This window comes from Faecalicatena sp. Marseille-Q4148 (assembly GCA_018228665.1).
Lineage (GTDB): Bacteria > Bacillota > Clostridia > Lachnospirales > Lachnospiraceae > UBA9414.
In genome coordinates this window covers 115,344-173,014 of the sequence record CP073692.1, presented here as the reverse complement: position 1 = coordinate 173,014, position 57,671 = coordinate 115,344, and the positions used below count along the sequence as shown (strand labels likewise).

The 57,671-nt window shown below is 43.1% G+C and carries 53 protein-coding genes, 1 riboswitch and 1 other annotated feature (2 of these 55 cut by a window edge); of the genes, 15 read left to right on the top strand and 38 right to left on the bottom strand.

Translation table 11 applies throughout. From position 1 onward, the window contains the following. From KFE17_00865 to KFE17_00840, 6 genes are all read right to left on the bottom strand, one after another. A protein-coding gene (locus KFE17_00865; protein QUO32349.1) for an AI-2E family transporter crosses the window boundary here: on the bottom strand, window positions 1-949 show its 5' portion. Its footprint begins 455 nt before the window's first position; 949 of the gene's 1,404 nt are visible here — the first part of the coding sequence; its start codon is at window positions 947-949; its stop codon lies off the left edge, out of view. Window positions 950-1,106: 157 nt separating this feature from the next. Beyond that, the gene (locus KFE17_00860; GenBank protein QUO32348.1) at window positions 1,107-1,421 is read right to left on the bottom strand and encodes a DUF1540 domain-containing protein; all 315 of its coding nucleotides are present in this window, start codon (window positions 1,419-1,421) and stop codon (window positions 1,107-1,109) included. A gap of 117 nt (window positions 1,422-1,538) precedes the next feature. Beyond that, window positions 1,539-3,461, bottom strand: a complete 1,923-nt coding sequence (gene thrS / locus KFE17_00855) for a threonine--tRNA ligase (GenBank protein QUO32347.1) — start codon at window positions 3,459-3,461, stop codon at window positions 1,539-1,541. Between the two features lie 3 nt (window positions 3,462-3,464). After that, window positions 3,465-3,971 (bottom strand): acyl-CoA thioesterase, encoded by a 507-nt coding sequence (locus KFE17_00850; GenBank protein ID QUO32346.1) that lies wholly within the window; start codon window positions 3,969-3,971, stop codon window positions 3,465-3,467. Between the two features lie 56 nt (window positions 3,972-4,027). After that, window positions 4,028-4,240, bottom strand: a binding site (T-box leader). 35 nt (window positions 4,241-4,275) lie between these two features. Then, the gene (locus KFE17_00845) at window positions 4,276-5,043 is read right to left on the bottom strand and encodes a YdcF family protein (protein ID QUO32345.1); all 768 of its coding nucleotides are present in this window, start codon (window positions 5,041-5,043) and stop codon (window positions 4,276-4,278) included. A 17-nt stretch (window positions 5,044-5,060) separates the two neighbouring features. Continuing rightward, on the bottom strand, window positions 5,061-5,561 hold the full coding sequence (locus KFE17_00840) for an SEC-C domain-containing protein (protein QUO32344.1): 501 nt from the start codon (window positions 5,559-5,561) through the stop codon (window positions 5,061-5,063). A 119-nt stretch (window positions 5,562-5,680) separates the two neighbouring features. Here KFE17_00840 and KFE17_00835 point away from each other — a divergent pair, with 119 nt between their 5' ends. Then, the gene (locus KFE17_00835) at window positions 5,681-5,902 is read left to right on the top strand and encodes a hypothetical protein (protein ID QUO32343.1); all 222 of its coding nucleotides are present in this window, start codon (window positions 5,681-5,683) and stop codon (window positions 5,900-5,902) included. 22 nt (window positions 5,903-5,924) lie between these two features. On the opposite strand, the gene KFE17_00830 is transcribed toward KFE17_00835, so the two are convergent. Further along, window positions 5,925-6,071 carry a hypothetical protein gene (locus KFE17_00830; GenBank protein ID QUO32342.1) on the bottom strand — a complete coding sequence of 49 codons (147 nt, stop codon included), beginning with the start codon at window positions 6,069-6,071 and terminating at the stop codon, window positions 5,925-5,927. 271 nt (window positions 6,072-6,342) lie between these two features. Here KFE17_00830 and KFE17_00825 point away from each other — a divergent pair, with 271 nt between their 5' ends. After that, entirely contained in the window at window positions 6,343-7,353 is a 1,011-nt protein-coding gene (locus KFE17_00825) for an aspartate--ammonia ligase (GenBank protein ID QUO32341.1), read from the top strand. A 93-nt stretch (window positions 7,354-7,446) separates the two neighbouring features. Here the strand turns inward: KFE17_00825 and KFE17_00820 are convergent, their stop codons facing one another. The 12 genes from KFE17_00820 to KFE17_00765 form a co-directional block, all read right to left on the bottom strand. Next, a complete protein-coding gene (locus tag KFE17_00820; protein QUO32340.1) occupies window positions 7,447-7,767 on the bottom strand; it encodes a putative heavy metal-binding protein in 321 nt (106 codons plus the stop codon). A 17-nt stretch (window positions 7,768-7,784) separates the two neighbouring features. Further along, window positions 7,785-8,921, bottom strand: a complete 1,137-nt coding sequence (locus KFE17_00815) for a toxic anion resistance protein (GenBank protein QUO32339.1) — start codon at window positions 8,919-8,921, stop codon at window positions 7,785-7,787. 3 nt (window positions 8,922-8,924) lie between these two features. Next, the gene (locus KFE17_00810; GenBank protein ID QUO32338.1) at window positions 8,925-10,109 is read right to left on the bottom strand and encodes a 5-bromo-4-chloroindolyl phosphate hydrolysis family protein; all 1,185 of its coding nucleotides are present in this window, start codon (window positions 10,107-10,109) and stop codon (window positions 8,925-8,927) included. 149 nt (window positions 10,110-10,258) lie between these two features. Beyond that, complete coding sequence (locus KFE17_00805; protein QUO32337.1) at window positions 10,259-11,647, bottom strand: hypothetical protein; 1,389 nt, start codon at window positions 11,645-11,647, stop codon at window positions 10,259-10,261. Window positions 11,648-11,891: 244 nt separating this feature from the next. Beyond that, window positions 11,892-13,172, bottom strand: coding sequence for an adenylosuccinate synthase (locus KFE17_00800; GenBank protein ID QUO32336.1), 1,281 nt, complete (start codon window positions 13,170-13,172; stop codon window positions 11,892-11,894). A 205-nt stretch (window positions 13,173-13,377) separates the two neighbouring features. Further along, window positions 13,378-14,964: a cardiolipin synthase gene (gene cls, locus KFE17_00795; GenBank protein QUO32335.1), complete on the bottom strand. Its 1,587-nt coding sequence runs from the start codon at window positions 14,962-14,964 to the stop codon at window positions 13,378-13,380. A gap of 4 nt (window positions 14,965-14,968) precedes the next feature. Then, the gene (locus KFE17_00790; protein QUO32334.1) at window positions 14,969-16,378 is read right to left on the bottom strand and encodes a PLP-dependent aminotransferase family protein; all 1,410 of its coding nucleotides are present in this window, start codon (window positions 16,376-16,378) and stop codon (window positions 14,969-14,971) included. A 102-nt stretch (window positions 16,379-16,480) separates the two neighbouring features. After that, window positions 16,481-18,160 (bottom strand): glutamine--tRNA ligase/YqeY domain fusion protein, encoded by a 1,680-nt coding sequence (locus tag KFE17_00785; protein ID QUO32333.1) that lies wholly within the window; start codon window positions 18,158-18,160, stop codon window positions 16,481-16,483. A gap of 133 nt (window positions 18,161-18,293) precedes the next feature. Further along, window positions 18,294-19,337 (bottom strand): ribonucleotide-diphosphate reductase subunit beta, encoded by a 1,044-nt coding sequence (locus tag KFE17_00780; protein QUO32332.1) that lies wholly within the window; start codon window positions 19,335-19,337, stop codon window positions 18,294-18,296. Between the two features lie 12 nt (window positions 19,338-19,349). Beyond that, the gene (locus tag KFE17_00775; GenBank protein ID QUO33573.1) at window positions 19,350-21,452 is read right to left on the bottom strand and encodes a ribonucleoside-diphosphate reductase subunit alpha; all 2,103 of its coding nucleotides are present in this window, start codon (window positions 21,450-21,452) and stop codon (window positions 19,350-19,352) included. Window positions 21,453-21,727: 275 nt separating this feature from the next. Next, window positions 21,728-22,438 (bottom strand): NUDIX hydrolase, encoded by a 711-nt coding sequence (locus KFE17_00770; GenBank protein ID QUO32331.1) that lies wholly within the window; start codon window positions 22,436-22,438, stop codon window positions 21,728-21,730. Then, window positions 22,438-24,513, bottom strand: coding sequence for an elongation factor G (locus KFE17_00765; GenBank protein QUO32330.1), 2,076 nt, complete (start codon window positions 24,511-24,513; stop codon window positions 22,438-22,440). Before KFE17_00765 ends, KFE17_00770 begins: the two co-directional genes overlap by 1 nt. A 258-nt stretch (window positions 24,514-24,771) precedes the next feature. On the opposite strand from KFE17_00765, the gene KFE17_00760 reads away from it, so the two are divergent. From KFE17_00760 to KFE17_00750, 3 genes are read left to right on the top strand one after another with little or no spacing between them, the layout of a single operon-like run. Beyond that, window positions 24,772-25,869 (top strand): prephenate dehydrogenase, encoded by a 1,098-nt coding sequence (locus tag KFE17_00760; protein QUO32329.1) that lies wholly within the window; start codon window positions 24,772-24,774, stop codon window positions 25,867-25,869. A 14-nt stretch (window positions 25,870-25,883) separates the two neighbouring features. Next, window positions 25,884-27,173 (top strand): 3-phosphoshikimate 1-carboxyvinyltransferase, encoded by a 1,290-nt coding sequence (gene aroA / locus KFE17_00755; protein ID QUO32328.1) that lies wholly within the window; start codon window positions 25,884-25,886, stop codon window positions 27,171-27,173. 16 nt (window positions 27,174-27,189) lie between these two features. After that, window positions 27,190-28,080, top strand: coding sequence for a radical SAM protein (locus KFE17_00750; protein ID QUO32327.1), 891 nt, complete (start codon window positions 27,190-27,192; stop codon window positions 28,078-28,080). A 100-nt stretch (window positions 28,081-28,180) separates the two neighbouring features. Here the strand turns inward: KFE17_00750 and KFE17_00745 are convergent, their stop codons facing one another. Then, entirely contained in the window at window positions 28,181-29,065 is an 885-nt protein-coding gene (locus KFE17_00745; protein QUO32326.1) for a LysR family transcriptional regulator, read from the bottom strand. 156 nt (window positions 29,066-29,221) lie between these two features. Here KFE17_00745 and KFE17_00740 point away from each other — a divergent pair, with 156 nt between their 5' ends. The 3 genes from KFE17_00740 to KFE17_00730 are packed head-to-tail and all read left to right on the top strand — an operon-like array spanning window position 29,222 to window position 31,954. Continuing rightward, window positions 29,222-30,733, top strand: a complete 1,512-nt coding sequence (locus KFE17_00740; protein QUO32325.1) for a sulfatase-like hydrolase/transferase — start codon at window positions 29,222-29,224, stop codon at window positions 30,731-30,733. Window positions 30,734-30,746: 13 nt separating this feature from the next. After that, window positions 30,747-31,382: a chromate transporter gene (locus tag KFE17_00735; protein ID QUO32324.1), complete on the top strand. Its 636-nt coding sequence runs from the start codon at window positions 30,747-30,749 to the stop codon at window positions 31,380-31,382. After that, entirely contained in the window at window positions 31,379-31,954 is a 576-nt protein-coding gene (locus KFE17_00730) for a chromate transporter (protein ID QUO32323.1), read from the top strand. The genes KFE17_00735 and KFE17_00730 overlap by 4 nt, the downstream gene beginning before the upstream one ends. A gap of 95 nt (window positions 31,955-32,049) precedes the next feature. On the opposite strand, the gene KFE17_00725 is transcribed toward KFE17_00730, so the two are convergent. Both KFE17_00725 and tdh read right to left on the bottom strand, forming a co-directional pair. Next, window positions 32,050-33,252, bottom strand: a complete 1,203-nt coding sequence (locus KFE17_00725; protein QUO32322.1) for a glycine C-acetyltransferase — start codon at window positions 33,250-33,252, stop codon at window positions 32,050-32,052. A 45-nt stretch (window positions 33,253-33,297) separates the two neighbouring features. Next, window positions 33,298-34,377, bottom strand: coding sequence for an L-threonine 3-dehydrogenase (gene tdh, locus KFE17_00720; protein QUO32321.1), 1,080 nt, complete (start codon window positions 34,375-34,377; stop codon window positions 33,298-33,300). Between the two features lie 200 nt (window positions 34,378-34,577). Then, window positions 34,578-34,832, top strand: a riboswitch (cobalamin riboswitch). A gap of 174 nt (window positions 34,833-35,006) precedes the next feature. Here tdh and KFE17_00715 point away from each other — a divergent pair. The 5 genes from KFE17_00715 to KFE17_00695 are packed head-to-tail and all read left to right on the top strand — an operon-like array spanning window position 35,007 to window position 38,535. Beyond that, complete coding sequence (locus KFE17_00715; protein ID QUO32320.1) at window positions 35,007-35,774, top strand: energy-coupling factor ABC transporter permease; 768 nt, start codon at window positions 35,007-35,009, stop codon at window positions 35,772-35,774. Beyond that, window positions 35,758-36,072 (top strand): energy-coupling factor ABC transporter substrate-binding protein, encoded by a 315-nt coding sequence (locus KFE17_00710; protein QUO32319.1) that lies wholly within the window; start codon window positions 35,758-35,760, stop codon window positions 36,070-36,072. Before KFE17_00715 ends, KFE17_00710 begins: the two co-directional genes overlap by 17 nt. Next, entirely contained in the window at window positions 36,062-36,838 is a 777-nt protein-coding gene (gene cbiQ, locus KFE17_00705) for a cobalt ECF transporter T component CbiQ (protein ID QUO32318.1), read from the top strand. The genes KFE17_00710 and cbiQ overlap by 11 nt, the downstream gene beginning before the upstream one ends. Window positions 36,839-36,844: 6 nt before the next feature. Further along, window positions 36,845-37,750, top strand: coding sequence for an ABC transporter ATP-binding protein (locus KFE17_00700; GenBank protein ID QUO32317.1), 906 nt, complete (start codon window positions 36,845-36,847; stop codon window positions 37,748-37,750). Beyond that, a complete protein-coding gene (locus tag KFE17_00695) occupies window positions 37,747-38,535 on the top strand; it encodes a sirohydrochlorin cobaltochelatase (GenBank protein ID QUO32316.1) in 789 nt (262 codons plus the stop codon). Before KFE17_00700 ends, KFE17_00695 begins: the two co-directional genes overlap by 4 nt. Here KFE17_00695 and KFE17_00690 read toward each other — a convergent pair. From KFE17_00690 to cbiD, 16 genes are all read right to left on the bottom strand, one after another. After that, window positions 38,532-39,185 (bottom strand): precorrin-8X methylmutase, encoded by a 654-nt coding sequence (locus tag KFE17_00690; GenBank protein ID QUO32315.1) that lies wholly within the window; start codon window positions 39,183-39,185, stop codon window positions 38,532-38,534. The two genes, KFE17_00695 and KFE17_00690, sit on opposite strands and share 4 nt — an antisense overlap. Beyond that, window positions 39,145-40,725, bottom strand: a complete 1,581-nt coding sequence (locus KFE17_00685) for a cobyric acid synthase (GenBank protein ID QUO32314.1) — start codon at window positions 40,723-40,725, stop codon at window positions 39,145-39,147. The genes KFE17_00690 and KFE17_00685 overlap by 41 nt, the downstream gene beginning before the upstream one ends. Continuing rightward, window positions 40,713-41,780, bottom strand: coding sequence for an aminotransferase class I/II-fold pyridoxal phosphate-dependent enzyme (locus tag KFE17_00680; GenBank protein QUO32313.1), 1,068 nt, complete (start codon window positions 41,778-41,780; stop codon window positions 40,713-40,715). Before KFE17_00680 ends, KFE17_00685 begins: the two co-directional genes overlap by 13 nt. A 45-nt stretch (window positions 41,781-41,825) precedes the next feature. Beyond that, window positions 41,826-42,794: a cobalamin biosynthesis protein CobD gene (gene cobD / locus KFE17_00675; protein ID QUO32312.1), complete on the bottom strand. Its 969-nt coding sequence runs from the start codon at window positions 42,792-42,794 to the stop codon at window positions 41,826-41,828. Then, entirely contained in the window at window positions 42,748-43,359 is a 612-nt protein-coding gene (locus tag KFE17_00670) for a histidine phosphatase family protein (GenBank protein QUO32311.1), read from the bottom strand. Before KFE17_00670 ends, cobD begins: the two co-directional genes overlap by 47 nt. Before the next feature lie 14 nt (window positions 43,360-43,373). Further along, window positions 43,374-44,171, bottom strand: coding sequence for an adenosylcobinamide-GDP ribazoletransferase (locus KFE17_00665; protein ID QUO32310.1), 798 nt, complete (start codon window positions 44,169-44,171; stop codon window positions 43,374-43,376). Between the two features lie 92 nt (window positions 44,172-44,263). Next, window positions 44,264-45,760, bottom strand: coding sequence for a glycerol kinase GlpK (gene glpK / locus KFE17_00660; GenBank protein QUO32309.1), 1,497 nt, complete (start codon window positions 45,758-45,760; stop codon window positions 44,264-44,266). A 57-nt stretch (window positions 45,761-45,817) separates the two neighbouring features. Next, window positions 45,818-46,354: a bifunctional adenosylcobinamide kinase/adenosylcobinamide-phosphate guanylyltransferase gene (locus tag KFE17_00655; GenBank protein ID QUO32308.1), complete on the bottom strand. Its 537-nt coding sequence runs from the start codon at window positions 46,352-46,354 to the stop codon at window positions 45,818-45,820. Further along, the gene (cobT, locus tag KFE17_00650; GenBank protein QUO32307.1) at window positions 46,342-47,412 is read right to left on the bottom strand and encodes a nicotinate-nucleotide--dimethylbenzimidazole phosphoribosyltransferase; all 1,071 of its coding nucleotides are present in this window, start codon (window positions 47,410-47,412) and stop codon (window positions 46,342-46,344) included. Before cobT ends, KFE17_00655 begins: the two co-directional genes overlap by 13 nt. Next, complete coding sequence (locus KFE17_00645) at window positions 47,413-48,795, bottom strand: cobyrinate a,c-diamide synthase (GenBank protein ID QUO32306.1); 1,383 nt, start codon at window positions 48,793-48,795, stop codon at window positions 47,413-47,415. It lies immediately after the preceding gene. Between the two features lie 20 nt (window positions 48,796-48,815). After that, window positions 48,816-50,927 carry a precorrin-6A reductase gene (gene cobK / locus KFE17_00640; GenBank protein ID QUO32305.1) on the bottom strand — a complete coding sequence of 704 codons (2,112 nt, stop codon included), beginning with the start codon at window positions 50,925-50,927 and terminating at the stop codon, window positions 48,816-48,818. Next, entirely contained in the window at window positions 50,920-51,651 is a 732-nt protein-coding gene (gene cobJ / locus KFE17_00635) for a precorrin-3B C(17)-methyltransferase (GenBank protein ID QUO32304.1), read from the bottom strand. The genes cobK and cobJ overlap by 8 nt, the downstream gene beginning before the upstream one ends. Then, complete coding sequence (locus KFE17_00630) at window positions 51,644-52,780, bottom strand: cobalamin biosynthesis protein (protein QUO32303.1); 1,137 nt, start codon at window positions 52,778-52,780, stop codon at window positions 51,644-51,646. Before KFE17_00630 ends, cobJ begins: the two co-directional genes overlap by 8 nt. After that, complete coding sequence (cobM, locus tag KFE17_00625) at window positions 52,777-53,535, bottom strand: precorrin-4 C(11)-methyltransferase (GenBank protein ID QUO32302.1); 759 nt, start codon at window positions 53,533-53,535, stop codon at window positions 52,777-52,779. The genes KFE17_00630 and cobM overlap by 4 nt, the downstream gene beginning before the upstream one ends. Beyond that, window positions 53,536-54,234, bottom strand: a complete 699-nt coding sequence (gene cobI, locus KFE17_00620; GenBank protein QUO32301.1) for a precorrin-2 C(20)-methyltransferase — start codon at window positions 54,232-54,234, stop codon at window positions 53,536-53,538. 27 nt (window positions 54,235-54,261) lie between these two features. Then, the gene (cbiD, locus tag KFE17_00615) at window positions 54,262-55,383 is read right to left on the bottom strand and encodes a cobalamin biosynthesis protein CbiD (protein QUO32300.1); all 1,122 of its coding nucleotides are present in this window, start codon (window positions 55,381-55,383) and stop codon (window positions 54,262-54,264) included. Between the two features lie 280 nt (window positions 55,384-55,663). Here cbiD and KFE17_00610 point away from each other — a divergent pair, with 280 nt between their 5' ends. Continuing rightward, window positions 55,664-56,980 carry a sugar ABC transporter substrate-binding protein gene (locus KFE17_00610; GenBank protein QUO32299.1) on the top strand — a complete coding sequence of 439 codons (1,317 nt, stop codon included), beginning with the start codon at window positions 55,664-55,666 and terminating at the stop codon, window positions 56,978-56,980. A gap of 13 nt (window positions 56,981-56,993) precedes the next feature. Beyond that, window positions 56,994-57,671, top strand: the 5' portion of a protein-coding gene (locus KFE17_00605) for a sugar ABC transporter permease (GenBank protein ID QUO32298.1). 213 nt of this gene lie beyond the right edge of the window; 678 of the gene's 891 nt are visible here — the first part of the coding sequence; it begins with the start codon at window positions 56,994-56,996; the stop codon falls past the right edge of the window.

Below are 57,671 nucleotides of genomic sequence, written 5' to 3'. Positions count from 1 at the left end.
ACGGCATCTGCAGAATCGCTGTTCCTATGTAACAAAGTACCCCTATGATCATAGAATCAATTACCTTTCCGATCATGAAGCCGCCGAAAATCTGATTACTTTTTGTAACAATATGGAGTGTCAGATTGGCATGCGGAGGTGTCATTAATGCGTAAACCGCCTTTTTTGCCTGCGCGCTGAATTTTTCTTTGCTAAACAATACATACACAGAAACAATAATTCCAATCAAAACATTCATCACTTCATTCACAATGTTAATGACTCCCGATGTCAGATTGCTCATAAGGATATTTGTCTGACTCAGAAGATCTGTCCGCAGCCAGTTCTGCAGCGCTTCTGTTCCCTCCCGCAAAGCCTGATTAAAAATTTTTCCTGTGGTAGAATCATCAATCTGAATTTCATTCAGCCATGCAAGTCCTTCATTCAACTGATCCGGAAGTGTATAAACCATATCGCGGATACTCGTATAAAGCTCCGGAATTACCATATTGCAAAGGGTTGCCACTATCGTAAGACCGATGCAGATAGAAGCAATAATTCCTGTTGTTCTGCTAATCTTCTCAATTGCTGTTTGCTTCTTTGTATAAATCTTTAAAAGGGGCTGCAGTAATTTTTCGATTTGCTTACACAATGGATTCAATAAATAGGCAATAACCAATCCGTAAATGATCGGTTTCGATACTTCCACAATCTTACCAATTACGCTGGACAGATTGCTTACTCTCAACAATGCAAAATAGAACAAAATTGCAGCTGCAATTACGAGAAAACTCGTCATACCTCTGCTAAACTGTTCCCGTATTTTGGACGGACCTTTCCCTTTCAGATTCGGGCGCTTCTCATAGTATGCTTTTTCGCGCTCGTCTTCTCCGTCATTTATTTTTCTCTCTGCAGCAACAGACTGCTGCTCTTTTTCCAATTCTTCTTGATTTTTGCTTGATTTTTCCATATATTTTACTAATGTCCCCTAAAGGTGCCTCCTTCCAACTGTCTCCGCTTATTATAACGCGCTGCTTCTAACCGAGTCAACCAGATAATGAAAGAGCATCCCTTCATTTTCATGAAGAGATGCCCATCCGCTCACAGCCGTCCGGCAGTTTTCATATTTACTTGTATTCGAAACTTGCACACTGTGTCTGACCGCATTCACAGGCGCTGCTTCCTTCCACGCTGATTTTTCCTGCTTCGCATTTACAATCATGATTATAACAACATTCTTTTGCTTTGCAGTCAATCATTGCTGTCGGTGTTGCTTCTCCTGTTACATCGCTGTAAGTGTTGCCTTTTCGTTCTTCAAAGCTTTTACAACAAGTATCTGCCGCATTTTTTGCAGTATCACCGCCAACTTTAATCGTATCTAATGCACAATAGTTCTGTTTATTGTGCAGACAAGTCTGTACTGTACATCTTAATTCTGGCATAATCCTATCTCCTTTTTTCATTATTTTCTCTGATAGTATTTGCCCGATCTCTTAAAATTATTCCATTTCAAAAAAATTAATGATATGCCCTGAAATAGATGATATAACTAACTTGATTTATTTTTCTTCTACGTTTCTGATTGCTCTTTTGGCAATCTCTTCTTTCACTGCATCCACAAACTCACTGAGTGTTTTCTGACCTTCATCCCCGGCAAATCTGCTTCTGACTGCAACTACTCCTTCTTCCTCTTCTTTTGCACCGACAACAAGCATATACGGAATCTTATTCATCTGTGCCTCGCGGATTTTGTATCCGATTTTTTCTGCTCTTGTATCAATCTCTGCACGGATTCCGGCTTCTTTTAATTCTGCCAGAACTTTTTCGCCGTATTCCAGATATTTGTCAGAAATCGGAAGTACTTTTACCTGTACCGGAGATAACCATGTTGGGAATGCTCCTGCAAAATGCTCGATCAGAATACCGATGAAACGTTCGATAGAGCCAAATGCAACACGATGGATCATAATCGGTCTGTGTTTTTCTCCGTCTGCTCCAATATATTCCAGTTCAAATCGAAGCGGAAGCTGGAAGTCAAGCTGAATTGTTCCGCACTGCCATGTTCTTCCAAGACAATCCTCCAAATGGAAATCAATCTTAGGACCGTAGAATGCGCCGTCGCCTTCATTTACCACATAATCAAGTCCAAGTTCGTCCAGCGCATTACGAAGTGCCTCTGTTGCTACTTCCCAGTCTTCATCGCTTCCCATGCTGTCTTCCGGACGTGTAGATAGCTCCACATGATACTTAAATCCAAACAATGTATAAACTTCATTAATCAGTTTTGCTACACCCTTGATCTCATCTTTAATCTGCTCCGGTGTCATGAAAATATGTGCATCATCCTGTGTAAAGCAGCGCACACGCATCAGTCCGTGAAGCTGTCCTGATTTCTCATGACGGTGAACCAGTCCAAGTTCTCCCAGGCGCAGCGGAAGATCTTTGTAGGAGCGCGGCTCAGATTTGTATACAAGCACTCCACCAGGACAGTTCATTGGTTTGATCGCAAAATCTATTTCATCAATCTCTGTTGTATACATATTATCTTTGTAGTGATCCCAGTGACCGGATGTCTCCCACAGATGACGGCTCAGCATAATCGGTGTAGAAATCTCTACATAGCCTGCTTTATTATGAATCTCTCTCCAATAATCCAGCAGTGTATTCTTCAACACCATTCCCTTTGGCAGGAAGAATGGGAATCCAGGTCCTTCTTCTGTCATCATAAACAGACCAAGTTCTTTTCCGATCTTTCTGTGATCGCGTTTCTTCGCTTCCTCGATCATTGTCAGATATGCTTCCAGGTCAGCTTTCTTTGGATATGCTGTTCCGTAAATACGTGTCAGCATTTTATTCTTCTCACTTCCACGCCAGTACGCACCTGCGAGGCTTGTCAGTTTCAGAGCCTTTACTGCTTTTGTATTCATTAGATGCGGTCCTGCACACAGATCCACAAATTCACCCTGCTGATAGAAACTGATGACCGCATCTTCCGGAAGATCCTGGATCAATTCTACTTTATATGGTTCATTTTTTTCTTCAAAATAAGCAATTGCTTCTTCTCTTGGTTTTGTAAAGCTTGTAATCGGAAGTGCTTCTTTTACAATCTTCTTCATCTCTGCTTCAATCTTCTCAAGATCCTCTGCTGTAAACGGTGTCTCTCTATCCAGATCATAGTAGAAACCATCTGCAACAGACGGTCCGATTGCAAGTTTTGTCTCCGGATAGAGACGTTTTACTGCCTGCGCAAGAATATGGGAAGCAGTATGTCTGAACGCCCCCTGTCCCGCTTCATTCTGGAATGTAAGAATACTGAGCTCACAATCTTCTGAAACAATCGTTCTCAGGTCAACTACCTCCCCGTTCACTTCTCCTGCTGTTGCATTTCTCGCAAGTCCTTCACTAATATCCTCTGCAATCTCAAGGACTGATCTTGGTTCTGCATATTCTCTGACAGATCCATCTTTTAACGTAATCTTCATAACTTATTCCTCCACTTTTTCTTTCTCATTATCTTTTTCATCTATCTGAGGTTCTGCTGCTGTCTCCAACTTATCCGGTTCCTCAGTTTCTTCCGGTTCCATGCATGAAATAAACTTCTCATGGTATACCGGATAATTCTTCTTCAGAGAGATCGGTTTCCCAAGTTCTGTCAGGAAACAGTGCGAAGTCTCTCCTTTACAGTGAATCATATTTGTTTTCTTGTTCACAACCTGATAGCTGATCACAAGCTTGATTCCATTATATTCTTTGATCGTCAGGTCAATTCTGGCTGTATCGCCAAATTTCAACATCCGAAGATATTTTGCACTGGCTTCCAGCACCGGACAAAGAATTCCTTTCTTTTCCAGTTCTTCGTAAGGAAGACCAATCTGTCTCATAAAATCTGTTCTCGCCTCTTCAAACCAGCGAATATAATTTGAATGATGCACCACCTTCATCTGATCTGTCTCGTAATACTGTATCTGATGTTCATACGGACGAAGCTGCATGTCATTTCACTCCTTCATTTCCAAATAAAAAATCCCCTGCAATGAATCACTTCACTGCAAGGGACGAGTTGATATGGTAACTCGCGGTTCCACCCCGCTTGTACCAGTCTTCTGACTGGAACCACTTATTCTGATGATAACGGAATCACCGTGCAGTTTTGCTGCCGCTCAGAGGTAGTCTTCAGATGCTTCTGTGATAAAGAACTTCCAGCCAATGGTTCTTCTCTCTGGATCTTTTCACATCTTACTCGTCTCGTCATCGCTTTTCATATATGTTCCTATTATAACACGGCGACTTGATTTGTCAACGAACAAATTTGAATAATACTCGTTTCCCCTCTGCAAAAAACTCTCTCATCATATAGTTTGGCAATACAATTGGTTTTGTACTGGCTGCCAGTCCATATACCTTTCCATATCCGACATTTTCTGCCAGTTTCATGGCACGGTAAATATGAAAGTTATTCGTCACAATTCCTATTTTCTGCCCTCGCAGCTCTCCAATGATCTTCTTACTGTTCACCAAATTCTCATAGGTAGATACTGATGCGTCTTCAAGAAAAATATCTCTTTCCGGTACCCCTCTCTTCTTCAGATATTCTGCCATAGCTTCTGCTTCACTGACTTCTTCGCCAATTCCCTGCCCTCCCGACACAATAATCCTATTTGTCGGATGTGTTCTATAATAGTCCAAAGCCCGATCAAGTCGTCTGCGAAGAGCATCTGTCACTTTTTTTCCACGCACCTGAGCTCCCAGCACAATCATGCAGTCAAGACTGTCCGGTTCCTGCTGTACCATAGCTTTTATAATTTTTCCTTCTACAATCGCAATAGCCACCGCTGTCAAAATTCCAATACATCCAATAACCGCCCGAATGTATTCCGGCAAATATGCCCACCCTCTTCCAAGCACCAAAAACATAATACCAAGAAAAATCCAAAAACCTGAGAACGTCGTATTCCATCGTCTGGAAGAAAATACCATTACAAAATAATATATAAAACAAATACACCCAAGTAAAATCACACCTTTTCCTCCTGAAATAAAAGAGAAGCCAGATACGATCTGCATCTGACTTCCTCATCTAACTATCTGCCGCAGCAGTGTTTATATTTCTTTCCGCTTCCACACGGACACGGATCATTTCTTCCGATCTTTTTCGGCTTTCTGATTGTTCCTGAGTTCTTCTGGATTTTATAGAGTTCTCTTTTTTTCTCCGGTGTGAAGATCTCATCCCACTGTGGAAGTTCATAGAGCCATTCTGCCTTTGCATCTACCATGTTCATGTATAACTTTTCTTTATCGAATGCAAGGCTGACAACTGTTTCTTCATCCATAGTCTCAATCGGATTCTCTGTCTTCAGACTCTCGTTGATACCATCAAGGAATCCAACCATTGTCAGAACTTCTACACCATATTTTGCAGCCAGTTCCTTCACAGTTCCTTTCACTTCTTCATCCGGATTGGAAAGAAGCTGCTCATAAATTCCTTTTTCTGTTAAAAAATATGCATTCCAGAACTTCTGTAATGCTGCTCTGTCCATTTCTTTTGAATATGCTATTTCATGCCATTGCTCTAATAAACTCATTTCAAAATACTCCTTTGTATATTTTCATTCTTTACTCGCATATTATATACTATTTCTTGCAGTTTTCCAAGATTCTTTATATAATATCCTTAAAAATTCTCATAAAAAGGATGATAATTATGAAAAAATTTAAAAGAATCGCAGCAGGCGCCGGTGTTCTTCTGCTCGTTGGAATGTATCTCTGCACTTTCATCTTTGCACTTCTGGATAATCCAAAGACAATGCTTATGTTCAAATTCTCGATCGCACTATCGCTCATTGTCCCGGTTCTCTGCTATGGTATCGTACTTTTTACCCGGCTTTCTAACCAAAATAAAACAGATTCTTCTGATGACAATTAGACAACTTCCATTACTCCATTGCTCAAATATAAAGTTCTGCCAGCATCAGCGCAGAACTTTTTCTGTTTTCTTCCCCTGTCTGACGTTTCGTTAAATTCTCTTTTCTCTTTTTCAGGTATTCTTCAATTGATATAACACCTTTTACTGTCTGTTTCTCATTTTGCTTCATATGCTGTACCTCCTTATTCTCGAATACCGACATTATCATCTATATGACACAAAGATAAAAAATATGCTTTTTATTTTCACTTCCCTCACTCTATTCTGATTCTAACAATCAATTGTGACACCCTTATGACTGAACTCTAAAGTCTTTCTAATTTGTTTCTTAAAAATAATTTATAATTTATTGTCAAAACTACAAAAATCACTTGACATCCAAACAGAGCGAATTCTATATTATTAGGTATATAAAAATGACAGAAAGGAAGTATGCTGTTATGGAACATTTATACATTCCGGATAACTACATTTCTCCACTGAATATTAGAGAAACCGAAGTTGCCATCAAAGAAGTAAAAGACCATTTTGAGCGTGCCCTTGCAAAGGCACTGCACCTGACTCGTGTATCCGCTCCGCTTTTTGTAAATCCGAGTACCGGTCTGAACGATAATCTCAACGGCGTTGAACGCCCTGTCTCCTTTGGTGTGCGCGAACAAAACGATGCTGAATTTGAGATTGTTCACTCTCTTGCCAAATGGAAACGTCTGGCGCTAAAGCGCTATGATTTCCATTCCGGTGAAGGTCTTTACACGGATATGAATGCGATACGCCGTGACGAAGATACCGATAATATTCATTCCATTTTTGTAGATCAATGGGATTGGGAGAAAATTATTTCCCGTGAGGAGCGCAATACCGAAACACTGGAATACACTGTTCGGAAAGTTTATTCTGCTCTGAAAGATACAGAACAGTATATTTCCAGACGTTACAATTATATTGAACCGCTTCTTCCGGATGAGATTACATTTATCACATCACAGGAACTGGAGAATCTATACCCGGACTGCACACCAAAAGAAAGAGAATACAAAATTGCCAGACAGAAGAAAGCTGTATTTATTTCCCAGATTGGCAAAGTGCTTGCTTCCGGAGAAAAACATGACGGACGTGCACCGGACTATGATGACTGGGACTTAAACGGCGATATCATCGTTTACTACCCTGTACTGGATATTGCTTTAGAACTTTCTTCTATGGGCATCCGCGTGGATGAACGTTCACTTGCCCGTCAGCTAAAGCTTTCCGGCTGTGAAGCCAGAGCAGAGCTGGACTTCCAGAAAGCTCTCCTAAACGGTGAACTTCCTTACACTGTCGGCGGCGGAATCGGACAGTCGCGCATCTGTATGTTCTATCTGCGCAAAGCACATATCGGAGAAGTACAGTCCTCTGTATGGCCGGACGAAATTGCCCGCGAGGCACTGGCACATGGCATTCAACTTCTTTAAGCGAATCAGAAACCGACAATGATACATTGATACAAAAAAATCCCCTGAACATTTTGGCAAATCCTTTTACCTCAACGTTCAGGGAATTTCTCTCTACTCCACTACAACAGCCGTTCCGCTTGCTGTAACCATCAACATTCCATTGTCCGTACCAAGTACCTCGTAGTCAATATCAACGCCTACTACTGCATTTGCTCCCCGGTCTATTGCGCGTTGCTCCAGTTCGATCAGTGCATTCTGCCTTGCCTGAACAAGTTCTTCTTCGTAACTTCCGGATCTTCCCCCAAAGAAATTGCTGAAAGACGCTGCAATATCTCTCACAAAATTCACACCGGAAATCACTTCTCCAAATACAATTCCACGATACTCAACAATTCTTCTTCCTTCTACCGATGGTGTTGTTGTAATAATCATAATTCTGTACTCCTTTCTTAACGATGGATCTGAAGTAATTTCTGCTTCAGATCTTGCTCAAGCTGATACATTTCCTGTTCTGCTTCCTTGCGCTTCTGCCTTCCTTCCTCCTGTATCTTCATCACTTCATCAAATGTCTCGATCAAGGACGCATTCGTTTGTTTCAATGTCTCCATATCTACAATTCCCCGCTCAGACTCTCTCGCCGTTTCTACAGATGCCATTTTTAATGCCTGTGCGTTCTTCTTCAGCAGCTCATTCGTCATATCTGTCACTGCGCGCTGAGCCTGAGAAGCTTTCAGCGAATCTTCCACTCCGAGGGCAATTACCATCTGGCTCTTCCATAACGGAATCGTATTGACAATCGTAGACTGAATCTTTTCTACCATCATCGTGTCATTCCCCTGCACAAGACGAATCTGCGGCGCTGTCTGCATCGCGATCATCTTCGTTAATTCAAGGTCGTGGATTTTCTTTTCAAATCGGTTGCAAAATGCCTCTAAATCTCTTGCTGCCTGCGCATCTTCCGGTAAATTCGTTCTTGTCGCTTTATCCAACAGCTGTTTCAGATCATTTTCACGAATCTGCACCAGCTTTTTCTTTCCAGCCACTACATACATTGTCAGCTCTTTAAAATAAGTCAAGTTTGTTTCATACATTTTATCAAGAATTGCAATGTCTTTCATCAATTTTACTTGATGTTCTTCCAAAGCAGACGTAATCTTCTCAATGTTTACTTCCGCTTTATCATATCTGGCTTTCATAACCTCCATTTTGTTAGAAGCTTTTTTAAAGAGTCCAAAGAAACCTTTTTCTTTCTCTTCTTCATCAAAATTCTTCAATTCACCGATAACCCCTTCGAGAAGCGTACCGATTTCTCCCAGATCTTTTGTTCTTACATTTTCCAGCGCTGCCTCTGAAAAATCTGCCATTTTCTTCTGCGTTCCTGCACCGTACTGCAAAATCATATTTGTATTCGTAATATCAATCTGCTGGGCAAACAATTCTGCCTGCTTCTGTTCTTCTTCTGTCAGAACACTATCGTTCCATGTTTCTTCTGTCTTTATAACTTCTGCCGGAGTTTCTTCTTCGGCAAATGGTTCTAACGTCAATGTAGGTGTATCTGTAAATGCTTCAAACTTCTTCTCTTCCATCTCTTATTTATTCCTTTCTGTAAAATCTTTCTTTGTCAATCCTTCTTGCGCAAGCATTGTATGCAGTACGGAAATATCTGAAGACACATCCCAGGCTGTATCCTGAAACAGACCGTCTAACATTTTCTCAAATGCTTCATTTAATGTATCCAACGTTGCTTCTATTTCTTTCTTAGAATTCTGGATCGTTTCTGTATCAACAGACTGACTCTCAAGCTCCGCATATGCCTGCAGCAATTTTACGGTTGTAGGAAGATAATATTTTAAAAGCCGGCGAATGTCATCTATCTGCTCCGGATGTTGTTCAATTCTCTCAAAAATTTTTTTCACAAGAAACTCCATTCTGGAAATCTTTCTTGAAATTTCTTCTCCCGGAATTCTGTCATTCCACCTCCGGATTTCTTCGATATAGTCCTGTCCGCTTTGAATGATCTGCTGTGCTTCTTCACTGAGTTTTTTCGCTGTCTTCCTCTCTGCTTTCTCTTGATCTGATGTCAAGTCAGCTGCTTGAACTGCCTGTTTTTGTTTCTCAAGCATAAGATACTCTTCGTATACTTTATCTGATGTCATAAAACAAGTTTTACTTCGATCAAAATGCCCTTCCCGAAACCAGCCTTTTTCAATCATTTTCTGAATATCTTTTCTTATATAACCAACAGATTTTCCTGTATATGCAGCCAAATCCTCCAGATTACAGTATTGCGTATCCTGCAATTTCTGCAGATATTTTCGAAATCTGGTGATTCCTTTCATCTTTCTGCGCCCGCCTGTTACCAGACAGAATAGCAAACATGTAATAACACCAAGCAGTATTGCGCCAATTTTCATCGCCGGATAAAACATCTCTCCAATTATCATCAATAAAAGCAAGGACAATAAGCCAAAACCAAAAATCCCTCCCAAAATTGCTCCGGGAATGACCATTCCAAGTCCACTGCTCCAGACTTTCTTATCATTGATGTACAGTCTTGCTTTTTCTCTTTCTTTCTGCAATGCCAATTCTTGCTGTTCTCTCTGTTGCTTCGCGTACTTTGTCTGACGCATTATATTTCCTGTAATATTGTCGGCTGCACTGCTTACAACATTACTGATTGTCTGATTTAATTTTTGAAAATCTTGTGAGTTTATCGCATTTTCCACGATATCCCGCACAGAATTTCCTATTTTTTCCCATTCTTTTTTGTCCATGCCATCTTCCTGTCACTTTCTTTTATTTGCTTCGTGTGTTTTTTTTCATTATACCTTTAATACATGCAAATTACAACAAAAAGAGAGCCGCTGTTCAACAATTACAGCGACTCTCTGACTCCTATTTTAGGAGCAGGAAAATCAATTTCTTATTTAAGAATCCTCTTTCTGACAGATACGACTACAACTGCTGCTGCCAACAGCATGCACAGTACAATTACAGATATATTGGTATGATCGCCGGTCTTAGGTGCAGCTTTTTTCTTTTCCTCAGCAGCTTTCTTTTTGGCTTCCTCATCTTTCTTCTTTTTCGCTTCTGCCTCTTTCTTCTTTAGTTCTTCCTCTTTTTTCTTCAGCTCTTCTTCCTTCTTCTTTGCTTCTTCCTGCTGTTTCTTCAGCTCTTCTTCCTTCTTCTTTGCTTCTTCCTGTTGTTTCTTCAGTTCTTCTTCCTGCTTCTTCAACTCTTCTTCTTTTTTCTTGTCCTCTTCGCTCGTGTCAGGAGTATCTTCCGCAAGAGTTAAGAGTTCCAAACCGCCTTTCTGAGCAAATGGTTCATTGTTTTCAAAATCCCAGCTGGATACATGATAAATAAAGTACAGATTTGTTTCTTTCACATCTTTTGGAATGATAGCTTCATATGTCACAATGACCTGTTCTCCGGATTTTATTTCTCCAACTTCGAAAGAATGATCTTTGATTTTCAACTTATCTGAAATTGTCATGCTGCCAATGCCAAGTGTTTCATTTCCATCTTCATCTTTCGCAATGTCTGCTGAAACAAATACATTCATAAGATCTGTTTTATTCGGATTTGTAATGGTAAATACCATTTTAAATGTCTCTCCACGCTTAATTGCGCTTAGATCATTCAATGCCTCCACTTTCACATCCAGTTCCAGTACTTCCGGCTGTTCCGGTTCTTCTGGCTGCTCTGGCTGTTCTGGCTTTTCCGGCTGTTCCAAATCTTCTGGTTCTTCCGGTTGTTCTGGCTGTTCCGGCTCTTCCGGCTGCTCCGGTTCTTCTGGTTTCTCTTCTTCAACCGCTTTTACTTTCAATTCCAGATTCGCTGCTCCGTATACTGCATCGTCTGTACCTTTCGCTGTTACATTTACTGCAATGCTCTTACCTGCCAATTCTTCCGGAACAACTGCGTTCATCTGCAATTCCAGTTTTTCATGGGCTTTTAATAAAGTCACATCTGCTTCTAAAGCTGTTTCAAGCTTTCTCACTGCTTTTAGATGTTCGTTGGCTTCTAATTCTACAATCTTTACCGCATTCTCTTCACTTGTTGATGTTACAACGATTGTTGGAGATATATCTGCTTCAGAAACATTCTCAAGTAACAGCTTCATCGCGAAGGCATCTCCAATTTCTAGCGTTGCAGCATCTTTTTCTTCATCTGGAAGAATTACAAGTTTAACCTGATCTGTATTTTGATCTTCTTTTGGCTGCTCTGGTTCTGCCGCATAACCGTTCATTCCAATCAGCATTGCTGCAAAGCAAATCCATGCAAATAGATTCTTACGTTTCTTCGTCATAACACCACCTCCAATATTACCTTTTTTGTTATAATGATTATATCATATTCCTCCTTTGCATTTGTTAATATTTTCTTAAAATTTATATGATATATATTATATTTTCAGTTTATTTATCTGTTTTTATTATTTTTTTCTGATTTGTTTTTTGTAAATCTTTTGTATCATAGAAAAACTGCATAAAAAAAGTTCTATACAAGACGATTTTTCTTGCATAGAACTTTTCTGACTTTTCTTTCTATTTTTATTTCTGACGATAAATAATATCGTCTCTTCCCGGTCCATTAGAAATCATTGTAACCGGATAGCCAAGTCTCTCTTCAACAAACTCGATATATTTGCGGCAGTTCTCCGGCAGATCTTCATACCTCTTAATTCCTCGAATGTCACAATTCCACCCCGGAAGAATCTCATATACTGGTTTCGCTTTTTCCAGCAAATGTGTTGTCGGGAAGTCTGTTGTAATCTCGCCGTCAATCTCATAGGCAACACATACCGGAATTTCTTCCAGATATCCCAACACATCCAATACGGTAAACGCAACATCTGTCGTTCCCTGCATTCTGCATCCGTATTTGGAAGCAACACAATCGAACCAGCCCATACGTCTCGGACGTCCTGTTGTTGCTCCGTATTCACCGCCATCTCCACCGCGGCGTCTTAATTCATCTGCTTCTTCTCCAAAAATTTCACTTACGAAAGCACCTGCACCCACTGCGCTTGAATATGCTTTGCAAACAGTAATGATTTTCTGAATCTCATATGGCGCAATACCGGCTCCGATAGCTCCATATGCCGCCAGTGTCGAGGACGATGTTACCATTGGGTAAATTCCATGATCCGGATCTTTTAAAGTACCGAGCTGCCCTTCCAGAAGTACTTCTTTTCCTTCTTTTAATGCATTATAAAGGAAAAGTGACACATCACACACATATGGACGGATTGTATCACGATATCCATGAAGCTCTTCTAACAAAGTTTCCGGTGTAAGGAGCGGTTTATGATAAAGGTGCTCAAGAAGTACATTTTTCTGTTCACAAATACGTACAACTTTTTCTTTTAACAGTTCTTCATCAAACAATTCGCTAACCTGAAATCCAATCTTTGCAAACTTATCAGAATAAAACGGAGCAATACCGGATTTGGTGGAACCGAATGATTTTCCTCCCAGTCTTTCTTCTTCATACTGATCAAATAAAATATGATATGACATAACAATCTGCGCCCTGTCTGACACAAGAATTTTCGGCATTGGAACGCCTTTCTCAACAATAGACTGGATCTCATTCATAAGAACCGGAATATTTAAAGCAACACCATTTCCGATAACACTTGTTGTATGACTATAAAACACACCGGATGGAAGCGTGTGCAGTGCGAATTTTCCATAATCATTTATAATTGTGTGTCCGGCATTGGCACCACCCTGAAAACGAACAATAATATCTGCCTGCTTTGCAAGCATGTCTGTAATCTTGCCTTTTCCTTCATCTCCCCAGTTAGCTCCTACTACTGCTTTTACCATACAACATTACCTCCTGTTTTACGTCACCGCCGGCATCAGCTTCTTCCGCCTCGCCGGATTATTTTTTACGGAGAAATTATACTCTCATCTTTTTTTATTGACAATAGTAATTTTCCACAAAATAAAATTTTATATGCTTTTATTCTTGTAGACTCCCAATATAGCAATAGTTTCTCACAACAATACCGCTCTATTACAAGATCTATTACATAAGAGGAGCCACCAGCCGAAGAATCTCTCCTGCTGCTTTGGAAATAAATGGTCTTGTCCTTACATCTGTGATAGAAATCTTCTGACACTTCTTTAGTGTATTCTGGAAATCTTCCTCAATATCATATACCACTGCATTCTGATAAATAAATGTTCCACATTCGAAATGAAGGTACAGACTTCGATAATCCAGATTGATGGTTCCTACCGTTGCTGTATCATCATCTGCCACAAACACTTTCGCATGTACAAATCCAGGTGTGTATTCATAAATTTGTACACCCGCTTCCAGAAGTTCTTCATAGTAAGTTTTTGCAAGCGCAAACGCATATTTTTTGTCAGGAATATGCGGCATGATAATAATTACTTCAATATTGCTTTTTGCTGCCCGCGTCAGCGCTGTAATCATCTCTCCATCCAAAATCAGGTATGGAGTCATAATGTGTACGTATTTTTTAGCATGATTTAAAATGTGAAAATATACTTCTTCTCCAACATTTTCATGGTCATACGGACTGTCACCGTACGGGAGAACAAATCCCAGTTCTCTTCTAAGTCCTGTTGTTGACGGCGTCAGATAAGCATCGAATTTTTCTTTTACTGTCTCATCTACATTCCACATCTGCAGGAACATCACGGTCAGACTCTGAACCGCATCTCCCCGCAACATCACTGCAGTATCTTTCCAATGTCCAAACCGTTCTTTACGGTTAATATATTCATCAGCCAGATTGATACCGCCTGTAAATCCAACCTTTCCATCAATAACACAGATTTTCCGATGATCACGATTGTTTTGATGTGTTGACAGCACCGGATGCACCGGGCTGAACATTTTGGCTTTCAAGCCTTTCTTCTGAAGTGTTTTCGGATAACGATACGGGAGCAATGCAATACTGCACATTCCATCATACATAAAGCGTACCTCTACTCCTTCTGCAGCTTTACGCTCAAGCACTTCCAGAATTGTATTCCACATATATCCCTCATCTACAATAAAATACTCCATAAAGATAAATTTTTCTGCCCGTTCCATCTGTCGGATCATCTCTTCAAATTTATCTTCTCCAAGAGGGAAATAGGTCACCTCCGTATTGCGATAGGTCGGAAATCCAATCTGATGCGACATATAATAAGCAAGATTGGCATTTGAAGGCTTATTGGCTCTCAGCGCCTGCACTATTTCTTTATTTTCCTCCATATAAGGAGCTGTTTCGATTTTAAGTTCACTGAGGCGTTTTCCGATATATCTGGTGCTGAATTCTGTCTTAACAAAAAGATAAAACAGTGTTCCAAACACTGGAAATAGCATTACGCATAAAATCCACGTCATCTTAAATTCGGGATTTCCCTTTTCATTCAAAATATAAATGATCATGACTGCGCTAAAAATAGCCAGCATAAAGTAAATTGCAGACATGTATTTCTGCAGATAATTTACCATCGCAATCATAAACATTACCTGTGCAAGCAACAGTACAACAACAACCGCTGTCCGACTGTAGATCAGATAGGACGCACCCTTTTTAGCTTTTTTTGCCGTGTCCTGCGCTTTATTTTTTACAAGATCAACTCGATCCATGTCTTCACATCCTTTCTTCTTTTTTCCAGATTCTCACAAGAATCTCCGTTGCTTCACGAATCTGCTCCTCGCTCATATTCGCATATCCTAGAAGGATTGTTGTTCCTCCCATTTCCCACGGTCTTGTATAATATTCAGATAATCCATATACTTTAATATCCTGCTCCGCCGCAGTTTGAAGCAACTCTTCTTCTGTCCATCTATCATCAAATGTCAGAAGCAAATGCACTCCTGCATGTTCCCCTGATACCTGGCAGATCTGTTCCATTGGTTTCAGACATTCAAGCAATTTGTCATGTCTCCCCCGGTAAAGCGCACGCATTTTATTGAGATGCCTCTCAAAATATCCCTTTTCGAGAAAATGTTCAACAACTTTTTGCTCAATACGCGGAACAGTACAGTTGAGAAAACGACTTTTCTCCCGATAAACTGCAAGCAGCTCTTTGGGCAGAACAAGGTACCCCATTCGTATCGCAGGTGCAATGGATTTTGAAAAAGTTCCGAGGTAAATGACTTTTGCATTTCTATCATATCCTTGAAGAGCCGGGATCGGCTTCCCTTTATAACGAAATTCACTGTCGTAATCATCTTCAATAATATAGCGATTTTTGTCCCGCTTCGCCCATTCCAGAAGCTCCAGACGCCGCCGCAGAGGCATTACAATTCCAAGCGGATACTGGTGCGACGGCATGACATAGGCAATCTGTGCGCCACATTCCTCCAGCTCATCAATCTTCATTCCACTCTTGTCCAGATTTACCGTTTCTGTTTCATGGCCAAGACTTTTGAAAATTCGATAGGCCTGGCGGTAGGTCGGATTTTCAAATGCGATCTTCCTGTTACCCAAAACCATAGAAAGCAGCATCAGAAGATAATCATTTCCTGCTCCTACAATAATCTGTTCCGGACTGCAGTTCACTCCTCTGGCCTGATGGAGATAATTACTGATCTCTGCACGAAGACTGTATTCTCCCTGGGATTCTCCGGACGCAAATAATTCTGAATTATCAACAGACAGTACCTCTCTTGATAGTTTTCTCCACACAGAATAAGGAAAACTTCCCAAATCAATTCCATTTGGCGTAAAATCATAGCGATACGTCCGTACCTTCGAATCCAAAAACGCCGGCACATCCTGTTCTTCCGGCTCAATCTGATACAGCCCTTCAATCGATGCAACAAAAAATCCACTGCATGGTCTCGCTTCAATGTAACCTTCTGACAGCAACTGTTCATAGGCAAGCTCAACTGTGCTTCTGCTGACTTCCAGATAGCGTGCCAATGCTCTTGTAGACGGAAGCCGTTCTTCCACCTCAAGGGTTCCCTGACGGATTTCTTTTCGAATGTAGTCATATATCTGTTCATAAAGCGGCTGCTTCAATTCCGGATTCAAATGTATCGTCAGCTCATTCATCCTGTTTTATGCCTCTCTGTCTGAAAATATTTTTAAAAGCAAAAGAGGACTTCCCACACGCATGTCTCTTTGGACAGTCTGAGTCATCCTCTACTTGTTCTGCTATTTTGGTAACTTAAAAGAACTCTTCAGAGACACGATACGGTTAAATACAAGCGCATCCGGTCTTGAATCTTTTGCGTCTATACAATAGTAACCATTTCTCACAAACTGGTAGCTGTCATATGCTTTTGCCTCTTCAAAACTCGGTTCCAGATACGCATCTTTTATGATTGTAAGGGAATTCGGGTTCAAATTCAATGAACCATCTTCTTTGTTATAAACTCCCTTCTCCTCGTCTACAAGATTCTCATAAAGTCTGACTTCTGCTTTACATGCATACGGAGCCGGTACCCAGTGGATTGTTCCTTTTACTTTTCTTCCGGTAAATCCGCTTCCGCACTTTGTCTCCGGATCATAAGTACAATGTACTTCTACTACATTCCCATTTTCATCCTTTACGAAACTTTCGCATTTTACAAAGTATGCATGCATCAGGCGAACTTCATTGCCCGGGAAAAGACGGAAATACTTCTTCGGCGGTTCCTCCATAAAGTCTTCCCGTTCAATATATAATTCTCGACAGAATGGTACTTTACGGAAGCCCAGTTCTTCATTCTCCAGATTATTCTGAACATCCAGATATTCCACCTGTCCTTCAGGATAATTGTCGATCACAAGTTTGATCGGATCAAGCACTGCCATCATACGCGGACGCTTCATCTTCAAGTCTTCGCGGATACAGTATTCAAGCGCTGCATAATCAACGGAGCTCTGGCTCTTAGACACACCGCACATCTCCATGAACATCTTCAGGGATTCCGGTGTGAATCCACGGCGGCGAAGTGCTGCAATCGATACAAGACGCGGATCGTCCCATCCGTCTACAATTCCATCTTCTACAAGACGGCGGATATATCTCTTACCTGTCACCACATTCGTTAAATATAATTTTGCAAACTCAATCTGACGCGGCTTATTCTCAAATTCACATTCCTCTACAACCCAGTCATAAAGCGGACGATGATCTTCAAATTCCAATGTGCAGATAGAATGAGTAATTCCTTCCACTGCATCTTCGATTGGATGGGCAAAGTCATACATCGGATAAATGCACCACTTATTTCCTGTATTGTGATGCTCCATCCGTGCCACACGATAGATAATCGGATCACGCATATTAATATTCGGAGACGCCATATCAATCTTCGCACGAAGTACTTTCTCCCCGTCCGCGAATTCGCCGTTCTTCATCTTTTCAAACAATTCCAGATTCTCTTCTACAGAACGATCCCGATACGGGCTGTTCTTTCCAGGTTCTGTTAATGTTCCACGGTATTCACGGATCTCATCCGGTGTCAGATCACATACATAGGCTTTGCCTTTCTGAATGAGCTTTACCGCACACTCATACATCACATCAAAATAATCTGATGCGAAATATAAATGATCTTTCCAGTCTGCTCCAAGCCACTTGATATCCTCTTTAATTGATTCAACAAACTCTACCTTCTCTTTTGTCGGGTTCGTATCATCAAAACGCATATGGAATTCTCCATGATACTTCTGTGCCAGACCATAGTTCAGTAAAATAGACTTCGCATGTCCGATATGAAGATATCCGTTCGGCTCCGGTGGAAACCGTGTACAGACATGATCGTAAACGCCTTCCTGTAAATCTTTATCTATCTCCTGCTCAATAAAGTTTTTAGATACAACAGTTTCATTATTATTATTCTCCATGAGAATCCATCCTCCTCATTTGGTTCATTCGTATCAGATATTCTATCATAACATACACTTGACTGTCAATTTCCAGTCAAGACATTTTGCGATACATTTCTCCACTGCTTTCATTCTCTCTTACTTTCTTCCTTTACAGATCATCAATCAATGCAGTACTCTTTGCATATGCGGTACTTCGCGCCTCAAAGAAATCTGTTTTAATCATATTTGCATTGCTGTACTGACTTACCCAGCCCATGCTCTCCGGCTCTTCAAGATGTCCCTCGTAAATCGGTTCCAATCCGAGATTCTGGCAGCGGAGATTTCCGAGATACTGAATATAATCTGTAATCATCTGTTTTGTCAGACCTGAAATTCCATCGCCGATCACATAATGGCCCCATTTGATTTCCTGCTCGCATCCGGTACGGATCATCTGGCGGTACTCTTCTGTCCTTTCTTCTGTAAATAACTCCGGCTCTTCCTTCTGAAGCTCCCGGATCATATTACGAAATAGCCAGAGATGCGTATTTTCATCCCGATTGATATAGCGGATTTCCTGCGCAGATCCCGGCATTTTCTGATTCCGGCCAAGATTATAGAAAAACATAAAACCACTGTAGAAATAGATTCCTTCCAGAATATAATTTCCGATCACTGTTTTCATAAAGTTTTCTGCGCTTCGCTCTTCGAGAAATGCATTGTAAATATTTCCGATAAATGTGTTTCGCTCTAAAAGATGCACATCATTCTTCCACTGATAAAGCACTTCATTTCGTTTCTGCGGCTCGCAGATCGTATCCAGCATATAGCTGTAACTCTGACTGTGTACTGCTTCCTGAAATGCCTGGATCGTTAAACAGAGATTAATTTCATTCGCCGTAATAAATTCCCCAAGCGCCGGAAGATTGGCAGTCTGGATACTATCCAGAAACACAAGAAAGGACAAAATCTTATCGTATGCTCTTCGCTCTTCCTCTGTCAGCTTTGGATAATCCTTCACATCTGCTCCGAGATTAATTTCCTCCGGTACCCAGAAATTATTCATTGCCTGACGATACCAGTCACTTACCCATGTGTATTTCATATGATTAAAATCATTCAGATTTGTTGTATTGCCATTGATGATCCGGCGATTTCGCACGTCTGTGTCTCCCTCCGGACAAAACAGCGGTTTTCTTTTTAATTTATTCATTGTTCCTCCATTTTAGCTTGAGCAAACTTCGCACTCTTCTACTTCCAGGCTTCTTGATCTTACATAATAGATTGTCTTAACCTTCTCTTCCCATGCTTTGATATAAAGATTCAGCACACCTCGCAGCGTATATTCATTTGTAATATAAAGATTCATACTCTGAGCCTGATCAATATGTCTTTGCCGAACACCGCAGGCACGGACAGACCATGTCTGGTCAATCAAATATGCATTCTGGTAATACCAAAATGTCTCGGCTGAAAGTTCCGGCGCAAGACGCGGCACAATAGAATTCTTCTTTTCTTCCAGATAAAACCGGCTCATGACCGGATCTAACCCCGCCGTTGTTCCGGCGATCATACTTGTACTGCTTGTAGGTGCTGTCGCCATCAGGTACCCATTGCGAAGCCCGTAACAGTTTACTTCCTCTGCCAGCTTCTTCCAGCGTTCACTTTTATAGCCGCGGCGTTCAAAATATTTTCCATTCTCCCACTCGCTTCCCGGAAAATATGTATATGCCCCTTTCTCCTTTGCAATTTCCATACTCGCCCGGACTGCCGCATAATTAATCGTCTCAAACACACGATCCACATAAGAAAGATGTTGTTCTGATTCCCAGTCAATTTCCCGTTTGGCAAGCATATGGTGATATCCACTCACGCCAAGTCCGATCGGACGGTATTTCAGATTGTTCAGCTTTGCATATGGTACCGGAAAATAATTCAGATCAATCACATTATCCAGCGCCCGGACAGCATTTGCCGTAATGTCCATCAGTTCTTTCGGATCATCTGTATTAATCCTTCCAAGAGACAGACTTGCAAGATTACACACAACAAATTCTCCCGGTTTTGTCACTGTTACAACGACTTCTTCTCCATCGATCGTCTCAATCCTCTGTTCTACATCAAGAATCTCTGACATATTCTGCGCAATTTCTGTACAGAGATTGCTGCAGTAAATCATCCCACGGTGTTTATTCGGATTCGCTTCATTTACCGCATCCCGGTTAAAGGTGAACGGAGTTCCGGTCTCCACTGCACTTTTCAAAATGAGCCGGATCAGATCTTTCATTGGTATGATGCGCTTGTGAATCCTTTCATCTGCTATGCAGTCGAAATATTTCTCCTTCCATTCTTCTCCGTAACTATCCTCAAGTGCATATCCTTTTACTGTCAAAATTTCATGGGGACACATCAGATACCAGTCCTCTTCGATATGATCTCTTGCCATTTCCCAGAAATAATCAGGATAACACACTGCCGGAAATACATCGTGCGCCTTCAGGCGGTCATCTCCATTATTGGTGCGAAGCGCCAAAAATTCCGGAAGATCTCTGTGCCATGCGTCTAAATACACAGCCACCGCCCCCTGACGTACACCGAGCTGATCAACGGCTACTGCTGTATCATTTGCCAGCTTAATCCAGCGTATTACCCCACCGGCTGCTCCTTCAAATCCCCGGATCGTACTTCCATTCGCCCGAACCTTTCCGAAATACAAGCCCATACCGCCTCCGAATTTGCTTACCTTTGCAAAGTTATCAATGCTGCGGTAAATACCGTTCAGACTGTCCGGTACCGTATCAATAAAACAGGAAGACAGCTGATGATACGGTTTTCGCGCATTAGAAAGCGTTGGTGTTGCCATCGTTACCTTCAATGTACTTAACATATCATAAAATTTCTTTACCCAGAGAGTTCTGTCTTTCTTTTCTTTCATTGCAAGATGCATGGCAATTCCAAGAAACATTTCCTGTGGTGTCTCCAAAGGGACACCCTGTCTGCTTCGGATAACATAGCGCTCTAAAAGCAGCATCAGCCCGGAATAATTCAGTAATTTATCCCGCTGTAGTTCCATGTATTGTTCAAATTCATCAATTTCTTCTTTCGTGTATGCTTCCAGCATATATGCTCCGTAAAGCTTTTCTTCTGTGAGATAACGCAGTTTTTCATAGAAAGAATGAATCCCTGCCTTCTCCTCTGCCGCCTTCATCTCCCCCCGGAAATGCCAAAGACTAATTCGGGCAGCTACAAATTCCCACTTCGGTTCTTCCACTTTCGTAAGTTCCGCTGCTGCTTTCAAAAGCATCTGAACTTGTTCTTCTTCTGTCATATTTTCGCGGTACAATGTCTGAAACTTTTCTTTCAGCTTTTTCACAGCATATTCTTGTTCCGGGAAATCCTTCTCAAGTTCTTTATATAATCGTTCAAAATCCACCGTTGTTTCTCCTTTCTGTCACTGTACCATTTATACCACAACATATAGTGTGTTGCAATATTTTTTTCTCATTTTAGTTCTATATATATTACAGTTTTTATACAAGAAACGCTTAAAACATTGGAAAAAGGCAGATATCACTCATACGAGTCACACCTGCCCCTGTATTTTTAATCTTTCATTCTCTCTCTCAGAATCCACAGCGCATGAACAATGATCGCTGCATGATCTACCGCGATCTCACCGCCGTCTTCTACTGTAAAATCCCATTCCCGAATCAGTCCGATCCGCTCTTTCTGCCGTACTACTGCCCGCAGTGTAACCGCTTTTTCCTGACACGCAGCCAGCAGCTCATATCTGCGCACATTTTTGTCTTCCTCCCGGATTTCTTCCAATAAATTCAGGCGGATGGAAAACCATGCGGCATCTGCAGCATCATCTCCCGCTTCTACTTGAAGATCATCCTGCTTTACAAGAGCCATATAGGCTGTTGTGATGACTCTCGTGCGTGGATCGCGGTTCATCTTCCCATAAGTGGCAAACTGTTCCATCGAAAGTCCTGTCACATTTGTTTCTTCTTCCAGCTCTCGCTTCGCTGTCACATCCAGATCTTCTCTCATATTTGCAAATCCTCCCGGAAGTGCCCAATAACCGATAGAAGGGTGATTCCCCCGGCGGATCAAAAGCAGTTTCCATCCCGGAAAATCTTTTCTTAAATCTTCTTCTCTTTTATAAGAAAAGATGACTGCATCTGTTGTGCAGCTTGGCGTCTCATATCTGGCAGGATCATACTGCTCCAGAAATTCCTCCAGCGTCTTTCCCTCTGCATTTTTTTGCCCCGTTCCTAAAAACGGGGCAACATTTTCTAAAAATCTACTCATTATTCTTCTGCCTGACGGTTCGCAATCTCTTTCTCCTGTACATCTGACGGAGCCTGTTCATAGCGAACAAATTCATACTCATAAGAACCGCGTCCTGCTGTCATAGAGCGAAGCACTGTACAGTAACCGAACACACCTGTCATCGGAATCTCAGCTTCAATTACCTGTTTGCCGTTACCGACCGGATTCATTCCCATAACACGACCGCGGCGCTTATTCAGATCACCCATGACATCACCTGTGTTCTCGTCCGGAACAGTTACTTTTAAGTTGGCGATCGGCTCTAATAATACTGGGGATGCCTCCAGAATTCCTTTCTTAAATGCCTGAATCGTAGCTGTCTTAAATGCCATCTCAGAAGAATCCACCGGATGATAAGAACCATCGTACAGCACTGCTTTCACACCAACAACCGGATATCCGGCCAACGGTCCTTTCACAACAGATTCCTGAAGTCCTTTTTCAACTGCCGGGAAATAGTTCTTCGGAACAGCTCCTCCTACAACTTCTTCTTCAAATACATACGGTGTTTCCAAATCTCCTGAAGGTTCAAAACGCATCTTTACATGTCCGTACTGTCCATGACCTCCGGACTGTTTTTTATATTTGGAATCTACATCGGATTTCTTACGGATTGTCTCACGGAATGCAACCTTTGGTGTTTCCAATGTCACATCCACTTTATATCTGGAAGCAAGTTTGCTCACTGCAATCTCAAGATGCTGATCTCCCATACCATAGAGCAGTGACTGACGGTTCTCGCTGTCATTGACTGCTTTCAATGTTACATCTTCTGCCATCATCTTAGCAAGCGCCTGAGAAACTTTGTCCTCATCACCTTTTGTCTTAACAACATATTTCATATATGTATACGGAACAGAGTATTCTGTCTTTCCGTACATAATCTGTGTTGATTTTGTAGAAAGTGTATCTCCTGTCTTTGTGGATGCCAGTTTCGCAATAGCGCCGATATCACCTGCATGAAGTTCCGATACTTCGATCGGCTTATTACCGCTCATCACATATAGCTTTCCGAGTTTCTCATCTGCATCTGCTGACGCATTGTAAAGTGTATCTTCTCCTTTTAATACTCCGGAACATACTTTAATAAAGGAATACTTTCCAATAAACGGATCTACCATTGTCTTAAATACATATGCACTCTTTGATTTTGCGAAATCATAGTTCGCTTCAAAAATCTCATTCGTTGTACGCTTAATACCTGCACATTCTCTCTTATCCGGACTCGGGAAAAATCTTACAATATCAGATAATAAGTTCGCAACACCCTGAGCCTCAAGATTTGATCCCATACCAACCGGAACAATGCTTCCATCCATAACATTGGAACGAAGCGCAGCTCTTACTTCTTCTGTAGAGAATTCTTCGCCATTGAAATAGCGTTCCATAAATTCTTCACTCGTTTCAGCTACTGCTTCCAATAATTTCTCGCGGTATTTCTCCACATACGGAACGATATAATCCGGCATCTCACACTCTTCACGCTCTGCAATTCCGGTAAATCTTCTTGCCGCATTTTTAATAATATTGACATATCCTACAAGTTTTTCATTCTCACGGAACGGAACAGCTCTCGGGGCAATTACCTTTCCGTATTTCGCTGTCAATTCTTCCACTACTTCACGGAAACTTGCATCATCAACATCCATCTCCGTTACATAGATCATACGCGGTAAATGATATTTCTCACAGAGTTCCCACGCCTTCTCTGTTCCAACCTGCACGCCGGCTTTACCGGATACAACAATGATTGCTGCATCTGCTGCACTGACTGCTTCTTCTACTTCTCCGACAAAGTCAAAATATCCAGGAGTATCGAGAATATTGATCTTTGCTTTCTCCCACTCCAGGGGAATCAAACTTGTGCTGATAGAAAATTCGCGTTTCTGTTCCTCTTTATCAAAATCACTGACAGTATTGTGGTCTGTAATTTTACCCATGCGGTTTGTCGCTCCGGATACATACAGCATTGCCTCAACAAGACTTGTTTTACCGCTTCCGCCATGTCCTAAAAGTACCACGTTTCTGATCTCATCGGTTCTATACACTTTCATAATTCACGCTGCCTCCTTGCATGTCATCTTAATAGCTATATTGTACTAAAATTTTTATGATTTTACAACTATTTTATGTAAAATATACAATTTTTCTTTTTCACTTTCTCACTTTAAAGTGGCGTTGCATTGACAAATGCAGAAAAATACAATAAAATAACAGTACATAGCTTGATTCCGGCATCTGAAAGAAACGATTCTCACACAATCTGGAACAGATGTCCGGAAAACGGCGCACAAAGAAAGGACTCAACACCTATGACACTTAACAAAATCGGATTTATCGGACTTGGCCTGATCGGCGGCTCCATCGCCAAAGCAGTCCGGCAATACTATCCTGACTGTGAAATTACAGCCTTTGACAAAAGCAAAGAGACGCTGGCGCTGGCGCTGCAGGAAAATGTCATAACAGCATCCTGCAGTACGATAGACGACAGTTTCCGGGGATGTGACTTTGTATTTCTCTGTACTCCGGTTTCTTATAATAATGCATATTTAAAACAAATCTGCCGATATCTTGATGAAAATACACTCCTTACAGATGTCGGCAGTGTAAAAACTTCTATCCATGAAGAAGTGAAGGCCCTCGGACTTGACAGACAGTTTATCGGTGGTCATCCAATGGCCGGCTCCGAAAAAAGCGGTTACAGCAACTCCAAGGCGTTCCTTATTGAAAATGCCTACTATGTCATCACTCCTTCTGACACGGTACCGGAAGAGCGGATTCAGACCTTTCAGGAGCTGATTTTATCCTTGCGGGCAATTCCGATCCGGCTCAATTACCGGCAGCATGATCAAATTACCGGAATGATCAGCCATCTTCCCCATATTATTGCATCCGGCCTTGTAAATTTTGTAAAGGAACAGGATGACAGCAATCAGCTTATGAAAATGCTTGCTGCAGGAGGATTTAAAGACATCACAAGGATCGCTTCCTCTTCTCCAACAATGTGGGAGCATATCTGTCTTCTGAATCAGGAATATATTTCCGAGATTCTTTCAGAATACATTGCCTCCCTTGAGAAAATAAAAGCACTTGTCGATACCTCTGATGCGGACAAACTCCATTCTTTTTTTGCTGAAGCAAGAGAATACCGCAATTCCATGCCGGAGATTTCTGCCGGACCTATCAAGAAATCTTTCTCTATCTATTGTGATCTGATCGACGAAGCCGGAGGAATTGCTGCCATTGCAACCATTCTTTCTGCATCCGGTATCAGTATTAAGAACATTGGTATTCTGCATAACCGGGAATTTGAAGACGGAGTCCTGCATATTGAGTTTTACGACGAGGCAGCATCGGATCATGCCGCTGCCCTGCTGGAGAAATATCATTATATTATATACAGACGTTAAAGGAGGACAAACCGATGAAGTTTCATCCGATTTCTCATCTGTCCGGTACCGTAACGGTTCCGGGCGACAAATCCATTTCCCACCGTGCTGTTATGTTCGGCTCACTTGCACAGGGAAATACAACAATTACAAATTTTCTGCCAGGCGCTGACTGCCGCTCTACCATCCAGTGTTTTTGCAGTATGGGAATCGAAATCGAGCATAGCGGTACCAATGTAACCGTTCATGGACAGGGATTGTATGGGCTGCGAAAGCCGGAAACGCTGCTGGATGTCGGTAACAGCGGAACAACTACCCGTCTTCTGTCCGGAATTCTGGCAGGACAGCAATTTTCTTCTGTTCTTTCCGGCGACCATTCTCTGAACAGCCGTCCCATGGGACGAATCATACGTCCGCTTTCAGAGATGGGAGCTTCTATTAAAAGCCTGAAAGGAAACGGGTGCGCCCCTCTTCAGATTGATCCGGGAACACTTCACGGAATTCACTATCTTTCTCCCGTTTCTTCTGCTCAGGTAAAATCTGCCGTACTTCTGGCAGGACTTTATGCGGACAGCGAAACAAAAGTAACGGAACCGGCACTCTCCAGAGATCATACGGAACGAATGCTGAAATCTTTTGGCGCTGATATCACTTCGATGGTACACAGCGACGGCAGTGCCAGTGCATCCATCTTTCCTTGCAGCGACCTGTATGCACAGGACATTTGTGTACCGGGAGATATTTCTTCTGCCGCTTATTTTATCGCAGCAGGTCTTCTCGTACCGGATTCCGAGATTCTGATCCGCAATGTGGGAATCAATCCTACCAGAGCAGGAATTCTTGATGTATGCCGGAACATGGGCGCTGACATTACCTTTGTCAACAAACACACGGATCAGGAACCAACTGCTGATCTGCTTGTCCGTACGAGCAAACTCCACGGAACAACCATCGAAGGGGCACTCATTCCATCTCTCATTGATGAAATTCCAATGATCGCAGTCATGGCAGCTGCCGCAGAAGGAGTTACCGTCATCAAAGATGCACAGGAATTAAAGGTAAAAGAGACTGACCGGATTGCAACAGTAACTGAAGGACTTCAGGCAATGGGCGCTGACATTACCCCGACAGAAGACGGTATGATTATCCGGGGCGGACAGCCGCTCCACGGCGCACAGATCAACAGCTATCTGGATCACCGCATTGCAATGGCATTTTCCATTGCCGGACTAATTGCAGATGGAACTACCTCCATTGACAGCAGTCACTGTGTTGATGTATCTTATCCGACATTTTTTGAAACACTGCGCTCACTTAGCCAGTAATCTGAAAGGAGTTTTTATGACACGAGAAGAACTATACGCATCTATTTATACCCACGACACCATTTATCAGCCCCCCTGGGAAGAAGGTGTTCCTGCACTGGAAGTAGCCCTTGGCTGCAGTTGGCACAAATGCCTTTTCTGTGATTTCGCCAAAGATCCCTTTCAGATTCATCCCCTGGATAAGATTGAGCATAATATGAAGATCCTCGGACAACTCCGTCCTGATGCCGAACGACTCTTTCTATTAGGCGAAAATGCATTCGCAATCTCTTCTGATATTCTTTATCGGATTTTCGATATGACTGACAAGTATATGCCTCATGTATATGAATTCTCTATGTATGCACGCATTGACGATGTTCTTCGCAAGACCGATGAAGAGCTCCAAATGCTGCATAAAATGGGATTATCCATGCTTCACATCGGTGTAGAATCCGGAAGTGATTCAATTCTTGCACTGATGAATAAAGGCATTACGTCTTCACAGACAGTTTCTGCCCTGAACCGCCTGGACAGAATCGGCATTGATTACTGTGTTACTGTAATTCTTGGCCTTGGAGGGCGTACTTACCGAAATCTCCATGCCATCGAAACCGCCCGTATGCTGAACCGTACACATCCAAAGAATATCTGGTGCCTGAAATTAAAAGTATGGGAACATACGCCTCTGGAAAAGATGGTAAAAAGAGGAGAGTTTGATCCTATGACACCGGAGGAAATCCTTCTGGAAGAACGTATTCTTCTGGAGAATCTCCATGTGACCGGATGCAGTTATGTAGATTCCACTGTTCTTGATGCTTACACAATCCAGGGAGATCTTCCTGAACAAAAGGAATCTATGCTGCGTGCAATCAATAATTTACTTGCCTTCAATTGGGGAAAAACAACTCCAACTGTTATTCGCTAACTCCGGATTACTTTATACAAATAAACCACTTTATAAAAGAGCCACACCCTGATCTGATCATGGTCTGGCTCTTTTATCTATCACCTCAGTGTTTTTTCATCTATTCCTGTTTTAGTTCTTCTTCCAGCAGTCTCATAATTTCCTTTGCTTCTTTTGAGAGCACTTTCTTTTTATGATGGATCACATGAAATCGTCTCCTGAAATAAGCGTCTGACAATTTCAAAACTCCTACCTGTTCCTCCATATGCTCCATTTTCAGAAACTGCTGTGGAATAATGGTAATCCCGATTCCTTTCGCCGCTGCCTGCAAAAGCGCCACTGTGCTGGTACTCTCCCAGAGTGGTGTTACTGAAAAATTATGCAGAAGAAATACACTGTCTATCACGGCCCTTGTTCCACTGTTCTTTTCCCGCAGAAGAAAGTTCTCTTCTGCAAGATCTTTCAGCAGCAAATGTTCTTTTTGCAGCAACGGATGTTCCCTGTGACAGACAATGCAAAGTTCTTCTTCCCGAAGCATCTCCACCGCCAAATGCTCTGAGTGTACCGGTCCCTCAACAAAACAAAAATCCAGCTCATTTTCCAGAAGCGCTGCCTCCAAAAGCTCTGTACTGTTCACCTGTGTCTGAATCCGAAGATCCGGAAACTGTTTCATTGCCTTCGCAATGGTATTTGGCATATAGTAGACACCCATCGTCATGCTGGCGCCAATCCGGATTTTCTTCTGAAAGGTATCTCTTCTAAGTGTCTGTTCCATCTCTCCCATCAATTCTAAAATGGATGATGCATACTGATATGCAGTCTCGCCCGCCTCTGTAATAAAAAGTTTTCTGGAAATCCGTTCAAACAGCTGCTGTCCATAATACTCTTCCAGCTCTCTAAGTGCAAGACTGACTGCCGGCTGAGACATATAGAGTTCTCTGGCTGCTCCTGTCACACTTTTCTGCCTGCAAATTTCCACAAAAATCCGCAAATGTTTCAAAGTCATTTCTATTTTCCCTCCCATGACATATCACGCCCATTCTTTTATACAGATTAATTTATATTATTTTTCATATATATATTATATTATAATACTATTTTACTTATAGAACAAGAAAGGTTATGATAAGAACAGAGTAAAAACTGAGGAGGCAGATATCATATGAAACAGCCAAATATTTTATGGATTACAAGCGATCAGCAACATTTTTCAACTCTCGGTATCTTGAATGACAAGATCAAAACTCCGAATCTTGACCGGCTTGCAAGAGAAGGGATGCTCTTTGACCGCACCTATTGTCCAAACCCAACCTGTACACCGACCCGGGCATCTTTGATCACCGGAAAGTATCCATCCCAGCACGGCGGATGGACGTTGGGAACAAAAATGCCGGAAACTGAACCAACGATAGGCTCCTATTTAGCAAAAGAAGGCTATCAGACAGCGCTTGTCGGCAAAGCACATTTCCAGCCGAATCTGACAACAGATGAATTTCCTTCCCTGGAGTCTATGCCGCTCCTTCAGGATCTTGATTTCTGGAAGAATTTTCACGATCCATTCTATGGGTTTGACCATGTAGAGCTTGCACGAAACCATACAAACGAATTTCTTGTCGGACAGCACTACGCACTTTGGATGGAGGAAAAGGGCTGCAAAAACTGGCGCGACTACTTTACTGCACCAACGGGAACCATGTCGAAAGATCAAAAATATCACTGGGATATTCCGGAAGAATTCCATTATGACACATGGATTGCCGAACGAAGCAATGCTCTTTTAGAAGAATACAGCAAATCTGACAAACCATTCTTCCTCTGGAGCAGTTTCTTTGATCCGCATCCGGACTATCTTGCACCTTCTCCGTGGGATACCATGTATGATGATATTGATCTGGACGTACCGGACGTTGTTCCCGGAGAACACGATCACAATCCGCCGCATTTTCAGCTGACGCAAGATCCGAATGCTGATTTTTCTTCCTGGCAGGAAAGTGGTTTCTTCTGCCACGGAATGCATTCCCATGCAAATATTTCCAGAGAAACGGCTCGAAAGAATATGTCTGTCTACTACGGAATGGTCTCTCTAATGGATAAATACATCGGAAAAATTCTCGATAAATTGGATGAACTGGGACTTACAGATAATACCCTTGTCATCTTCACAACAGACCACGGACATTTCTTTGGTCAGCATGGTCTCCACGCCAAAGGGCCTTTCCTGTACGAAGATATGATCAAAGTACCGATGATCGCGCGTTTCCCGGGACAGATTCCTGCCGGTACAAGAAATACTGCTATCCAGTCACTTGTGGATATCGCTCCAACCTGCCTGGACTTCTGCGGACTTCCAATTTCCCGCACAATGGCCGGTCTCAGCGAAAAAGATGTCTGGTGTGGGCAGAAGGACTTTGTCCGGGATCACGCCATCTGCGAACATCACCATGAACCTACGACAATTCATCTGAAGACTTATGTAGATACGCGCTATAAACTGACAGTCTACTATAACCAGACATATGGGGAACTGTTTGATTTGGAAAATGATCCGCAGGAACTCCATAATCTCTGGGATGATCCGAATTCACAGTCATTAAAACAGGAACTTTTATTGAAATATATCTGGGCAGAACTTGGCAAAGAAATTATGTGGATGCCGCGCATTTCAAATGCATAATCGGAGCAGACTTATGAAAAATTATTTAGAAAATTCAAAAACAACAACCTCTTCCGCTCTTCCGGGCGGACTTCGCACCTGCCTTACGCTTTTCTGGTCGATGCTGACAATCAGCACCTTTACCTTTGGAGGCGGCTTTGTCATTATCTCGTTAATGAAGAAAAAATTTGTAGAAGATCTCCACTGGCTTACAGAAGAAGAAGTGCTGGATCTGACTGCCATCGCGCAGTCAGCTCCCGGAGCACTGGCAGTCAATGCCGCTATTATCTTTGGATATCGTATCAAAAAACTGCCCGGCGCCATTGCCGCAGTACTTGGCACGATCATTCCACCGGTAGCTATTATTTCTCTGATTTCCATCTGTTATGAACAGTTCCGTGATAATCGCATTATCGCACTGGCGCTTCAAGTTATGAGAGCTGGTGTAGCAGCCGTTATTTTCGATGTTGTGATCACTCTGATTGAAAATCTGTTTCATGCAAAACAGCCATTTCTTATTCTTTTGGCTGCTGCAGCATTTACAGCTTCCTTTTTCTTTCAAGTTAGTTCCATCGTCATCATTCTAATCTGTGCAGTCATCGGACTTCTGATGACACTTCGAAAGAAATACCACACCAACACCGTTGAGAAAGGGGGAAGGGCATCATGATTTTAGCAGAACTGTACGCATGCTTTTTTCAAATCGGTCTGTTCAGCTTCGGTGGCGGCTATGCTGCAATGTCTCTCATTCAGAACCTTGTTGTCAATACCCATCACTGGCTTGCAATGGACGAGTTTGTAGATTTGATTACCATTGCAGAAATGACTCCCGGGCCCATCGCAGTAAATGCCGCAACCTTTGTCGGACAGCGTCTTGGCGGTATGACAGGCGCCATTGTTTGTACCCTTGGATGTATTACGCCATCTCTTATCATCGTACTGCTCCTGTCATGGCTGTACTGTAAATACAAAAACCTGGACATTGTTCAAGGCGTTCTTGGCGGTCTTCGTCCGGCTATTGTTTCTATGATCGCAGGCGCTGCCTGTACCATTTTCATTCTTGCAGTTTTTAATTCCGACCTTGCCGGAATTCAATTAGATCATTTTCACGGAATCGAATTTCTGCTTTTTGCAGTCGGACTCTTCCTTCTCCGGAAATTCCGTCTAAATCCAATTCTCATTATTTTTGGAAGCGGTATCGCCGGAACTCTTTTATATGCAGCTGCAGATTTATTTTCTTAACTGTATTTCATTCATAAGCAAACAGGCAGAGCGCCTGCCGGAATTTATTTCATTCCGAAGCGTTCTGCCTGTTTTTTCTTTATATAATACGAACCTTATTTATTCAATCCCATTTCTTCTCTTACTTCGATGAAGCATTTTACGATGAAATCAATATCTTCTTTTGTATGGCTTGCACAAACCTGTGTACGGATTCTTGCTTTTCCCTTCGGTACTACCGGATAAGAGAATGCTACTACATAAACACCTTTTGCTCTCATACGTTCTGCAAATTCAGCTGCTGTTACTTCATCATATAACATAACCGGTACACATGGATGTGTTCCCATGATAATATCAAATCCGTTATCTACCAGTTTCTGACGATAGTAAGCTGTTGTTTCTTCCAGATGATCGCGAAGCTCTGTACTTTCTTCTAACATATTGAACATCTCAATACTTGCACCTGCAATTGCCGGAGCAAGAGAGTTAGAGAATAAGTACGGACGGCTTCTCTGACGGAGAAGATCAATGATTTCTTTACGTCCTGATGTGTATCCGCCTGATGCTCCACCAAGCGCTTTTCCTAAAGTACCTGTGATAATGTCAACACGTCCTTCAACACCACAATGTTCTGCTGTTCCACGTCCATGCGCTCCAACAAATCCAACTGCATGGCTGTCGTCAACCATAACAAGCGCATTGTATTTGTCTGCCAAATCACAAACACCTTTTAAGTTACAAATGATACCGTCCATAGAGAACACACCATCTGTAGCGATTAATTTGATTCTTGCTCCGGCTTCATCAGCTTCTTTTAATTTTGCTTCCAGATCTTCCATGTTGTTGTTTTTGTAGCGGAAACGTTTTGCTTTACATAAACGAACACCATCGATGATAGAAGCATGATTTAATTCATCACTGATAACAGCGTCATCTGCTGTTAAGATTGTTTCAAATAATCCGCCGTTTGCATCGAAGCAGGAAGAATACAGGATTGTATCATCTGTTCCGAGGAAGCTTGAAATCTTTGCTTCCAGCTGTTTATGGATATCCTGTGTACCACAGATGAAACGTACAGATGCAACTCCGTATCCTCTTTCATCATAAGTTCTCTTAGCAGCATCGATCAGTCTCTGATTGTCGCCAAGTCCAAGATAGTTATTTGCACACATATTAATAACTTCTCTTCCGTCTTCTAATTTTACCTTTGCGCTCTGCGGGGAAACAATCGGAGCTTCTCCTTTGAATAAACCTGCTGCTTTAATGTCTTCTACTTCTTTTGTGTAGATACTTAAAATGTCGTTTTTACGTGCCATTTCGAACTCAATCCTTTCTATCTTCTGCGTCTCTTATCTCTGTTCTTAAACTTCCTGAGACTGTTCTTCTAATTGATCAAGGTCTTCCCAGTTCAGGATTACTTTTCCTGACTGTCCGGAGATCATTGCGTTAAATCCTTCTTTGTAATCTTTGATATTCAGTCTGTGTGTGATGATACCGGAAATGTCAAGTCCTGCCTGAATCATTGTTGTCATCTTATACCATGTATCCCATACTTTACGTCCGTAAATACCGCGGATGTTCAGACCATTCCAGATAACTGTCTCCCAGTTGATCTGTGCATCCGGTCTCTGAAGTCCTAAAACTGCAATCTTTCCGCCGTGTTTCATGTTATCGATCATATCTCTGAAACCTGCTGCTGCTCCTGACATTTCCATTCCGACGTCAAAGCCTTCCTTCATACCGATCTCTGCCATAACATCTGTCAGTTTTTCATTTGCAAGGTTCACTGTTCTTGTTGCACCAAGCTTCTTCGCAAGGTCAAGACGATACTGGTTGAAATCTGTGATAACAACATGTCTTGCGCCTGCAAACTTAGCAATTGCAGCTGCCATAATACCGATCGGACCGGCTCCTGTGATCAGGACGTCCTCTCCTAATACATCATAAGAAAGTGCTGTATGTGTTGCATTTCCGAATGGATCAAAAATTGCATACATTTCTTCCGGAATTTCAGGATTTGTCGGCCATACGTTAGATGCCGGGATCACAAGATATTCTGCAAATGCGCCATCGCGGTTTACGCCAACACCTTTTGCATCTTTACAGTTCTCTTTGTGTCCTTCCAGACAGTTACGGCATTGTCCGCATACAATGTGTCCTTCACCAGATACAATATCGCCGATCTTAAAGCCCTGTACGCCAGATCCCATCTCTACGATCTCTCCAACATATTCATGTCCGGCTGTCTGTCCTACTGCAATTGTATGCTGTGCCCATTCATTCCACTGATAGATATGTACGTCTGTTCCGCAGATTGCTGTCTTATGGATCTTAATCTTCACATCATTTGTACCTACTTCCGGAACCGGTACTTTCTTTAATGCTAATCCCGGGGCTGCTTCAGCTTTTACAAGTGCCCACATTGTGTTCTGTTCGCTCATGATAATCTCTCCTGTTCTTATGAATTATCTATTGTTTCATTTGACTTCATCATAACTCATTCTACTGAAAATTTCAAGCATTTTCTTCTTTCTCACGCGAACATTTTCATCTAAATGTTTTTGTACTACGCACACGAACGGATGTCTGTCACAGAAAATCATATTTGACTTTCCAACAGAAAAATGCTATTCTGATGCTTGAGAATTTAATGTATTCAGGTGCTTATTCTGTCTCCGGACAGGAATAAGATAATAGGGAAATGAGTGCGAATCTCATACGGTCCCGCCGCTGTGACGCAGGAAGCTTTGCATTTGCCACTGGAGCTGTTTCTACATATTACTAAGAGACGTTCCGGGAAGGCGCATTGCTGCAGATGCCGGTTCTATATTTATATGACAGAACTGCCGCATCCTACTGCCAAGTCAGAAGACCTGCCTGTATCTGCATGTGCATCGAATTGTTACGAGCGATAGCAATCCGGCGTTAAATGAAGTCTTTTGGGACTTCTGCTTTTTGTGTACCCGGATATTTTGTCCGGCTTTTTTCTTTTTTAATTATTCTGACTGACCGGCAAATCTTCCGCACACCCAGAGAGTATCTCCTAATACTATTTTAAGGAGGTTTCACTATGAAACAACGTATCAACAAACGCATGTTGCTGCTGTCTCTTCTTGCCTGCTCTCTTCTGGCAGCACCGACAGCAAATGCCATGCACATCATGGAAGGATATCTCCCGGCAGGTTACTGTATTGCATGGGGTATCATCTGTCTTCCGGTTCTGTTCTTTGGATTTCGTTCCATTCAGAACTGTATTCACAATAACCGCCGTGCACTGACACTGCTTGCCATGTCCGGAGCATTTATCTTCGTGATCTCATCGCTGAAGATCCCGTCTCTGTCCGGAAGCTGTTCCCATATGACAGGAACCGGTCTCGGAGCAATTTTATTCGGTCCTTCCGCAGTTAGTATTCTTGGCCTGATCGTTCTTTTATTTCAGGCACTCCTTCTCGCCCACGGCGGACTGACTACACTTGGAGCAAATACATTCTCCATGGCCATCGCAGGACCATTTGTATCCTACGGCATTTTCCAGCTCTGCAAGAAAACAAAGCTCAATCACCGTGTGAGCATTTTCCTTGCGGCTTTTTTCGGAGATCTCTTTACTTACTGTATTACCAGTTTCCAGCTTGCCCTTGCATATCCGTCTGCCGAAGGCGGTATCATGGCTTCTGCTGCGAAATTCCTCGGTGTGTTTGCTCCAACACAGCTGCCGCTTGCCGTCATCGAAGGAATTCTGACCGTAGTTGTTATGATCGGACTGGAAACTTATTCCAAACCTGAGCTTCGCGCTCTTGGTTTCCTGAAAGGAGGAACTTCTCATGTCGAAAACAACTAAAAAAGTACTGTTGCTTCTTTTCCTTGTCATTGTCATCGCAGTGCTTCCGCTTATTCTTAACAGAAATGCAGAATTTGGCGGTTCAGACGATGCCGGAAGTGTTATGGTAGAAGAAATCAACGGTTCTTCTTATGAGCCGTGGTTCACGCCTGTCCTGGAGTCCATACTTGGCGGAGAACTCCCTGGTGAGATTGAAAGCCTGATTTTCTGCCTGCAGACAGGAATCGGCGTAGGTGTTTTTGCTTTCTTCATGGGAAGATTCGTAGAGCGCAGGAAATGGATGCGGGATGATGATTGATACGCTATGCTATTACTCCCATCTGCGAAATGTCAATACATCGTTAAAGCTTTTTGCTTCTGTCATAAGCCTTATCCTTTGTATTGCCAGTCGCTCCGTACTGATTGCAATGATAACTTTTTCCGCAGCCACAGTGCTTACTGTGGTTTGCGGAAAAATCAGCCTTTGCAAGTATTTAAAGCTGCTTCGCATCCCGCTTGTGTTTCTTTTTATCGGAACATTAACCATCATTGTTAATGTCTCTCCCACGCCAATGGATGCTTTTGCCATTTCCATCGGTTCATTTTATCTGACGGGTTCTGTGACAGATATTTTCTTTTGCCTCCGGCTGATCTGCACTGCTTTTGCCAGCGTCAGCTGCCTTTACTTTCTTGCTCTTAGCACCCCTGTCACAGATTTGGTACTGGCGCTTCGCCGATTCCATATTCCACCGCTGCTAATTGAACTAATGCTTTTAGTCTACCGCTTTATCTTCTTGCTGCAAGAGATTGCACATCAGATTTCTGTCGCTCAAAAATCCCGACTTGGAAACTGCAATTACCGGACTTCTCTCCGATCCTTCGGAGCATTACTCTCAGCGCTTTTTATTCGCAGTGTACGCCAATCCGGTATTCTGTTTGATGCGCTGGAAGCCAGGGGATATCACGGCGAGATACAGGTACTGGAAGAAGTGGTTCCTCCCCGTCGCCATGAAATCTTTCTTTTTATCATATTTGAACTGTCCCTCATCCTGCTGTGGATGCTGGAAGTATTGTTATGGAGGTAACGATTTATGCTGTATAAGGTATCTGAAACTTCAGCGAAAAAAGAGCAGAAACAAAATGATTGCCTCATTCGGGCAGAGCATTTATTCTATTCGTATGACGATGGCAAAAGCTGCTCTCTCAATGATGTTTCATTGGAAATCCACTCCGGCCGGAAGATTGCCTTTCTCGGAGCCAATGGCGCCGGAAAATCTACGTTCTTTCTCTGTCTGAACGGAATTTTAAAACCAACAAAAGGGCAGCTGTTTTTCCACGGTGTGCCTTACTCCTATAAACAGAAAGATTTACTGAAGCTTCGTCAGAAAGTGGGGATCGTATTTCAAAACCCGGATGACCAGCTCTTTTCTGCCAGTGTTTGTCAGGAAATCTCCTTCGGACTATTTAATCTCGGATTAACTGCCGCAGAAGTACAAACACTTGTAAATCAAATCATTGATTATATGGGGCTTCGCTCCTGTTGTCACAAACCGGTTCATATATTAAGCGGAGGTCAGAAAAAGCAAGTATCCATCGCAGATATTCTTGTTATGAAACCGGAACTCATCATTCTTGATGAGCCTGTTTCTTCTCTTGATCCAAAACATACCGATCTTGTAAATGATTTGATTGACCAAATGACTCTGGACGGTATGACTGTACTACAATCCACTCATGATGTGGACTATGCGCTTCGCTGGGCAGATGAAGTCATCCTTTTTCACGAAGGATGTATCCTGGTACACACAGATCCTGTTACACTTTTCTGCAACGAAGCGCTGCTTACAAAAGCAAATTTGAAACAACCCGATTGTCTGAAATTGTTTTTCAGCCTTTGCCGCAAAAAAATCCTGTCAGATACGCTTCCGGTCCCGCGTACTTTACAGACATTGGAACATTATCTGGAACAAACGATAGAAAGGAATGAAACTGAATGAAAACAGAACAAAAGAAAGCATTACTCGTTGTCAGCTTTGGAACAAGTTACGCCGATACTCGAAAAAAGAATATTGAACATGTAGAATCCGTCCTCAAAAATGCATTTCCTGATCGCTGTTTCTATCATGCTTACACAAGCCAGATGATTCTTGATAAGCTTCGGAACAGAGATCATATTTTCATTCCCAATGTAAACGAAGCAATGGAACAAATGCATTCAGACGGTATTACGGATGTTCTTGTACAGCCGACTCATATTATGAACGGCATTGAAAATGATATGATGCGAGAAACCATTTTAAGCTTTTCTTCGCAGTTTCAGAAACTTCAGATTGGCGCTCCTCTCCTGAACACAACACAAGATCAGTTTGCAGTAATCCAGGCAATGATAAAAGAACTCCCTCAGCTATCGGAAACAGAAGCAATTGTTCTAATGGGGCACGGCACAACTCACTATGCCAACAGCATTTATGCCGCTCTTGATTATGCCTTTAAGCAGAGTGGATTTCCCCATATTCATGTAGGCACTGTGGAAGCATATCCTGGTCTTTGGGAAATCATTTCTGCTTTGAAAGCCAATCACACTTCCCACGTCTATCTTGCTCCCTTTATGCTTGTGGCAGGAGACCATGCCACCAATGATCTGGCCGGCGAAGAGGAAGATTCCTGGAAAAGTATTTTAGAAACAAATGGATTTACAACAGAATGTATTTTAAAAGGTCTCGGAGAATATGAAGGGATCTGTGAACTTTATACACAACATGCAAAAGCGGCCGGACATTAGTCCCGGCCGCCTGCCATATACAAAAGCGCGTTTACAATCGCAGCGGCAATATTACTGCCGCCCTTTCTTCCCTTTGCCACAATATACGGAACCGGCGCTTCCATAATTAATTCTTTCGCCGCCACCACATTAACAAATCCAACCGGTACTCCTATCACAAGCGCCGGAGTAATCTTTCCTTCCCGGATCAACTCATCGAGACGCACAAGCGCTGTCGGTGCATTTCCAACTGCGATCACAACTGCACGTCCGGAATTGTTTGCAAACTGTGTTGCCTTATCCATGCTTGCTACAGCTCTGGTAGTCTGATTTTCCTTTGCAAGCGCTGCCACATCTTCATCCGCCATAAAGCAGCTGACCGTACAATTCATTTTCTGCAATGCTCTTTTATTTACACCGGATTTTCCCATGTTCGTATCTGTTATAAAATCTACACCATCCTGAACAATCTTCTCAATAATCTGCTGTACTGCTCCTTCTGAGAACGCCAGATTGTCTGCATACTCAAAATCAGCGCTTGTATGAATGCATCTCTTAATAATCGGTTCTTCCCACGGAGAAAAAACACGTTCACCCAGCTCTTCGCTAATCATCTCAAAACTTCGTTTTTCAATTTCTTCCGGAAGTACCTGCTCCAATTGTTCCTTCATACGCTTCCCCCTGTTCCAACATTTCATAAATCGCTTTCATATCCAAATGCCGACGCATCTGTGCAGCAAGCTTTGTATACTGTTCTTCCTTATATTTCTTAAAATCCTGCACGCCCAATGTCTCTACGGCAATCCCTCTTGCTCTTGCCAGTTCTCCAAGAAGCGCTCCTGCCGTTTCTTCCCGGTCAAACACACCGTGGACATAGGTTCCCATAATCTGCTCTTTACAAACGCCCAGAAGTGTTCCCGTTTCCCGGTTTTTCCACCTTGACACCACTTCTTCTGTTTCATTTTCCAACAATACCGACTGTCCCATATGAATTTCATATCCTTCAAACGGTTTCCCGGATAATCCCTCATATGGACCGAATAACTTCGGAAAACAATCCAGCACTCTGGTACGTGATTTCTCTGCAGAAAATGCTGTACTGATCGGAAGCAGCTCCATTCCCCGCATGGTCTTTAAAGCTGTCTCATCTTCCTGCTCATGCTCCGCTGATTCACAGCCAATCTCATCAGTAATCTCCATACCGAGCATCTGAAATCCTCCACAGATTCCAAACAGAAATGTTCCTCTGGAAACCGCCTTTTTTACTGCGGTTTCTATCCCGGACTCCCGCATCCATTTCAAATCACGAATCGTATTTTTACTGCCCGGCAAAATAATCAATGCCGGATTCCCAAGTTCCTCCGCTCTTCCGATATAACGGACAGATACTCCATTCAGATGCTCCAGCGGAGCTAAATCCGTATAGTTGGAAATTCTTGGAAAACGGACCACTGCAATATCAATCTCTTTCGCTCCCCGGTGTCCTTCCAGGCGCTCCGAGAGGCTGTCTTCTTCCTCAATGTCTACATCCATATAAGGAATTGTCCCAATCACTCGCTTATGCGTCTTTTCTTCCAGCATCTCAATGCCCGGATCAAGAATGGATTTGTCTCCGCGAAACTTATTAATAATCAGTCCTTTGATCAGCTGCCTCTCTTCTTCTTCCAAAAGCTCTACCGTTCCGTAAAGCTGGGCAAACACCCCGCCCCGGTCAATATCTCCAGCCAAAATTACCGGTGCATGGAGAAGCTTTGCCAGCCCCATATTAACAATATCATTTTCTTTTAAGTTAATTTCTGCCGGACTTCCGGCTCCTTCAACTACAATAATATCATACATTTTGTCAAGCATTTCAAATGCACGCAGCACTTCCGGTATGAGTTCTTTCTTATAAGCAAAGTAATCTCTTGCTTTCATATTTCCGATTACTTCTCCGTTGACGATAACTTGAGAACCCACATCATTTGTCGGCTTCAACAGAATCGGATTCATATACACGCTCGGTTCAATCCCTGCTGCCTCTGCCTGTACCGCCTGCGCCCGGCCCATTTCCAGGCCATCCGATGTCACATAGGAATTCAGCGCCATATTCTGCGATTTGAACGGCGCTGCCCGATATCCATCTTCCCGGAAGATTCTAAGAAGTCCGGCTGTCAGAAGACTTTTTCCCGCTCCCGACATCGTCCCCTGAATCATAATTACTCTCGCCATGTTTTCTTTGTCCCCTCTGTTACCATATAGGCATGAAGCACTTTCAACAGCTGCGTGTTAAATTTTCGTTTTTTTAGGCCAATCCGGTAATAGCCTTCTCTCATTCCGCGGAAGCTTCCTGCATCCCGAATCAGAATCCCCTTCTCCATACAGACTTCCTGAAGCCCTTGCGGTCCGCGAAACAAAATGAAATTGGTCTTAGATGGAATCACTTCAAATCCAATCTTCTCCAGCTGATCTTCCATCCATTCTCTTTCATTATAGATAAACGTTTTTGTTTCTTTTAAATACTCAATTTCTTTCATAGCCGCCACACCGGCATACTGTGCCGGAACGGATACGTTCCACGGCGGCATGGCAAGACGGATTTTCTCCATCAGGTCTGTATCTTCTGACACTGCATAACCGAGACGAAGTCCCGGCATGGCAAATGTTTTTGTAAATGCCCTTAAAATCACAAGATGCCGGAAACCTTTATGATTCCACATATAAGAATGATCCGCTTCTTTTTTCACAAAACTCATAAAGCATTCGTCAATCATAAAGGTAATGGACTTTCTTTCGCAAAGCTCGATCATTTCCCGCAGCAGTCCGCGCTTCACAAGTTTCCCCGTTGGATTGTTTGGATTGCACAAAAACAGCATATCAAATTCATTCTCTTCCAGATAGTCAAGAATTTCCCGCTTCAGTTCAAATCCTTCTTCTTCTTTCGTCATAAAATATTCATACTTGCACCCTTCAGTTTCAAGGGCACGCTCATATTCAATAAACGTTGGTCCAATGATCAATGCCCTTCGAGGTCGTTTCACATGTACAAGCGTATAGATCAGTTCCGTTGCCCCATTCCCAAGTGCCACTTCACTTCCTGTTATTCCAAAATATTCTCTGATGGACTTTCGCAAAGCAGTATAATGAATATCTGGATAATGCTCCGCCATTTCTACCCCTCGGAACGCCTCTTTGCGGACTTTCTCCGGCAATCCAAAGGGATTTACACTAATCGAAAAGTCCAGATTTACCGATTTATCATAAATGTTTCCGCCATGTAATTCCATTCTAATCTCCTTTCTATCTCACTGTTTTTCTTATTTCGTCACTTTCTATCCCATCAGCAGCAAATATTTTATTCCTGTCATCAAAATCATTCCGAGAAAGGACGTCATATATAACAACTGATCTGCTCTTACAATATCTTCCAGTTCCACCGGTCGAAGTGCGTCCCCGATTGTTGGTTTCTCTACAAGTTTTCCAAAATACCAGGCGTTTCCTGCCAACTGTACCCGAAGCGCACCTGCCATGACTGCTTCCGTCTGTGCCGCATTAGGGCTTTTATGATTTCTCCTGTCGCGCCAATACACTTTCACAGCCTGTTTTCCATCATATCGGCAAATGACTGAGGCAAGCAGCATCAGTCCTGCACTGAGTCTGGCCGGAAGATAATTTACCAGATCATCCAGTCTGGCTGCACAAGTTCCGAAATTCCGATAAGTATCGTTCTTATATCCAATCATAGAATCCATTGTATTTACTGCTTTATAAAAAAATCCGAGAACGCCTCCTCCAATAGCCATATAAAACATTGGTGCAATAATCCCGTCAGAAGTATTTTCTGCCACAGTCTCCACTGCTGCTTTCACAACGCCTTCTTCTGTAAGAGCTGCCGTATCTCTTCCGACAATCATAGAAACGGCTTCCCGTCCTGCCTGAAGTCCATTCTGCTTCAGCGCCCGATAAACGTTCATACTCTCATCTTTCAGTGATTTTGTCGCTAAAAGCTGATAACAAAACAAGGATTCCACTAAAATTTCAAAGGCAGGATGAATCCGTCCCGCTCCGTACAACAATAGGGCCGGAACTCCAACAGAAACTGTCAAAACAATGCACACCAAAATTCCTCCAGCTATTCGTTCACTTTTTTCATTCTTTGGAAATATTTTTCTTAATATTTTTTCTGTTTTCGTAATAATATATCCGATTCCCTGTACCGGATGCCACCAGTTATGCGGATCTCCCAGAATCAGATCAAGAATATATCCGATGATCAGGGCAATCCATGACTGCTTCATCATATTTTCCTTCCTGCCATTTCTTTTCGTCTATCCGGAGCCGGAATCCGTCTCCATTTCCCACACTCCATTTATAGTAGTTATCCTGTTCTTTCATCAACACATTCATCAGCGCCAGAATGGTTCCTCCATGTACCGTACATGCCGCCTTTTTATAACCCTGTTTTACACAATCTGCGATTACCCGGGAGAGCCCTTTTACAGAGCGTTCTGCAAATTCGGAAATGCTTTCTCCTCCCGGAAATCCATTCCTTCCATTTTCATTTAAAAAGAGTTCATATTCCGGATTACCGGACAACTCCCCATGATTCTTTCCTTCCAGAATTCCAAAATCACATTCTGCCAGTTCTTCAATCACAACGGGCTGCTCCTCCCCATATGCCATACAGGCTGTCTGTCTGCATCGTATCATGGGACTCGTATATACTGCCTCTACTTCTTCATAGGTGCGCTCTTCCAGCATTTCCAAGCCTTCCTGACAGACCGGTTCATCTGTTCTCTTTCCTGAAAAGCGTTTTTCCTGATTGCCTTTCGTCTTTCCATGACGAACTAATATGATTTCTATCATATTTCTCTCTCCTTTTATACTCTAAGCAAGATAAGAACAGTAATCATCAACAGGCTGCTCATCTCTGCCATACATACATAATATCCTGCCAGATCTCCCGTAGTTCCGCCGAACTCTTTTATCGCCATCCGGTAATAATATAAAAACATTCCGCTGCAGCTGATCATAACGCCGATCCCGTAAATTTGACAAACGCCAACACAAAATCCGGCTCCTGCCAAAAGCACCAAAATCATCGTCCATTTTACAATTTGCTTCTGAGCTGCCGTAGAAAATAAATGCAAAAGACCACTGTCCTTCGCTTTTGGAAAGGTTACAACTGCCAGTCCGCTAAAGGCTCTTGCCAGGATGAATCCGCTCCCCGCTGCCATGACCGCTTTTGATAACGCTTCCGAACTTCGCGCTGTCCGCATGGAAAGCAGTCCTTCCCAACAGCCATAGACAAGAATTGCCCCAATTACACATGCAGTTACTGCAAATGCTCCCACGTGACTGTCTTTTAGGATTTCCAGTTTTTTCTCACGATCTCCGTAAGAGCCTCTCGCATCGGACGTATCAAGATATCCGTCCAAATGGATTCCTCCGATCAAAAAGTACGGGAGCACAGTAAACACTGCCGCTCCAAACCCTGATGGAATCTCCAGTAAACAGCATAATTTCCACCAGCCGAACACTGCCGCAGCAGGCAGTATTCCGACCAGTGGAAAAAAACACATACTATATTTCATATTTTCCTCATTCCATTTGACATGGGGTACATAAATCCTGGAATACATGCCAAACGCAATGCATAAACTTCTTAATAATCTCATGCAATCACCCTAGTGATTATAGCACTTCCCTCAAGCCTTTGGCAACCTCTTTCTCCTCTCAAACACGCTGCTTTCTTCTTGTTTTTCAATCATTATGATTCTCGTGCCCATCCAAACGAACAACGCACTGCCTTCTTCCAGCCACCTAAACATTTTTTCCGTTTTTCTTCTTCCATCTGCGGAGAAAAGATTTTAGAAATGCTCCAGTTTTTCTTCACTTCCTCCTGATCTTCCCAGTACCCTGCTGCAAGTCCTGCCAAATATGCCGCTCCCATTGCGGTCGTTTCCACACATTTCGGACGCTTCACAGGCGCTCCAAGCATATCCGCCTGAAACTGCATAAGAAAATCATTGGCGCAGGCACCGCCATCCACCTGAAGGGCAGAAAGTGCAATACCGGAATCTTCTTCCATTGCCCGCAATACATCGTGTGTCTGATAAGCAAGCGACTCCAATGTGGCACGCACTACATGATTTTTATTCACGCCTCTCGTCAATCCTACCAAAACACCTCTTGCATACTGATCCCAGTAAGGCGCACCAAGACCTGTAAAAGCCGGCACAAGATAACACCCATTCGTGTCATCCACTCTCGCCGCAATTTCTTCTGATTCTGCCGCCGATTCCACAAGATGCATCTCGTCTCTAAGCCACTGCACTGCAGCTCCCGCCACAAACACAGAACCTTCCAGCGCATATGTTACCTTTCCGTCAATGCCCCATGCAATCGTTGTTACAAGACCATTTCTTGAAAACACCGGCGTTTCTCCGGTATTCATAAGAAGAAATGCCCCTGTACCGTATGTATTTTTCGCTTCTCCCGGCGTGAAACAAGTCTGCCCAAACAATGCCGCCTGCTGATCTCCGGCTGCCCCTCCGATCGGAATCTCGCCTCCAAAAAATGACCGGTCTGTTCTTCCATAAATCTGACTGGACGGAACCGGTTTTGGAAGCATTGACGCCGGAATCTGAAGCTTTTCAAGAATTTCCTCATCCCATTCCAATGTCTGTATATTAAACAGCATCGTTCGGGAGGCATTGCTATAATCTGTCACATGAACTCTGCCCTTCGTAAGACGCCAGATCAGCCACGTCTCTACCGTTCCAAATAACAGCTCTCCTCGCTCTGCACGCTCCCTCGCTCCTGGCACATGGTCTAAAATCCATTTCAGTTTCGTACCTGAAAAATAGGCGTCAATAATCAGACCTGTTTTTTCCCGAAACCATTCTTCCAGTCCTTCTTCTTTTAGCATATCACAATACTCTGAAGTTCTTCTGCACTGCCACACAATCGCATGATATACCGGCTCTCCCGTATTTTTATCCCAAACAATCGTTGTTTCTCTCTGATTTGTAATTCCGATTGCCGCAATCTGTTCTGCCGATACGCCAATCTTCTGCATCGCTTCTACTGCAACTCCAAGCTGCGTAGACCAGATTTCATTTGCATCATGCTCTACCCAGCCCGGTTTTGGAAAATACTGCGTAAATTCTTTTTGTGCTACACTGCACATTTCACCTTTTTGATTAAATAAAATACATCGGTTGCTTGTCGTTCCCGCATCCAATGCCATAATATACGTTTCCATTTTACACAACCCTCCGCTTTCCAATATTTTTTCCATATTTCGGGTACTGCTGCTTATCTATTTGATCTTTACCGGAATTCCGTACACAACTTCGATTACCGTATCTGCTTCCTTTGCCAGATGCTGATTCACGATTCCAAATATCTTGCGATATCTTTTTGTTTCTTCAAACATCGTTGGCTCCGAAAACAGCTCGTTGGTAACGATTACCATATGTTCTGTCTGATCTCTGAGATGTTTAGTGCCTCGAAGAATATATTCTGCAAGCTCTTCCTCCGACGCATCCTTTTTTTCCGCATGTTCATCATACATTTCATTGGCGATCAGATTGGACATACACTCCAGAAGAAGACCTTTTGCTGTCTTTTCACATGACGGCAGAAGTAATTTATGCAGAGCCATTCCCTGTTCTATTGTCACAAATTGTTTTCCTGCTCTCATCTGTCGATGCCGCTGGATCCGCTCCTTCATTTCTTCATCCAGAAACTGCATCGTTGCCAGATAAATCTTTTCTCCCGGACAAAGTTCCTGCAGAAATGCTTCCGCAAATCTGGATTTGCCGCTTCCGCTTCCTCCTGTAATTACTGCAAACATTCCGATCTGCCTCCCAGTTCTTCGTACGCCTCTATCTCCACCTCTGCAAAAGTTTCCATTCCTTCATATACAGACATTGCCAGATCAAGAAGCGGTATGAGCGATACAGCTCCCGTTCCCTCTCCAAGACTCATTTGACAATCCAGAAACGGATGTTGGCCCAGCTCTTCCAGAATTCCTTTCATTCCCGGTTCTTTTGACTGATGGGAGGAGAGCATATACCCTTTTACTTCCGGACAGAGTCTCGCCGCCACAAGCGCCGCTGCCGCAGAAATGTATCCATCAATGATGACCGGAAGCTTCATAGCCGCTCCCCCAAGAAACACTCCTGTCATTCCCGCAATATCCAGTCCGCCAACCTTTGCAAGCACATCCATCGGATCTTTGGCATTTGGAGCATTTCTTTCAATTGCTGTTTTGATTGCGCGGTATTTACGTTTCAGTCCTTCATCAGAAAGTCCTGCTCCCCGCCCGGTTACCGTCTCCGGCTCCTTCCCAAGAAGAACTGCTGTCACTGCACTGCTTGTAGTTGTATTGCCAATTCCCATTTCTCCCGTCAACAGAATCTCATAGCCTCTTTCTGCACATTCTTCTGCCAGGCGGATTCCGGTTTCGATCGCGCGCACAGTCTCTTCCCGCGTCATAGCCGAACCTTTTACCATATTTTTTGTTCCCCGCGTAATCTTCTCCTGACGAATTACCGTATCTTCTTTCACACCGATATCTACCGGAATGACATCCACTCCCGCTGTTTTCGCCATCAGGCAGACACTTGTCATCCCTCTTGCAAAATTATTCGCTACAATTGTCGTCACACTGCTGTCAGTCTGTGTCACGCCTTCTTCCACAACACCATTATCCGCACACATGACAATCAAAGCGCGCTTATGAATTGAAAACTTCTCCGTCCGTCGGACAGCACCGATCTGTACAAGCATATCTTCCAGACGCCCAAGACCATGAAGCGGTTTGGCAAGCGCATTTAGATGTTCCTGAACCCGTTTTCCAGCCTCAGCATCCACAGGAAAAATCCGCTCCAGACATTCTTCCAATCTCATTTATTTCCCCTTCACTTTCTTTTTGTATTTTTTACATTGCTTCATAAACTTTTTTGTTGCGTCAATATTAGAGTAAAAATATAAATGTGGAAATCCTGCGTAAAATGCCGGGCCGCCATAACCACATTCCCACTCGCGCTCACTTTTTGGTTTTTTTGCAAGAAAAGCCGTTCCATTTTCAGAGCTGTCCATATAGTGAAACTCATGTCCTTTCATCTTCATCCCTTTTCCACCAAACAGCTCCTGGTCATTTGCCGAAAGCTCCACATAACCAAATCGTCCCAGTTTCCCTGTATAGTGACTCTCACCCGGAAGATATCCTACCATAGAATAGGATTCTCCATCCGGTGTCTCCAGCATTTCCTGGAGGTACAGAAATCCTCCACACTCCGCAATACACGGCAGTCCTTCTTCCAACGCATCATAGATAGATGCTTTCATATAAATATTTTCACTGAGTTCCTTCGCATACAGCTCCGGATAGCCGCCTCCAAGCAGGAGTCCCTGAATATTATCCGGCAGCCGCTCTCCCCGCATTGGAGAAAAATACACCAGTTCTGCACCAAGCAGCTCTAATAATTTCAGATTGTCCTTATAATAGAAAGAAAACGCCTCGTCTTTTGCAACTGCAATTCGGATCTTTGCCAACGAAAAGAGTACATAATGCATGCTGCTCTTACACTCCAGCACAGGAGCCTTTTCTGCAATCTCAAGAATAGCATCGATATCCAGCGTTTCCTCACACTGCATACTGATTCGTTCAATCTTCTCTTCTATCTCGCTCAATTCATCCGGCTCTATCAACCCAAGATGCCTGCTCTCAAAGACGGCATCTTCCATCATTGGCAAATAACCGCATACGCGAATTGGCAATTCTTTCTCTACAAGCGCTTTCAGCCTCGGATACATCGCAGGCGAAATGCGGTTAAAAATAACACCCTTTACATAACTTGGTTTCCGATAAGTCATAAATCCTCTCAGAAGCGCACAGAGCGATACGCTGCTTCCCCGTCCATCTACAACAAGGATGACCGGAGTTTTTGTTACTCTGGCTAAATCATAGGAACTTGCTTCTGTGCTGGTTCCTGCAATTCCGTCGTAATATCCCATTACGCCCTCAATCACAGCCAGATCCGATGCTTTTGCCTCATCTGCCAGCAACTGTTTCGTCAGATCTTCTCCGGTAAAATAAGTATCAAGATTTTTGGACGGCATCTGTAATACTTTTTCGTGAAACATGGGATCAATATAATCTGGGCCGCATTTGAATGCACTGACCCGATAGTTTTTCTTCAAATTATTTAAAAGGCCGCAGGTTACAAGCGTCTTTCCGCTTCCGCTTGACGGCGCCGCAATCATAATGCGCGGTATCTCATAGCGCATATGTCTTCCTCCTTTGTTCTTTAGCAGTCTTTCTGTTCTTCTTCAATCATTTTTCTCTGCAGTGTTATCACAAATACCGGGTTCATTCCCATCATCAAATGATAACTGCCCGCCTTTTTTGTCCTTGCAGATTGAATCTGCACAAATTCTGCCGCAATCTCCGGATGTGCTTTTCCATAAACAGACACATCAGCCAGTGTCTCCACGGTAATTGCATTCACAACAATCCGGGCAAACGGATTCTTTCTCCACACATAATCCAGAATTGCTCCCAGATTTCCTCCTGTACCGCCTATAAATACATGGGATGGCACAGGAAGGTCTTGAAGTGCCTCCGGCGCACTGCCTTCCACGATCTTTAAATTGGATACTGCAAACTTTCTTCGATTCTCCTCAATCAATCTGCATCCTTCCGGATTTCGTTCAATGGCATACACCATTCCTTCTTCCGCAAGAAGCGCTGCTTCGATTGCAACAGATCCGGTGCCTGCTCCAACATCATAGACGATCGCTTCCTTTGTAAGCGCAAGACTGGACAGTGACACGCTCCTGATTTCTTGTTTTGTCATCGGAACTTTCCCCCGCACAAACATATCATCCGGAAATCCATAACCTCTCCTGAACTTTTTCCTGATCAGATCCGGCAGTTCCAAATACAGCACTGCCAACGATATTTCATCCAATTTTGGCGGATACTTCGCAGTTCCTTCTACAATCATTTCATCTTCATAGGAGAGACGATTTCCAATAATGACTCTTGTATCTCCCCACTCAAAGAAACACAATTCTTTACAAATATCATTAATACTTTCTTTTCCCTCTGTTAAAAGGAATACTTTTCCGGAGTGCTTCAATTGCGCCGCCACATTACAGCTGCGTCCATGTACACTCCCCACCTTTGCTTCTCCCAGATCAACTCCAAGCCTGGCGGCTAAATAAACAATCGAGGAAATTCCCGGAATCACACGAACTTCCCAGCCATCTTTCTGTTCAAAAAACTGTCTAATCCGCTTTGCACCGCTATAAAAGCTTACATCTCCGGATAAAAGTACTGCTGTCTGTACCGGTGTTGTTATTTCTGCTACATGGTTCCATATCTGCTCCGGCGTATATGCTTCTACTTTTTGTGATACACATTCCTTCGCAAGCTCCAGCATTCTGCGGGCGCCAAAAATCATTTCTGATGCTTTCAACGCATTTTGTCCGGCTTCCGTCATATATTGTTCGGCTCCCGGTCCAATCCCGATCAGTGTTATAGTGTTTCTATCCTGTTTCTCTCTGCCGTTCAAAGATGCCGCCTGTGAAATCGGTTGCAAATGCAGCTGCTCTGAGATCCATCGACAGGCATCCTCCCACAACATCCCTTCTGTCTCCGCCGGACGTCCGATTACGATTAATTCTGCTCCGGCTTTTTGGCAGGCACTGACTTTTTCCGGATACCCACCCGTCTTTCCGGATTCTTTTGTCACGAAATAGGATGCCTTTGTCTGCCGAAGCATAGCCAGATTCAATTCTTCTGAAAAAGGTCCCTGCATCGCTATCAGATGCTCTCCCTGAAATCCCAGTTCGAAAGCTTCCTTTACCGCCTGATGCGTCGAGAGGATTCTGGCGTAACATCTTTTTTCATAATTGGGAATCGAAGTATAACGTGCCAATTCTTTACTTCCTGTGGCAATGAAAATATTTCCCTCTGTTTTTCCAAGATACTCTGCTGCCTCCTGGACAGACGCTGCAAAACGTATCGGAACGGAGTTCTCTTGTTTCGGCTCTGTTACAGATTCTCTCAGCACACGCAAATAGGCTGTGTTGGAAGCTGCACAGGCTCTTTTTATATTCGCTGTCACTTCTGTCGCGTATGGATGTGTTGCATCGATTACCCAATCCGGAGCTTGCTTTTGCAGGAATTCTTTCATTTTCTCTTCACTCATTCTCCCGGAGTAAACTTTAATTCGTTGATTTTTATTGTTATTCGCAATTTTTTCGTCATGATTATGTTCTTCTACCAGTTCTTCCACTAATTCTTTTCCATAATCAGTTGCTGTACAGACAAGAAGCTCTACTTCTTTTTCTTCCATCCACCTGACAATCCGACGTCCTTCTGTTGTCCCTGCAAATAGTACGATTCTACTCATTGCGATATCCTCTTGGGGTAACCATATGTCCATTGATCTGCTTTGTCTGACTATTTCCAATAAAAACGGTCGTAAACATATCTGTCTGTATTTCTTTCAATTCCTGAAGACTGCAGATCTGATAGGATTCTCCTTCTCTGCCAATATTTCTCACAATCCCGCAGACCGTCTCTTTCGCTTTACAGGTTAACAGGATTTCACACGCCTTCTTCAGATAATCACTGCGCTTTCTGCTGGATGGATTATAGAGACAGATTCCCAAATCTGCCTTTCCTGCATGCAGAATCCTTTTTTCAATCAATTCCCACGGCGTCATCAGATCACTCAGGCTGATCAAGGCGAAATCATGGATCAAAGGTGCTCCAAGAACAGCGGCACCGGAAAGAGCTGCTGTCACTCCGGGAATCACCTCCACCACAACAGACGGGTGTTCTTCCTGCATGCCTAAGATTAACCCTGCCATTCCGTATACCCCTGCATCTCCGCTGCAGATCATTGCCGTTGTATGTCCGGCTTCCGCCTCAGAAAATGCCATTTCACAGCGCTCAATCTCCTGTTTCATCGGTGTGGTCAGAAATTTTTTATCTGCAAAATGCTGACGTACCAGATCCACATAAACCGTATAACCGATGATCACGTCACACTGTTCTAATACCTTTGCCGCCCGGATCGTCATATCTTCATAAGCGCCCGGACCAATCCCTACTACATATAATTTATTCAAACCGAATACTCCCTTTCTTTCTCGCAGCTGCGAAAGTGATTCCGCAATACTTTTGTTTCTTAATTTCTGCCGTTCTTACCTGCGCTCCGAGAATGGCTGCCCGCTCACAGACATTTCCCACTCCCGCAATGTTCTGAACAAACTCAGATTCTTTGCTGACTTCTGTGACCTGACTAAGTTCTTCTGCTGAAAACGTCAAAAAAGGTACTTGCCAGAGCGCCGCTAATTCCAGAATTCCCTGCTCCTTTGCTTTCAAATCAATGCTGGCGATCATCCCAATCTCCGCAATGGAAAAGATACCAGACTGTTCTGCAGTTTTAGCTGCAGCAAGAAGTGCTTCTGCTGTCATTCCTTTGCGGCAGCCAATTCCAAGCACAAGATCCCTCGGCAAAAGCTGCAATACACTGCAGGAATCCCATGATTTTTTCTTCCGCTCTGCACTGATTTCAATTCCATAAGAAAATGCTTTTAGTTCTTCCCGGTCTTCCACCCGGACAAGCCCCTTTGGAAGCTTCCCTTCGATCGGTTTCTCCGAATAAAATCCAATCTTACCGCCGTGAAGCAGTTCCGCAGTCACTTCTTTTGCAAGTGACAAATCCATTATTTTCAAACCATTTTTCTTAGCAAAGAGGTCCACCGCGAATTGCTGTTCCACATCTGTCGCTGTTGTAATGACCGGAATCGCACCGACAGCCTCTGCCAGAAATGCCGCAAGCTCATTGGCACCACCCAGATGCCCGGACACAAGTGAAATAGAATACGTTCCGCACTCATCCAGCACAACCACTGCCGGATCGGTTCGCTTATCTTTCAGAAACGGTGCGATCATCCGCACCGCAATCCCCGTTGCAGAAACAAAAATCATTCTTTCATAATCATTCCAATTCTTTGCAAGCCATTTTGACAACGGTTCTTTGCAAATAACCATTCCACTCTCTGCGTCTTTCTGCTGAAGCATGGAGCCTTCCAAAACCCGTTCTGCCAGTTTTTCTGTGATCCAAAGTTCGATTGCACCTTCTGACCGCTCCTGCTCTCTTTGTTTCAAAAGCTTGTCCTTTATCTTCCCTGCCAGTTCACAGCCCTTTGCGGTAAACGCAAAAATAACTGTTCCCCTCTGCACATATCTCATCTGGACGCCTCCCGGAATTCTGTGGTGAAGGTAGGATCATACAGTTTTGATCTCTCATAAGTCTGACATCCAATGACATTGCCGACAAGAATCAACGCGGTCTTCGTAATTCCTTCCCGTTTTGCAGTCTCTGCTAATGTTCCCACTGTACAGATAAATTTCTTTTCTTCCGGCCATGTTGCTTTATATACGATAGCTGCCGGCGTCTCTGCTTCATACCCACCGGCAATCAGTTCTTCTGACAACTGTTTCAGCATTCCTGTACTTAGAAAAATGACCATCGTAGCCTGATGCGCCGCAAATGCCCTAATACTTTCCCGCTCCGGCACCGGTGTACGCCCTGCCATCCTTGTAATCACTACACTCTGAGAAATCTCAGGCAATGTATATTCCAGATCAAGCGCTGATGCCGCCCCGCAAAAAGAGCTGACTCCCGGACAGGATTCATAGGCAATCCCCTGCTCTGTCAGAATATCCATCTGTTCTCTGATCGCACCATAAAGACAAGGATCTCCTGTATGAAGCCGCACGGTCATCTGTCCCGCCTTTTCTGCTCTGACCATGACTGCAATGACTTCTTCCAATGTCATTTTGGCGCTGTTGTAAATAGCGCAAGACTCTTTTCTCTCTTTTAGAAGCTCAGGATTTACAAGCGAACCTGCATAGATAATCACATCTGCCTGCTGAAGCAAACGCTGTCCACGTACGGTAATCAAATCTTCTGCACCACTTCCGGCTCCAACAAAATAAATCATCTACATGCCCTCCTTTTCCTTTGCAATAACAAGAGAATAATATCCTGCTTCATCCGGAAATTGTTCAACCGAGTTATAAATCTGTTCTCCCGGCATCCCGCACCGTTCAATCATCTTCCCGTCAAGATCCGCTTTCTGCATAGCTGCTTTTACTTTTCCAAGCGCTTTTCCGCTTTTCATAAACACTTTCGTTCCCGGCAGATCCATTCCTTCCTCAACCTGATACGTTGCCGGAATTACATGAAGCATCTGTGCTCCCTCTACAAGTCCTTCATTTAACTTTGCTGACACTGCTAAAAATGAAGGAATTCCACTGACGATTTCTGTCCGATACCCCTGTTTTGACAATTGTTTGTGAACATAAATATAAGTAGAATAAATACATGGATCTCCTAATGTCAAAAAAACGCAGTTACAGCCTGCTTCCAAATATCCGGCTGTCGTTGCCACTGCCTCTTCATGGCTTTTGCGAAGCAGTTCCTGATCCTTTGTCATCGGCATATGGATTCCTACTAATTTCTTCCCGCAGATTTCCGGTACTGCCTGCACTGCAATCTGATAAGCGACCGTTTCTTCCGGCACTTTCCCCGGCACAAATACAATGTCGCACTCGCGGATCAGCCGTACCGCCTTTAACGTCATCAGTTCCGGATCTCCCGGACCAACTCCTACCCCAAATAGTTTTCCTGTCTGATTCATTCTCGTCCTCGATTCTTTCTATTGCTTTTACTGTTCTACAAGTTCTTTAGAAGCTTTCTGAAGTAATGCATCTGCATTCTTTGTCATTCCCAACATTCCTGACTGATTGGAAAATATAACTGCACCGCATTTCATCTCCCCTGCACGATTCTGTAAATAAAATTGAATCCGATCTAACAGCGCTTCCAGAAACTTATTTCTTTCCTCATCTTTCATTAATGACAGCATTTCGTCTGTTGTTCCGCAGTCTAATGCTGCTCGCGCCATTTGTGCCGGCAGACCTGCTCTGAGCATTGCACTTGCTGCCACTTCCATTCTTGCGTCTCCATATCTGGAATGTGTATTCATAATCCCTGCCGCCACTTTGATGAATTTCCCGATGTGAGCTGCAAATACAAGTCCTTTTGCCCCGGACTCAACTGCCATATCAATGGTTTCTCCGACATAGTTGCTGCATTTTACAGCAATTTCAGCAGGAATCCCATAAGTTTCTTTCAGGAAATCAAGCCCATAATTTCCCGGAGCCGCAATCAGCCACGCTCTTCCTTCTGCCCGTTTTACATTGATTTCTACCTGTATCGTATCAATCAGCGCTTTCTCGCTCATCGGCTCCACAATTCCTGTTGTCCCAAGAACCGAAATTCCTCCCTCAATTCCAAGCCTGGGATTAAATGTCTTTGCTGCCAGTTTCACACCGTCCGGAATGGAAATAATGATTTGAAGTCCTCCCGGCATTCCACTTGCTTCCAGCACTTCCTCTGCCGTCTGGCAGATCATCTTCCGCGGAATGCGGTTGATCGCTGCAGCTCCTACCGGCTGATCAAGCCCTGGCTTTGTCACACGCCCGACGCCAACACCGCCATCCAGAAGAATCCCTTCTGTTTCTGTCCGGCTCACACTTGCATAGACATATACGCCGTTCGTCACATCCGGATCATCTCCACTGTATTTTTTGACAGCACAGCGCACCAGATCCGGTTCTGTTTCCCACAATTCCGGCTGAAGCGTTATGCATTGTCCACCCGGAAGCTTTACGGTAACCTTCTCTTCTTTCCTACCTGTCAAAAGACAGACTGCTGCCGCCTTCGCCGCCGCCTGTGCACATGTTCCGGTCGTATATCCTGATAATCCTTTTCTTTGCTCTGCCATCCGCATTTCCTCGTCTTTCTCTATACTATGATATCTTAACCATTCTGAAAGCATCTGTCAATTCTGGCAGAACCCTTTTCCCGGATGTTTTTATAAAAAATCTATCTTCCTTTCCCGGATCAGCGCTTTCATTTCACCTTATAGATTTTATCTATATTATATGCTTTTTATAGTTTATTTCTATTTCCATTCTATTGTCATAGATTATATAATTAATTTAATTGAACTTGTCTTCAAACAATTCAATTACAGCACTTTCTATATTTTAAGGAGGAAACATATGAAAAAGAAACTAATCAGTGCATTGCTCTGTGTATCTATGGCTGCCGGTATGCTGGCAGGCTGCGGAAACAGTGATGCAAAAAAAGAAAACAAAGGAAGCAGCGACAAAGACGGTAAAACAACACTTACCATGTGGTGTCCACCGCTTGATGACGACACAAAAGGAAACTTTGATAAGCTTCTGGCTGATTTTAAGAAAGAAAAAAATGTCGATTTAGAAATCGAGCTGATTCCGTGGGAAAACTATCAGGAAAAATGGTCTACCGGTATCAGCAACGGCGAGTGCCCGGATATCGGATATATGTATGCAGAGATGTACCCAACATACATTTCTTCCGGTGTTGTTATGGATATGACAGATCTTCTGACAGAAGAAGACCGCAAGGAATTCAAATATCTTGACCGCGGAGAAATGATGGGCGGACAATACGGTATGCCAATCGTAACCGGTGTTCCGTTTGTTCTTTATTATAATGAAGATATTCTCAACGAACTCGGCGAGACACCTCCGGAAACCTGGGAAGATTTTAAACGCATCTGTGAAAAAGCAACAAAAGATACTGACGGAGACGGCAATATCGACCAGTACGGTTATGCAGTTGGTCTGAACAACGGTGGTATGAGCAACCTTTATATCCTGAACTCCTACTTCTACAGCCTCTTATGGCAGGCCGGCGGAGACATCTATAATGATGATCTTAAAACAGTAAAATTTAACAATGAAGCCGGTGTCGAAGCACTCGAATTCTTCAAGAGCCTGAAAGATTATATGCCTGAAAATACACTTTCTCTCCCTGCTGAAGACGCTTTCTCTACAATCTTTGGCGCTGGAAAAGCTGCATTTGGCGTAACAAGATCTTCTGCTCAGCAGGAAACATTATTTGCAGAGACTTATCCGGATCTGAACTGGAACTATGTTACTTCTCTGAAAAATAAAGATTACGGTACATTTGGCGCTGCCGACTCTTTATCTATTATGTCTACCTGTGAAGAACCTGAACTTGCTATGGAACTCATCAGATACATCTGCGGTTCTGAATTTATGACAGAATACCATAAGATTGCTCCGGGTGCAGCTCTGACTGTTTCTGAAGAATATGTAGGTGATCCAAAGATGGAACGCATCGTAACAGAAGACGTTGACAAATGGCGTCCGCTCCAGGTAGGTCCTTGCGGAAGTGAAATTCTGGAAAACCTTGCTGCCCACATCCAGTCCGTCATGGAAGGAAAACAGGACGTAAAAGAAGCACTTGATGAATCTGCGGAATTTGCAGATGATACACTGGCTGAGTATTGGGCCGAAAATGAAGAATAAACAGGTGCATCCTATGAAGAAAAAGAAATCCGGTTTTTTATCTAAGTTAGCTCCATATGCTTATATTACACCGATTTCATTGATTCTCTTTACCTTTGTCTTCTGCTCTCTCATTGTTGCTGTCATCTTTAGTTTCACAAGATACAACATCCTCATTCCGGCAGAATTCAATGGACTATTCAATTACGAGAAACTTTTGCGTGACAAAAAACTTCATCTTGCAATTATGAATACATTAAAGATCGCAGTTATGACCGTACCGCTTCAAGTACTGCTCTCCACGCTTCTTGCAGCATTGATCGCTTCCATGAAAAATTCGATCATTGCAAAGATCGCAAAAGCAGCGCTGTTTATTCCGGTTCTGTCTTCCAGCGCCGTTGTCGGTACAATCTGGAAAGCGATCCTGAACAGCCGTACTCCGGCTGTTCAGGCTGTGTTCGGCATTTTTGGCATTGATCCTTCTATGCTGCTCGGAAGCAGTAAGGCGGCAATTGTCACACTATCAATGATAATCGTCTGGAAAAGTCTCGGCTATTATATGATCATTGCCCTTTCCTCCCTCATGTCCATTTCCGACACTTACTATGAGGCAGCGAAAGTGGATGGCGCAAATACCCGCCAGCTCTTTACGAAGATCACGCTTCCAATGATGAAGCCAACCATTATCCTGAATACGTTCCTTGCACTTGTA

What these genes read in the sequence shown, in the direction of transcription:
- KFE17_00860 (QUO32348.1), bottom strand. Translation starts at nt 1,421, where the DNA reads ATGCCAGAATTAAGATGTACAGTACAGACTTGTCTGCACAATAAACAG.
- thrS (QUO32347.1), bottom strand. Translation starts at nt 3,461, where the DNA reads ATGAAGATTACGTTAAAAGATGGATCTGTCAGAGAATATGCAGAACCA.
- KFE17_00850 (QUO32346.1), bottom strand. Translation starts at nt 3,971, where the DNA reads ATGCAGCTTCGTCCGTATGAACATCAGATACAGTATTACGAGACAGAT.
- KFE17_00845 (QUO32345.1), bottom strand. Translation starts at nt 5,043, where the DNA reads ATGCAGATCGTATCTGGCTTCTCTTTTATTTCAGGAGGAAAAGGTGTG.
- KFE17_00840 (QUO32344.1), bottom strand. Translation starts at nt 5,561, where the DNA reads ATGAGTTTATTAGAGCAATGGCATGAAATAGCATATTCAAAAGAAATG.
- KFE17_00835 (QUO32343.1), top strand. Translation starts at nt 5,681, where the DNA reads ATGAAAAAATTTAAAAGAATCGCAGCAGGCGCCGGTGTTCTTCTGCTC.
- KFE17_00830 (QUO32342.1), bottom strand. Translation starts at nt 6,071, where the DNA reads ATGAAGCAAAATGAGAAACAGACAGTAAAAGGTGTTATATCAATTGAA.
- KFE17_00825 (QUO32341.1), top strand. Translation starts at nt 6,343, where the DNA reads ATGGAACATTTATACATTCCGGATAACTACATTTCTCCACTGAATATT.
- KFE17_00820 (QUO32340.1), bottom strand. Translation starts at nt 7,767, where the DNA reads ATGATTATTACAACAACACCATCGGTAGAAGGAAGAAGAATTGTTGAG.
- KFE17_00815 (QUO32339.1), bottom strand. Translation starts at nt 8,921, where the DNA reads ATGGAAGAGAAGAAGTTTGAAGCATTTACAGATACACCTACATTGACG.
- KFE17_00810 (QUO32338.1), bottom strand. Translation starts at nt 10,109, where the DNA reads ATGGACAAAAAAGAATGGGAAAAAATAGGAAATTCTGTGCGGGATATC.
- KFE17_00805 (QUO32337.1), bottom strand. Translation starts at nt 11,647, where the DNA reads ATGACGAAGAAACGTAAGAATCTATTTGCATGGATTTGCTTTGCAGCA.
- KFE17_00800 (QUO32336.1), bottom strand. Translation starts at nt 13,172, where the DNA reads ATGGTAAAAGCAGTAGTAGGAGCTAACTGGGGAGATGAAGGAAAAGGC.
- cls (QUO32335.1), bottom strand. Translation starts at nt 14,964, where the DNA reads ATGGATCGAGTTGATCTTGTAAAAAATAAAGCGCAGGACACGGCAAAA.
- KFE17_00790 (QUO32334.1), bottom strand. Translation starts at nt 16,378, where the DNA reads ATGAATGAGCTGACGATACATTTGAATCCGGAATTGAAGCAGCCGCTT.
- KFE17_00785 (QUO32333.1), bottom strand. Translation starts at nt 18,160, where the DNA reads ATGGAGAATAATAATAATGAAACTGTTGTATCTAAAAACTTTATTGAG.
- KFE17_00780 (QUO32332.1), bottom strand. Translation starts at nt 19,337, where the DNA reads ATGAATAAATTAAAAAGAAAACCGCTGTTTTGTCCGGAGGGAGACACA.
- KFE17_00775 (QUO33573.1), bottom strand. Translation starts at nt 21,452, where the DNA reads ATGACAGAAGAAGAACAAGTTCAGATGCTTTTGAAAGCAGCAGCGGAA.
- KFE17_00770 (QUO32331.1), bottom strand. Translation starts at nt 22,438, where the DNA reads ATGAGTAGATTTTTAGAAAATGTTGCCCCGTTTTTAGGAACGGGGCAA.
- KFE17_00765 (QUO32330.1), bottom strand. Translation starts at nt 24,513, where the DNA reads ATGAAAGTGTATAGAACCGATGAGATCAGAAACGTGGTACTTTTAGGA.
- KFE17_00760 (QUO32329.1), top strand. Translation starts at nt 24,772, where the DNA reads ATGACACTTAACAAAATCGGATTTATCGGACTTGGCCTGATCGGCGGC.
- aroA (QUO32328.1), top strand. Translation starts at nt 25,884, where the DNA reads ATGAAGTTTCATCCGATTTCTCATCTGTCCGGTACCGTAACGGTTCCG.
- KFE17_00750 (QUO32327.1), top strand. Translation starts at nt 27,190, where the DNA reads ATGACACGAGAAGAACTATACGCATCTATTTATACCCACGACACCATT.
- KFE17_00745 (QUO32326.1), bottom strand. Translation starts at nt 29,065, where the DNA reads ATGACTTTGAAACATTTGCGGATTTTTGTGGAAATTTGCAGGCAGAAA.
- KFE17_00740 (QUO32325.1), top strand. Translation starts at nt 29,222, where the DNA reads ATGAAACAGCCAAATATTTTATGGATTACAAGCGATCAGCAACATTTT.
- KFE17_00735 (QUO32324.1), top strand. Translation starts at nt 30,747, where the DNA reads ATGAAAAATTATTTAGAAAATTCAAAAACAACAACCTCTTCCGCTCTT.
- KFE17_00730 (QUO32323.1), top strand. Translation starts at nt 31,379, where the DNA reads ATGATTTTAGCAGAACTGTACGCATGCTTTTTTCAAATCGGTCTGTTC.
- KFE17_00725 (QUO32322.1), bottom strand. Translation starts at nt 33,252, where the DNA reads ATGGCACGTAAAAACGACATTTTAAGTATCTACACAAAAGAAGTAGAA.
- tdh (QUO32321.1), bottom strand. Translation starts at nt 34,377, where the DNA reads ATGAGCGAACAGAACACAATGTGGGCACTTGTAAAAGCTGAAGCAGCC.
- KFE17_00715 (QUO32320.1), top strand. Translation starts at nt 35,007, where the DNA reads ATGAAACAACGTATCAACAAACGCATGTTGCTGCTGTCTCTTCTTGCC.
- KFE17_00710 (QUO32319.1), top strand. Translation starts at nt 35,758, where the DNA reads ATGTCGAAAACAACTAAAAAAGTACTGTTGCTTCTTTTCCTTGTCATT.
- cbiQ (QUO32318.1), top strand. Translation starts at nt 36,062, where the DNA reads ATGATGATTGATACGCTATGCTATTACTCCCATCTGCGAAATGTCAAT.
- KFE17_00700 (QUO32317.1), top strand. Translation starts at nt 36,845, where the DNA reads ATGCTGTATAAGGTATCTGAAACTTCAGCGAAAAAAGAGCAGAAACAA.
- KFE17_00695 (QUO32316.1), top strand. Translation starts at nt 37,747, where the DNA reads ATGAAAACAGAACAAAAGAAAGCATTACTCGTTGTCAGCTTTGGAACA.
- KFE17_00690 (QUO32315.1), bottom strand. Translation starts at nt 39,185, where the DNA reads ATGAAGGAACAATTGGAGCAGGTACTTCCGGAAGAAATTGAAAAACGA.
- KFE17_00685 (QUO32314.1), bottom strand. Translation starts at nt 40,725, where the DNA reads ATGGCGAGAGTAATTATGATTCAGGGGACGATGTCGGGAGCGGGAAAA.
- KFE17_00680 (QUO32313.1), bottom strand. Translation starts at nt 41,780, where the DNA reads ATGGAATTACATGGCGGAAACATTTATGATAAATCGGTAAATCTGGAC.
- cobD (QUO32312.1), bottom strand. Translation starts at nt 42,794, where the DNA reads ATGATGAAGCAGTCATGGATTGCCCTGATCATCGGATATATTCTTGAT.
- KFE17_00670 (QUO32311.1), bottom strand. Translation starts at nt 43,359, where the DNA reads ATGATAGAAATCATATTAGTTCGTCATGGAAAGACGAAAGGCAATCAG.
- KFE17_00665 (QUO32310.1), bottom strand. Translation starts at nt 44,171, where the DNA reads ATGAGATTATTAAGAAGTTTATGCATTGCGTTTGGCATGTATTCCAGG.
- glpK (QUO32309.1), bottom strand. Translation starts at nt 45,760, where the DNA reads ATGGAAACGTATATTATGGCATTGGATGCGGGAACGACAAGCAACCGA.
- KFE17_00655 (QUO32308.1), bottom strand. Translation starts at nt 46,354, where the DNA reads ATGTTTGCAGTAATTACAGGAGGAAGCGGAAGCGGCAAATCCAGATTT.
- cobT (QUO32307.1), bottom strand. Translation starts at nt 47,412, where the DNA reads ATGAGATTGGAAGAATGTCTGGAGCGGATTTTTCCTGTGGATGCTGAG.
- KFE17_00645 (QUO32306.1), bottom strand. Translation starts at nt 48,795, where the DNA reads ATGCGCTATGAGATACCGCGCATTATGATTGCGGCGCCGTCAAGCGGA.
- cobK (QUO32305.1), bottom strand. Translation starts at nt 50,927, where the DNA reads ATGAGTAGAATCGTACTATTTGCAGGGACAACAGAAGGACGTCGGATT.
- KFE17_00630 (QUO32303.1), bottom strand. Translation starts at nt 52,780, where the DNA reads ATGAGATATGTGCAGAGGGGAACAGTTATTTTTGCGTTTACCGCAAAG.
- cobM (QUO32302.1), bottom strand. Translation starts at nt 53,535, where the DNA reads ATGATTTATTTTGTTGGAGCCGGAAGTGGTGCAGAAGATTTGATTACC.
- cobI (QUO32301.1), bottom strand. Translation starts at nt 54,234, where the DNA reads ATGAATCAGACAGGAAAACTATTTGGGGTAGGAGTTGGTCCGGGAGAT.
- cbiD (QUO32300.1), bottom strand. Translation starts at nt 55,383, where the DNA reads ATGGCAGAGCAAAGAAAAGGATTATCAGGATATACGACCGGAACATGT.
- KFE17_00610 (QUO32299.1), top strand. Translation starts at nt 55,664, where the DNA reads ATGAAAAAGAAACTAATCAGTGCATTGCTCTGTGTATCTATGGCTGCC.